At 64.0% G+C, this 56273-nt stretch carries 53 protein-coding genes and 5 pseudogenes; 36 read left to right on the top strand and 22 right to left on the bottom strand.

Annotation, left to right across the window (positions count from 1 at the left end):
- Positions 1–275: 275 nt before the first annotated feature.
- Both AC1D2L_RS20955 and AC1D2L_RS20950 read right to left on the bottom strand, forming a co-directional pair.
- Positions 276–1418, bottom strand: a complete 1143-nt coding sequence (locus AC1D2L_RS20955) for an NAD(P)H-quinone oxidoreductase (RefSeq protein ID WP_476847832.1) — start codon at positions 1416–1418, stop codon at positions 276–278.
- A 3-nt stretch (positions 1419–1421) separates the two neighbouring features.
- Positions 1422–2948 (bottom strand): class I adenylate-forming enzyme family protein, encoded by a 1527-nt coding sequence (locus tag AC1D2L_RS20950; RefSeq protein WP_476847831.1) that lies wholly within the window; start codon positions 2946–2948, stop codon positions 1422–1424.
- Between the two features lie 320 nt (positions 2949–3268).
- Between AC1D2L_RS20950 and AC1D2L_RS20945 the strand changes: the two genes are divergently transcribed.
- The 20 genes and pseudogenes from AC1D2L_RS20945 to AC1D2L_RS20850 form a co-directional block, all read left to right on the top strand.
- Positions 3269–4456: an ABC transporter substrate-binding protein gene (locus AC1D2L_RS20945; RefSeq protein ID WP_476847830.1), complete on the top strand. Its 1188-nt coding sequence runs from the start codon at positions 3269–3271 to the stop codon at positions 4454–4456.
- A gap of 344 nt (positions 4457–4800) precedes the next feature.
- Positions 4801–5667: a branched-chain amino acid ABC transporter permease gene (locus AC1D2L_RS20940; protein WP_476847829.1), complete on the top strand. Its 867-nt coding sequence runs from the start codon at positions 4801–4803 to the stop codon at positions 5665–5667.
- Positions 5668–5671: 4 nt separating this feature from the next.
- On the top strand, positions 5672–6697 hold the full coding sequence (locus tag AC1D2L_RS20935; protein WP_476847828.1) for a branched-chain amino acid ABC transporter permease: 1026 nt from the start codon (positions 5672–5674) through the stop codon (positions 6695–6697).
- A complete protein-coding gene (locus AC1D2L_RS20930) occupies positions 6694–7437 on the top strand; it encodes an ABC transporter ATP-binding protein (protein ID WP_476847827.1) in 744 nt (247 codons plus the stop codon). The genes AC1D2L_RS20935 and AC1D2L_RS20930 overlap by 4 nt, the downstream gene beginning before the upstream one ends.
- Positions 7437–8129 (top strand): ABC transporter ATP-binding protein, encoded by a 693-nt coding sequence (locus AC1D2L_RS20925; protein ID WP_476847826.1) that lies wholly within the window; start codon positions 7437–7439, stop codon positions 8127–8129. The genes AC1D2L_RS20930 and AC1D2L_RS20925 overlap by 1 nt, the downstream gene beginning before the upstream one ends.
- Positions 8129–9511 (top strand): MmgE/PrpD family protein, encoded by a 1383-nt coding sequence (locus tag AC1D2L_RS20920; RefSeq protein ID WP_476847825.1) that lies wholly within the window; start codon positions 8129–8131, stop codon positions 9509–9511. The genes AC1D2L_RS20925 and AC1D2L_RS20920 overlap by 1 nt, the downstream gene beginning before the upstream one ends.
- The gene (locus AC1D2L_RS20915) at positions 9508–10317 is read left to right on the top strand and encodes an SDR family NAD(P)-dependent oxidoreductase (RefSeq protein WP_476847824.1); all 810 of its coding nucleotides are present in this window, start codon (positions 9508–9510) and stop codon (positions 10315–10317) included. Before AC1D2L_RS20920 ends, AC1D2L_RS20915 begins: the two co-directional genes overlap by 4 nt.
- 94 nt (positions 10318–10411) lie before the next feature.
- Complete coding sequence (locus AC1D2L_RS20910; RefSeq protein WP_476847823.1) at positions 10412–11575, top strand: CaiB/BaiF CoA transferase family protein; 1164 nt, start codon at positions 10412–10414, stop codon at positions 11573–11575.
- The gene (locus AC1D2L_RS20905) at positions 11565–12359 is read left to right on the top strand and encodes an enoyl-CoA hydratase/isomerase family protein (RefSeq protein ID WP_476847822.1); all 795 of its coding nucleotides are present in this window, start codon (positions 11565–11567) and stop codon (positions 12357–12359) included. Before AC1D2L_RS20910 ends, AC1D2L_RS20905 begins: the two co-directional genes overlap by 11 nt.
- 18 nt (positions 12360–12377) lie before the next feature.
- Complete coding sequence (locus AC1D2L_RS20900; protein WP_476847821.1) at positions 12378–13313, top strand: hydroxymethylglutaryl-CoA lyase; 936 nt, start codon at positions 12378–12380, stop codon at positions 13311–13313.
- Positions 13314–13324: 11 nt separating this feature from the next.
- Positions 13325–14530, top strand: a complete 1206-nt coding sequence (locus tag AC1D2L_RS20895; protein ID WP_476847820.1) for an acyl-CoA dehydrogenase family protein — start codon at positions 13325–13327, stop codon at positions 14528–14530.
- A 10-nt stretch (positions 14531–14540) separates the two neighbouring features.
- A complete protein-coding gene (locus tag AC1D2L_RS20890; protein ID WP_476847819.1) occupies positions 14541–15914 on the top strand; it encodes an MmgE/PrpD family protein in 1374 nt (457 codons plus the stop codon).
- 22 nt (positions 15915–15936) lie between these two features.
- The gene (locus tag AC1D2L_RS20885) at positions 15937–16728 is read left to right on the top strand and encodes an aspartate/glutamate racemase family protein (RefSeq protein WP_476847818.1); all 792 of its coding nucleotides are present in this window, start codon (positions 15937–15939) and stop codon (positions 16726–16728) included.
- Complete coding sequence (locus AC1D2L_RS20880; RefSeq protein ID WP_476847817.1) at positions 16725–17612, top strand: MBL fold metallo-hydrolase; 888 nt, start codon at positions 16725–16727, stop codon at positions 17610–17612. The genes AC1D2L_RS20885 and AC1D2L_RS20880 overlap by 4 nt, the downstream gene beginning before the upstream one ends.
- A 45-nt stretch (positions 17613–17657) precedes the next feature.
- The gene (locus AC1D2L_RS20875) at positions 17658–18683 is read left to right on the top strand and encodes a LacI family DNA-binding transcriptional regulator (protein ID WP_476847816.1); all 1026 of its coding nucleotides are present in this window, start codon (positions 17658–17660) and stop codon (positions 18681–18683) included.
- A 9-nt stretch (positions 18684–18692) separates the two neighbouring features.
- Entirely contained in the window at positions 18693–19217 is a 525-nt protein-coding gene (locus tag AC1D2L_RS20870; RefSeq protein WP_476847815.1) for a PaaI family thioesterase, read from the top strand.
- 248 nt (positions 19218–19465) lie between these two features.
- On the top strand, positions 19466–20437 hold the full coding sequence (locus AC1D2L_RS20865) for a Bug family tripartite tricarboxylate transporter substrate binding protein (RefSeq protein ID WP_476847814.1): 972 nt from the start codon (positions 19466–19468) through the stop codon (positions 20435–20437).
- Between the two features lie 120 nt (positions 20438–20557).
- Positions 20558–20671 (top strand): annotated as a pseudogene (locus tag AC1D2L_RS20860) (ATPase); the annotation flags it as partial.
- A 149-nt stretch (positions 20672–20820) separates the two neighbouring features.
- A complete protein-coding gene (locus AC1D2L_RS20855; RefSeq protein WP_476847882.1) occupies positions 20821–20943 on the top strand; it encodes a hypothetical protein in 123 nt (40 codons plus the stop codon).
- Positions 20919–21356 (top strand): annotated as a pseudogene (locus AC1D2L_RS20850) (IS3 family transposase); the annotation flags it as partial. The gene AC1D2L_RS20855 and the pseudogene AC1D2L_RS20850, both read left to right, overlap by 25 nt.
- A gap of 729 nt (positions 21357–22085) precedes the next feature.
- Here AC1D2L_RS20850 and AC1D2L_RS20845 read toward each other — a convergent pair.
- Both AC1D2L_RS20845 and AC1D2L_RS20840 read right to left on the bottom strand, forming a co-directional pair.
- Positions 22086–22301, bottom strand: coding sequence for a hypothetical protein (locus AC1D2L_RS20845; RefSeq protein ID WP_476847813.1), 216 nt, complete (start codon positions 22299–22301; stop codon positions 22086–22088).
- Between the two features lie 4 nt (positions 22302–22305).
- On the bottom strand, positions 22306–22581 hold the full coding sequence (locus tag AC1D2L_RS20840; RefSeq protein WP_476847873.1) for a DUF1488 family protein: 276 nt from the start codon (positions 22579–22581) through the stop codon (positions 22306–22308).
- 480 nt (positions 22582–23061) lie between these two features.
- Here AC1D2L_RS20840 and AC1D2L_RS20835 point away from each other — a divergent pair, with 480 nt between their 5' ends.
- Positions 23062–24762, top strand: coding sequence for an AMP-binding protein (locus AC1D2L_RS20835; protein WP_476847812.1), 1701 nt, complete (start codon positions 23062–23064; stop codon positions 24760–24762).
- A gap of 207 nt (positions 24763–24969) precedes the next feature.
- Here the strand turns inward: AC1D2L_RS20835 and AC1D2L_RS20830 are convergent.
- A pseudogene (locus tag AC1D2L_RS20830) lies at positions 24970–25206 on the bottom strand (YciE/YciF ferroxidase family protein); the annotation flags it as partial.
- Between AC1D2L_RS20830 and AC1D2L_RS20825 the strand changes: the two are divergent.
- A pseudogene (locus AC1D2L_RS20825) lies at positions 25106–25567 on the top strand (DUF6766 family protein). The pseudogenes AC1D2L_RS20830 and AC1D2L_RS20825 overlap by 101 nt on opposite strands.
- 177 nt (positions 25568–25744) lie before the next feature.
- Here the strand turns inward: AC1D2L_RS20825 and AC1D2L_RS20820 are convergent.
- The 6 genes from AC1D2L_RS20820 to AC1D2L_RS20795 are packed head-to-tail and all read right to left on the bottom strand — an operon-like array spanning position 25745 to position 30462.
- A complete protein-coding gene (locus AC1D2L_RS20820; protein ID WP_476847811.1) occupies positions 25745–26470 on the bottom strand; it encodes a carboxymuconolactone decarboxylase family protein in 726 nt (241 codons plus the stop codon).
- A gap of 34 nt (positions 26471–26504) precedes the next feature.
- Positions 26505–27332: an ABC transporter permease gene (locus AC1D2L_RS20815; protein WP_476847810.1), complete on the bottom strand. Its 828-nt coding sequence runs from the start codon at positions 27330–27332 to the stop codon at positions 26505–26507.
- Positions 27333–27346: 14 nt separating this feature from the next.
- The gene (locus AC1D2L_RS20810; RefSeq protein ID WP_476847809.1) at positions 27347–28132 is read right to left on the bottom strand and encodes an ABC transporter ATP-binding protein; all 786 of its coding nucleotides are present in this window, start codon (positions 28130–28132) and stop codon (positions 27347–27349) included.
- On the bottom strand, positions 28132–29202 hold the full coding sequence (locus AC1D2L_RS20805; protein ID WP_476847808.1) for an ABC transporter substrate-binding protein: 1071 nt from the start codon (positions 29200–29202) through the stop codon (positions 28132–28134). The genes AC1D2L_RS20810 and AC1D2L_RS20805 overlap by 1 nt, the downstream gene beginning before the upstream one ends.
- 19 nt (positions 29203–29221) lie before the next feature.
- Positions 29222–29692, bottom strand: a complete 471-nt coding sequence (locus AC1D2L_RS20800) for a heme-binding protein (RefSeq protein WP_476847807.1) — start codon at positions 29690–29692, stop codon at positions 29222–29224.
- 20 nt (positions 29693–29712) lie between these two features.
- Complete coding sequence (locus AC1D2L_RS20795) at positions 29713–30462, bottom strand: SDR family NAD(P)-dependent oxidoreductase (RefSeq protein ID WP_476847806.1); 750 nt, start codon at positions 30460–30462, stop codon at positions 29713–29715.
- Positions 30463–30578: 116 nt separating this feature from the next.
- Here AC1D2L_RS20795 and AC1D2L_RS20790 point away from each other — a divergent pair, with 116 nt between their 5' ends.
- Complete coding sequence (locus AC1D2L_RS20790) at positions 30579–32192, top strand: GMC family oxidoreductase (protein ID WP_476847805.1); 1614 nt, start codon at positions 30579–30581, stop codon at positions 32190–32192.
- Positions 32193–32224: 32 nt separating this feature from the next.
- On the opposite strand, the gene AC1D2L_RS20785 is transcribed toward AC1D2L_RS20790, so the two are convergent.
- Positions 32225–32932 carry a carboxymuconolactone decarboxylase family protein gene (locus tag AC1D2L_RS20785; protein WP_476847804.1) on the bottom strand — a complete coding sequence of 236 codons (708 nt, stop codon included), beginning with the start codon at positions 32930–32932 and terminating at the stop codon, positions 32225–32227.
- Positions 32933–32976: 44 nt separating this feature from the next.
- Between AC1D2L_RS20785 and AC1D2L_RS20780 the strand changes: the two genes are divergently transcribed.
- Together AC1D2L_RS20780 and AC1D2L_RS20775 are read left to right on the top strand one after the other, a co-directional pair.
- Positions 32977–33738, top strand: coding sequence for an SDR family NAD(P)-dependent oxidoreductase (locus AC1D2L_RS20780; protein ID WP_476847803.1), 762 nt, complete (start codon positions 32977–32979; stop codon positions 33736–33738).
- A gap of 99 nt (positions 33739–33837) precedes the next feature.
- Complete coding sequence (locus AC1D2L_RS20775) at positions 33838–34644, top strand: GntR family transcriptional regulator (RefSeq protein WP_476847802.1); 807 nt, start codon at positions 33838–33840, stop codon at positions 34642–34644.
- A 230-nt stretch (positions 34645–34874) separates the two neighbouring features.
- Here the strand turns inward: AC1D2L_RS20775 and AC1D2L_RS20770 are convergent.
- Positions 34875–35021: pseudogene (locus tag AC1D2L_RS20770) on the bottom strand (integrase core domain-containing protein); the annotation flags it as partial.
- Positions 35022–35134: 113 nt separating this feature from the next.
- On the opposite strand from AC1D2L_RS20770, the gene AC1D2L_RS20765 reads away from it, so the two are divergent.
- The gene (locus AC1D2L_RS20765; protein ID WP_476847872.1) at positions 35135–35656 is read left to right on the top strand and encodes a TRAP transporter large permease subunit; all 522 of its coding nucleotides are present in this window, start codon (positions 35135–35137) and stop codon (positions 35654–35656) included.
- A gap of 602 nt (positions 35657–36258) precedes the next feature.
- Here the strand turns inward: AC1D2L_RS20765 and AC1D2L_RS20760 are convergent.
- On the bottom strand, positions 36259–37611 hold the full coding sequence (locus AC1D2L_RS20760; RefSeq protein ID WP_476847801.1) for an MFS transporter: 1353 nt from the start codon (positions 37609–37611) through the stop codon (positions 36259–36261).
- A 436-nt stretch (positions 37612–38047) separates the two neighbouring features.
- On the opposite strand from AC1D2L_RS20760, the gene AC1D2L_RS20755 reads away from it, so the two are divergent.
- The 10 genes from AC1D2L_RS20755 to AC1D2L_RS20710 all read left to right on the top strand — a co-directional run bounded on the left by AC1D2L_RS20755 (position 38048) and on the right by AC1D2L_RS20710 (position 45742).
- Entirely contained in the window at positions 38048–39058 is a 1011-nt protein-coding gene (locus AC1D2L_RS20755; RefSeq protein WP_476847800.1) for a SphA family protein, read from the top strand.
- A gap of 94 nt (positions 39059–39152) precedes the next feature.
- Positions 39153–40070, top strand: coding sequence for a formylglycine-generating enzyme family protein (locus AC1D2L_RS20750; RefSeq protein ID WP_476847871.1), 918 nt, complete (start codon positions 39153–39155; stop codon positions 40068–40070).
- The gene (locus AC1D2L_RS20745) at positions 40067–40585 is read left to right on the top strand and encodes a hypothetical protein (protein WP_476847799.1); all 519 of its coding nucleotides are present in this window, start codon (positions 40067–40069) and stop codon (positions 40583–40585) included. The genes AC1D2L_RS20750 and AC1D2L_RS20745 overlap by 4 nt, the downstream gene beginning before the upstream one ends.
- Positions 40582–41046, top strand: a complete 465-nt coding sequence (locus tag AC1D2L_RS20740) for a YidH family protein (protein WP_476847798.1) — start codon at positions 40582–40584, stop codon at positions 41044–41046. Before AC1D2L_RS20745 ends, AC1D2L_RS20740 begins: the two co-directional genes overlap by 4 nt.
- Positions 41047–41090: 44 nt before the next feature.
- Entirely contained in the window at positions 41091–42674 is a 1584-nt protein-coding gene (locus AC1D2L_RS20735; RefSeq protein ID WP_476847797.1) for an arylsulfatase, read from the top strand.
- Between the two features lie 57 nt (positions 42675–42731).
- Positions 42732–43064 (top strand): hypothetical protein, encoded by a 333-nt coding sequence (locus tag AC1D2L_RS20730; protein WP_476847796.1) that lies wholly within the window; start codon positions 42732–42734, stop codon positions 43062–43064.
- A gap of 127 nt (positions 43065–43191) precedes the next feature.
- Entirely contained in the window at positions 43192–43533 is a 342-nt protein-coding gene (locus AC1D2L_RS20725) for a DUF1622 domain-containing protein (RefSeq protein WP_476847795.1), read from the top strand.
- A gap of 1 nt (position 43534) precedes the next feature.
- The gene (locus tag AC1D2L_RS20720; protein WP_476847794.1) at positions 43535–44530 is read left to right on the top strand and encodes an HAD family hydrolase; all 996 of its coding nucleotides are present in this window, start codon (positions 43535–43537) and stop codon (positions 44528–44530) included.
- 16 nt (positions 44531–44546) lie between these two features.
- Positions 44547–44804 (top strand): DUF3302 domain-containing protein, encoded by a 258-nt coding sequence (locus tag AC1D2L_RS20715; RefSeq protein ID WP_476847793.1) that lies wholly within the window; start codon positions 44547–44549, stop codon positions 44802–44804.
- Positions 44801–45742, top strand: coding sequence for an HlyD family secretion protein (locus AC1D2L_RS20710; protein WP_476847792.1), 942 nt, complete (start codon positions 44801–44803; stop codon positions 45740–45742). Before AC1D2L_RS20715 ends, AC1D2L_RS20710 begins: the two co-directional genes overlap by 4 nt.
- A gap of 75 nt (positions 45743–45817) precedes the next feature.
- On the opposite strand, the gene AC1D2L_RS20705 is transcribed toward AC1D2L_RS20710, so the two are convergent.
- The 8 genes from AC1D2L_RS20705 to AC1D2L_RS20670 form a co-directional block, all read right to left on the bottom strand.
- Positions 45818–46819, bottom strand: a complete 1002-nt coding sequence (locus AC1D2L_RS20705) for a diguanylate cyclase (RefSeq protein WP_476847791.1) — start codon at positions 46817–46819, stop codon at positions 45818–45820.
- Between the two features lie 11 nt (positions 46820–46830).
- The gene (gene cheB, locus AC1D2L_RS20700) at positions 46831–47850 is read right to left on the bottom strand and encodes a chemotaxis-specific protein-glutamate methyltransferase CheB (RefSeq protein WP_476847790.1); all 1020 of its coding nucleotides are present in this window, start codon (positions 47848–47850) and stop codon (positions 46831–46833) included.
- A gap of 28 nt (positions 47851–47878) precedes the next feature.
- Positions 47879–50125, bottom strand: coding sequence for a hybrid sensor histidine kinase/response regulator (locus AC1D2L_RS20695; protein WP_476847789.1), 2247 nt, complete (start codon positions 50123–50125; stop codon positions 47879–47881).
- Positions 50122–50820: a chemotaxis protein CheW gene (locus AC1D2L_RS20690; protein ID WP_476847788.1), complete on the bottom strand. Its 699-nt coding sequence runs from the start codon at positions 50818–50820 to the stop codon at positions 50122–50124. The genes AC1D2L_RS20695 and AC1D2L_RS20690 overlap by 4 nt, the downstream gene beginning before the upstream one ends.
- On the bottom strand, positions 50820–52079 hold the full coding sequence (locus AC1D2L_RS20685) for a CheR family methyltransferase (RefSeq protein ID WP_476847787.1): 1260 nt from the start codon (positions 52077–52079) through the stop codon (positions 50820–50822). Before AC1D2L_RS20685 ends, AC1D2L_RS20690 begins: the two co-directional genes overlap by 1 nt.
- Positions 52076–52540 carry a chemotaxis protein CheW gene (locus tag AC1D2L_RS20680; protein WP_476847786.1) on the bottom strand — a complete coding sequence of 155 codons (465 nt, stop codon included), beginning with the start codon at positions 52538–52540 and terminating at the stop codon, positions 52076–52078. The genes AC1D2L_RS20685 and AC1D2L_RS20680 overlap by 4 nt, the downstream gene beginning before the upstream one ends.
- Before the next feature lie 43 nt (positions 52541–52583).
- Positions 52584–54221: a methyl-accepting chemotaxis protein gene (locus AC1D2L_RS20675; protein ID WP_476847785.1), complete on the bottom strand. Its 1638-nt coding sequence runs from the start codon at positions 54219–54221 to the stop codon at positions 52584–52586.
- 347 nt (positions 54222–54568) lie between these two features.
- On the bottom strand, positions 54569–56273 hold a 1705-nt coding region (locus AC1D2L_RS20670; protein WP_476847784.1), incomplete at its 5' end, for a cadherin-like domain-containing protein.

Raw genomic sequence — 56273 nt, 5'->3', positions numbered from 1 at the left:
TGCATTAGATCACAGCCACGCCACTTATGGGGCAGGCCACCGCTCGAAATGCTCGCCGCGCGGGAGGGCGTTACGATGCCTTTGACCACATCTCTGATAGAGCTGGCGAGCGTGATGGAAGGCTTGGACTTCCGAGGGATCGGCCGGGACGGGAAGCTACTCCCGGAATCTTGGCTCAAAGATCAAACCGAAGGCTGACTTGGCGAACACGTAGCACATTATCATGTCTTAAGGAGACACGCTCGAGCGCGATGTCCGAAAACGCTCATGCGCTTTTACTCTACTGTCATCACGATTTTCCCGAAGTTCTCTCCCGCCTCCATCATCCGATGCGCTTCGCGGGCTTGGGAGAACGGAAGCGTGGCATGAATGATCGGTTCGACGTCCCCCGTCAGCAGGGGCGTCATCCAGGCTGACACGAACCGGGCAACTATGGCAGCCTTCTCCTCATTGGATTGGGGACGCAGCGTGAAGCCGAGCACGCGCAGGCGCTTGTAGAGGATTGGCCTCACATCAATCTCGGCCTTGTTGACGCCGAGCACGCCGACGCTGACGAGACGGCCGCGATTGCGCAGCACGGCGAGATTGCGCTGGAAATATGCTGCGCCGATAAAGTCCTCCACCAGATCTACGCCGGCGGGGTCGAGACCGAGAATTTCATCTGCAAAGTCCCGCTCGCGATAGTTGATGGCGTGGATCGCCCCGAGCGATTTTGCGCGCTCCAGCTTGCTTGGGGTGCTCGCAGTGGCAATCGCCTGAGCACCGACATGCCTCGCCATCTGGATCGCAGTGCTGCCGATGCCGCTCCCCGCGGCGTGAACCAACACGCGCTCGCCGGCTTTCAGTTCGCCAAGCGTGAAGATCGTCTCGTTGGCCGTACAGAACATCTCGATCACGGCGGCTGCGAAGACATGCGTCCATTGCTCCGGTAGTTCGACCGCGAGCGCTTCGTGGACCAGGGCGTACTCTGCATACGCTCCGGCCGCAACGAGGCCGAAAATGCGTTGGCCTTCGCGAAACCGGCTGACCTCGGCTCCGATCGCGACGATTTCGCCTGAGAGTTCCAGCCCGAGAGTGTCGCTCTCGCCCGGCGGCGGCGAATAGCTGCCTGTCCTCTGCATCGCGTCGGCGCGGTTCACGCCGATGGCGGCTACCCGAACCAGCAATTGATGCCCGCTAGGCTCCGGCCGCTCGACGCGCATATGGATCATGCTGTCAGGAGGCCCGAATGGGGGAGTCTTGATCGCAACCATTGTCGGCATGACTGGCTCCTGTCTCGTTGTCTGAATCCGGCGACCCGGACGCTTCCGCTGATGCATTGGTGTCTTGGCGCGCTTGCGCCTATCTCGATACGGAAAAGCTTCGGCTGTGATTTGCGAAACTGCTGATCCTGCGCCGGTGACGATCCTCTTGGGCAAGGCTCAGCCAGACCGATCTTCGAGCGATGGGTGCGAGCCTTGAGTGATGTGATAGCGAGACAGGATCTGAGCTCGGATCGCGTTGCGCATGACCTTGCCGCTGCCGTTTCGCGGCAGTTCATCGACCGCTATCAGGAGGCGAGGGCGCTTATAGGGGGTCATCGCCTCAAGCGTCGGGCTCAGGCGAGCCTCCCACCCAGGCGTTGGCCCCTCCACCGCAGCCAGGACGATCTCACCCCAGTATTCGGATGGGATGCCGACGACCGCGACTTCATAGGGCTGAAGGGCCGGCGCCAGTTCCCGCTCGACTTCGTCGGGCGAGATCTTGTAGCCGCCAGACTTGATTACATCGGCGAGGCGCCCAGTCAGATGCAGGCGACCGTCGGCGTCGAGATGTCCCAAGTCGCCGGTGTCGTGGTAGCCGTCGTCGCGCAAGGGGCGAAAGCCCTCGATCGTGGCGTAGCCTGTCATAAGATGCTGGGCCCGAACCAGAACCTCGCCGGTCATGCCGACAGGCTGAGCTCTGCCATCCTCGCCATGGATCGCGATCTCGACTCCCGGCGCTGGCCAGCCGACGCAAGCGTCGCCATCGCCTTGCGCATACCAGGATTCGGTCTCGGCGGCGTCGAGCACGGTGATGGGGTTGAAGACCTCACTTTTACCGTAAGTCACACGCACGACCGGACCGAAGATGGCCTTTGCTCGGCTGTATAAGGTTGGCTTCAGAACGGCCGTGCCGCAGAAAATCGTATGCAATGTGGTAATCCGTCGGCCTTCGGCTGCATCGACGATTTTCGCCAGCGCCGTCGGTGGGGCGAACATCGCATCGCATAGTCCGCTTTCGAGCAGTGGCAGTACGAGCGCGGGATCGACGCCGTTGCAGAGTGCAATCGAGGCGCCCGCCGAAAGGTAGGCATAGGTCATCAAAGAGGTGCCGTGAGAGAACGGCGTCATCAATATCACGCGGCTGTTTCGGCCAGGCGCGTGTGGGAGAGCGGCGCGAAGCAGGAGATTGGCAAGCCAGCGGCCCTCTTGTGTATGCACGGCGCCCTTCGGCTTCCCCGTGGTGCCTGAAGTGAAGACGATCCGGCTTGGTGCGGATGGTGGCACGCTCGGAAAAAGATCCGGTCGCAAATGGCGCCCGGCGATCGCGTCGACCGAAAGGACTGGTAAGATCTCGGCCTTGCTCTCCTCGGCAAGGTCCTCGCTTGTCAGCACTAGACAAGCCTTTGCGACATCCTGGCAATGCTTCCGGTCTGAGGCCGCAAGAGCGGGATTGATGGGAACCTCGATTGCGCCACTGATCATGACCGCGAGCATTGCGGCGGCGGCGTCTGCGGTGTTCCGAAAGCGGGTTGCCACTGCGTCGCCCGGTGCAATTCCAGCCGCGAGAAGAGCGTGGGCAATGCCTGCGGTCTTTGCGACGAGCGCTGAGTAAGTCGTTGGTCCCATGGCGTCGACAATGGCGATGCGGTCGCCATAGCGCTCCGCCAGAACGGCGATCTCGGCCGCCCAGATGATCGGTCTCACGTCAGCTCTCCCACTGGTCAATTTGATGAAACGTTTCATTGACAGCCTAGGCATAGCAGCATAACTTTTGGCTCAACGCCACAAGGCAAACGGTGTCCGGGGAGGGACGCTATCGATCGAAGGTGCAGGCATGGCCTGTCCGATGCGTCAGGGAGCGGGCGATCTTGAGATCGGCTCCGAAATCGCTGGACGCATTTGTGCAGCATGACGCGCCATTGCTTGCCGACGCTTGTGCGGCCGGGGGCTGTGTCGTGACTTGTGCTGCGACTTCTCAAGAAACCGGCCGATGAGTCGGGCGAAGTTCCATCAGGGAGGGAACCATGAAGACCACAAGACGCTATCTGATGATGTCCGGGGTGGCCGTTGGGCTTGCTCTGGTTGCTCCCGGTGTGACCGCATTCGCGGCGGCGCCCGAGATTAAGCTTGGTGTTGTCGGAGTTTTGTCTGGCCCGGCGGCGCAATGGGGACTGGCTTTGAGAGGTGCGGTCGAATTCGTCGCTGCGGAGGCCAACCGCGACGGTTTGATCAAAATTAATGGTGAGGTAGCAAAAGTATCGGTCATTGCGATCGACAGTAAGTACACAGCCGAGGGAGCGGCAGCTGCGGCCAATTCTCTCGCAGGTCAGGGCGTAAAACTGATTATTGGACCCATCGGTTCACCGGAACTCACCGGTATCAAGCCAATCGCCGTACGCAATTCGATGTTGGTCATGGGCAATGGGTACGCCAAGGACGCCATTGGAACCCAATGGCCGCTCGTGTTCCATCAGGGGCCGGGACCATCAGGTTGGGCTGACCCTATCATTAAGGTCGCTAAAGAGAAATTCGGTATGAAGAGTGTCGTGGTCGTTGCTCCGAACGACCAAGGTGGCACCGATATAGCTAGTGTCGATGCTCAGGCATACAAGAATAATGGCATTTCGGCGACCGAAGAATACTATCAGCGTGGTACTACTAATTTCGCGCCAATCGTAACTCGTATCATGAACCAGAAGCCGGAGTCGGTCGATCTGGCATCCTCGCCGCCCGGCGATGCTGGTATCCTGGTCAAGCAATTGCGTCAGGCCGGTTTCGAGGGCGCCATCGGTCGTCTTGGCGGTCCAGGTTACAGCGAGATCTCACGCGTCGCCGGCGGCGACGAAATCCTTAAGGACTTCTACTGGTACGAGCCGGTCTTCATTGACGAGAAAGTCATGAAGATTGCGGACGATTACAAGATGCTGATGAAGATCGAGCGGCCAGAGAACAATCTCTTCTTCCAGTGGGTCTCTGCTGCCAGGATGGTGACTAAGGCGATCGCCAAGGCTGGGACCGGCGATGACACACAGAAAATTGCAACTGCGCTGCGTTCTCTGACTGTCGAGGATCCTAATCTCGGCGCCGGCGGCTGGATTGGTCAAAAGTTCTTCGGGATCAACCAGGAGCTGTCGTTCCCGTTCGGTGTGGGGCTCGTCCTCAAGGGCAAACTTCAGCCGGTGCAGCGTGTCGAGGCGGCCATCGAAAAATAACGGCACATATTGCGGCGCGATGTGCGATCCCAAGCCAATCGACCTCAAGCCATCCTCCGCCCCTTCGTTGTGGCGGCGGAGGATGGCGCGGGTGCCGGCGGGAAGTCCCGCCTGCGGAACATGTGCCCAATGATCTCATCGGCGTCTGCCCGGAGCGTCGTGTTTCCGGGACTCGAATTCGAGCTTTTCGAACATTTGAGATCCGACGTACTGCCGACGCGCGACCATCCGTGAGGCGGCGCATCGCCCCGGTTTGATCACCAGAGGCGGAGGTCGGTCCGGAAGTCGCTAGGTCGCATCGGAAAGTAACTCCGGGGCAAGAAAACAAGAATCGGGAGATGAATTTGGAAGGCGTTGTCGCTACCGGCCTCATCGGCATCAGCCTAGGCGCGCAGTATGCGCTGCTCGCCCTCGGCTTCACCCTGATCTTTGGCATTCTGGGCGTGGTCAATTTCGCTCACGGCGGGTTCTATGTACTCGGCGGCTACATCGCCTATGCCAGCGTGACGTACCTTGGAGCACCGTATCCAGTGGCGGTGGTGATCGCCGCTTTGGGTACAGCGGGACTTGGCTACATCTTTGAACGCTTCGTGCTGGAGCGTCTTGTCGATGATCATCTTGCTACGCTGATGCTAACGCTTGGCCTCTACCTCATGTTGTCGAGCGGTATTCTTGTCATATTTGGCCCGGAATCCCCGAGCTTCGAGTTTCCGATCACCGGTGTTCTGCGTGGCGGAGGGTTTTATCTACCGATTCAGAACCTGATCGTTCTCGCTGTCTGCATTGTCGCTATCGTGACCCTGTACTGGCTTGTCTATCACACCGACTTCGGTCGAGCGTTGCGCGCTCTGGCCGATGATCGTGCGGTTGCGACGGCACAGGGGTTGCGGCCCAAACTGCTGTTTCCACTCGCCTTTGCGCTGGCGACAGGTTTAGCCGGGTTGACTGGCGCTCTGGTGACGCCAATCCTGTCGCTCGCTCCCCATATCGGCGATCCGGTGCTGGCGACCTCCTTCCTCATCGTCATCCTGGGCGGGCTCGGCTCTGTCGGCGGCGCGACCGTTGCGGCCTTCATCGTCGGCCTGATCGAGGCTTATTCCGCGGTCTATCTGGGCGGCTCCAAGGGCGCCTTGGCACTCTTCACCCTCGTGCTGCTGATGCTGGTCATACGTCCTTCCGGCCTGTTTGGCCGCGAAGCGCGCGGAGCTTGATGCCATGAAGCAGCCTCGTTCGAAGCTTATGCAGCGCGTCGGTTTCGGTGAAGTGTTGACCATCGCAGTAACTGCGCTGGCCTTCCTAGTCCCAGCCTTCGCTACGAACCCCTTCGTGTTCTCCTTGACCAACCAAGTCCTGATCGCCGCTACTGCTGCGTTCAGCGTCTACATCATGTTGCGCATGAACCTGATGACATTCGCTGTGCCAACATTCATGGCACTAGGCGGGTACACGGTCGCGACCTTCGCGCTGCGCTTCGGCGTGACGGACGTGGTGCTGCTTGCGGCACTGGCCTTCATCGTGCCGGCGATGCTCGCGTTGCCACTAGGCGCCCTCGTGCTGCGCCTGCGCGGTGTCTATTTCGTGCTCGTCACCTTCGTCCTGACGGAGATCACGCAGCTTGCATTGTTCGAGACGCCTGGGCTCAGCGGTGGCTCAAATGGACTCGTCGGAATTCCGGCGGTGACGTTCTTCGGCATCGCCATGGCTGATAACCGCGCGGTCCTTCAAATTACGATCGGGCTCGCTCTCGCTGCGGCATTGGTGACGGCCGCCCTGACCGTGCGTTTTCGCCAGCACTTCGCTGCCATTGAGGAGAACGAGTTGCTCGCGCAGAGCCTCGGCCTAGTGGTTTGGCACTACAAGGCTCTGGGCTTCGTAGTTGCGGCAGGCGTTTCGGGCCTGGCGGGCTTCTCGCTAGTCAACATGCTTATGATGGCGCATCCGACTTCGTTCAGCCCGCTCTCCTCAGTCAACTATATCGCTTACGCTATTATTGGGGGAAAGGGCTCGTTGTTTGGGCCGGTCATGGGGGCCGCGGTGCTGGTTTTCGCGTCCGATCTCTTTGCGATCAAGGGCGAATACTCCCAGTTCCTTTTCGGCTTCCTGCTGGTCACGGTCGTCCTTGTGGCGCGTGACGGCATCGTGGGCACCATCGAGAGGCTGTTCCGCCGGCCGCCCAGAAAGGCGCCGGCATCGAGTGAGGTGCCAATCGTTCTGGCAACTGCTTCGGAGGGTCGGTCATGAGCCATTCCGGTCAAGACACGCTCGAAGTTATCGGGTTGAGCAAACGCTTCGGCGGCTTGCAGGTCTTCCAAGACATCAATTTCACGCTTACGCCGGGTGAGATCCTTGGAGTTATCGGGCCCAACGGCGCCGGCAAGACCACGCTGATCAACGTGATCAGCGGCAAGCTCGCTCCCTCCGCCGGCCGCGTCCTGCTCGCCGGCCGCGAGATGACGGGGCAGCCGCTGCACGCGGTCAGCCGGGCTGGCATCATGCGCAGCTTCCAGCAGACCAACACGTTCCGCTCGGCCAGCGTCGGCGAGAACATCTCGCGCGCCATCACCTTCAGTGGCGGCAGTGCTGCCGACTGGCAGGCGATTTCCGGCATGCTCGACGAGTTCGAACTGGCTCCGCGCTTGGACGAGCAGAGTGACAAGCTCCCCTACGGCCTTCAGAAGATGCTCGGGCTCGTCCTCGCCTTCGTCACACGGCCGAAGGTGATGCTCCTGGACGAGCCGGCGGCGGGCCTCGAGGGGCGCGAGCGCGGGCGGATCGATTCTTTCGTTCGCCGTGCGCAAAAGGATTTGGGCTGCAGTGTCCTGATCGTCGAGCACGACATGGATCTCGTTCGCCGGCTCTGCCCCAACATCATCGTGCTCGATGCCGGCCGCCTGCTTGCATCGGGCCCGCCTGGAGACGTGCTCGCCCGCAAGGACGTCATCGACGCCTATGTCGGTGCGGTTGAAGAGGATGCTGCCTGATGCTCGCAGTGGAGAATCTTTTCGTCCGCTACGGCGGCATTACGGCACTGCGGGGTGTCTCCATCGAGGTCGGCAAAGGCGAGACCGTACTGCTGGTCGGCGCCAACGGTGCTGGAAAATCGAGCCTGATCAACGCGGTCATCGGACTCGTCGGCGCCTCGAACGGCACCGTCCGCTTTGCCGGAAAGGACGTCAGTGCGCTCTCCTGCGATTGTCGGGCGCGCGCCGGAATCGGCTATTCGCCGGAGGGACGTCGGGTCTTTCCGACCATGTCGGTGGAGGACAATGTCCTGACCGGCGCGAATGGCCGCGGGAAGAAGGCCCAGCGCGAAGCATGGGATTGGCTGTCGGGCATATTCCCGCTGCTGAAGGAGCGCGCGAACCAGCCGGCTGGCCAGCTCTCGGGCGGCGAGCAGCAGATCGTCGCCTTTGCGCGAGCAATGAGTTCGTTTCCCGACCTTGTGCTGCTGGACGAGCCGTTTCTGGGGCTGGCTCCGGTCTGGATTGCCCGGATCAGCGAGGCGATCCGCCAGATGCAGGCGCGTGGCACCACCATTCTGATGACCGAACAGATGGCACGCCCGGCGCTTAAGCTCGCAACGCGTGGCTACGTCATGCGCGGCGGCGAAGTCCGCCGTAGCGGTTCTGTCGCCGAAATTCGGGAGCTCGCCTTGGCTGAGGAGTATCTGTGATGAACGCAACGCAACGGCTCGGGGCCTTCCTCGCGCGGCAATCCGAAGCCGAATTGGCGCCCGATGTGGCCTCGAAGGCCGCAATTTGCGTTCTCGATGCACTCGGACTTGCCGCCGTTGCACATGATGAGCCCACGGCCGCCGCCGCGCGCTCAGTGGCTGCGCCGACAGGCGAGGGCGTCCACTCCGCCCGCATCTGGGCCGATGGCAGCCGCGCGATGCTCTCGGAAGCCGTGCTGGCCAACGGCATCGCCGTCCACGCTCATTTTCAGGACGATACGGAGCACGATTCCTGGTCGCACCCTGGTTCACTCGTGCCGCCGGTGTCGATCTCGCTCGGCGAGGCGCTCGGCCAATCGCTGTCGGACGTGTTGCGCGCCACTGTCGCAGGCTATGCCACGATGAAATGGCTTGGCGCCGGTGAGATCGTTGCGCGCGGGCTGATCGGCCGAGGTATTCGCACCAGCCCGACTTTGGGAACGATCGGCGCCGCCGCTGCCGCCGCGGTCGCGCTCCGGCTCGATGCCGGCCAGGCCACAAGCGCGGTGGCGATCGCGGCCAACACCACAGGCGGCACGCTCGAGCCGGTGCGCTGCGGATCCGACGAGTGGCGGGTGCAGAACGGCCGTGCCGCTCATGGCGGGTTGACTGCTGCCCGCCTGGCGCAACATGGCGTCGTCGGGGCGCCCGATGCGCTCGAGGGCGCCAAGGGTTTCCTGCGCTCGCTGGCCGGACTCACCGAGACGCCGCCGCATTGGGCGAAGGATCCCGATCCGGCGATGATGGCTGAGGTCAACGCCAAGCCCTTCGCGACGCTTGGCGACAATATGGCGGCGGTGATCGCGGCCCGGGTCGTGCATCGCGACAGGCTCGACCTGAGCCATGCCAAGCGCATAGCGGTGCAGATCTGGCGGCCCTACAGCGAGTATCCTGGAACCTCGTTCAAGGGGCCGTTTGAGCGCATCGTCCAGACGCAGGCGAGCACGGCCTTCGCCGTTGCAGCGATGCTGGTCTATGGCGAGCTCGATTACGGGATGGGCGTCAACAACCGGCAGGACCCCCGTATCCTCGCGCTGATCGAAAAGATCACGATCCTTCCCGACGACGAGGGCGGTCCGATGGACGGCTCTATCGAGATCGAACTGGCCGACGGACGCATACACAGGCGTAGCGCCTCGGATTCGACCGAAACCCTGATTTTTCAGGACGCGCCGCGCGCCACGGAGGTTTTCGAGCAGCGGCTTGTCGGCTCCGGCCGCCCCGCCGGTCTTGGCCGGGCGCTCGCGGCCGACATCTTCGCCTCCGTCCGCAACGGCGGCGGCATGCCCATCAAGACTGTGATCGACCGCCTGAATGGCGGCGCCAAGGGAGAAAGCGCATGAAGTTGGGATTGGAAGGCCGTACCGCGATTGTCACGGGCGGCAGCAAGGGCATCGGTCTCGAGACTGCTCGGCTCCTCGCCGAGGAGGGCGCCAAGGTGCTGATCTGCGCGCGCCGCGAATCCGCACTCACCGAAGCACGCGACGATATCGAGAGCACAACGGGCGTGAAGGTGGAGACGCATTCGCTCGATGTCACCGACCTCAAGCAGATCGGTGAACTGGCGGGTGTCGCCAAGCAGCGCCTGGGCCGCATCGACATGCTCGTCAACAATGCCGGCACCGGCACCTACAAGCCGTTCCTCGACGTCACCGACGAAGAGCTGCAATACGGCATGGCGATCAACTTCTTCGCGCAGTTCCGCATCTGCCAGCGGATCATCCCGATCATGATCGAGCAGAATGGCGGCGCGATCGTCAACGTCTCCGGCGAGACCGGGATCATGGTGACGATGCCTCCGTTCCTGTCGTCATGCACGGGTCCGGCCAAATCGGCCGAGATCCGGTTCTCCAAGATCCTCGCCAACGAGTTCGGCCCTCACAACATTCGGGTCAACTGCGTGGTGCCGGGCTTCGTGAATACGCCTGAGCGCTTCGCCAAATGGGAACGCGAGTTGGCTAAGCGAGATCTGAGCCCGGAGGAGGGCGAGGCCGAGCGCAAGCGCTGGTCGGAGAACAACTCGATGCGCAATACGCGCTGGGGCACGCCCGACGAACTCGCCAACCTGATCGTCTTCGCGTTGTCGGGCCGCGCGAGCTTCGTCAATGGCGCCGTGCTCGTCGCGGACAATGCGATGGACAAGTCCTGACCGCCCGCAAAATCGCTTGCACGATGCGGCGTGCAATGAAACGTTTCATATATGATGCCGCGCCAGAGCTATGGCGCGGTCGCAGGAGGCAAGTATGAACAGCGTCGACAAGCCGCTGGCGGGCATCACGGTCGTCGAACTCGGACACAGTGTAGCGGCGCCATATGCAGGGCTGATCTTGGCCGATCTCGGTGCACGCGTGATCAAGGTCGAAAACCCCGGCAGCGGCGACTATGCCCGCGGCTGGGGGCCGCCCTTCTTCAAGGACACCGCGAGCGCCTTCCACAGTCTCAACCGGGGCAAGGAAGGTATTGCGGTCGATTTCACCGACGTCGTGCAGGTCGCAGCCCTCAAGGATCTGATCCTGGGGGAGGCCGATGCGGTCATCCAGAATCTGCGCCCCGGCATATTGGAGAAGTTCGGCCTGACGTCGGATGTGCTGCGAGCCGACAAGCCGGAACTGATCTGGTGCGATATCGGGGCGTTCGGCGCGGCCGGCCCAATGGCGAAGAAGCCGGGCTATGATCCGTTGGCGCAGGCGAGCACCGGCATCATGAGCGTGACCGGGGAGGGCGGCAGGCCGCCGGTCCGCGTCGGTGTCTCGCTGATCGACATGGGCTCGGGCATGTGGTCGGTCATCGGGCTGCTGGCAGGACTGGTGGCGCGTCGCGATACCGGACAGGGGCGCGTCGTCTCGACTTCGCTGTACGAAACCGGGCTTGCCTGGATGACCGTGCCGCTGGCGGGATACGAGGCGTCGGGAGAGCTGCGCAAGCCGTTCGGCTCGGGTACGGCCGAAATCGTGCCCTATCAGTGTTTCGAGACATCGGATGGCTGGCTGATGATCGCCGCCGGCAACGACAGTCTCTACCGCAAGCTGTGTGGTTCCTTGGGGCTCGACGCTCTGGCGGCCGATCCCGATTTTGCCACGAACACGGCTCGTGTGGTCAATCGCGAGCGGCTGATCCCGAAGATTTCGGCCGTCACAAAGGGGCTGAGCATGCATGCGCTCGGGCGCATCCTGGACGAGGCCGGAGTGCCCAATGCGCCGCTCCTGAATGTCGACCAGGTGTCGAGCCATCCGCAGACGCATGCGCTCAACATGACGGTGCGCTGTTCCGAGGACGATATCGACCTGATGGGAGTGCCGCTGGCCTTCGACGGAGAGCGACCAAGGGCGCGCGTGCGGGCGCCGAGGCTCGGCGAGCACAATGAGATCCTCAACGTTCGCGATCCGGAGACCATCAATGCGCGTTGACTACGAGACTATCGTCATCGAGCGCCGTGACGAGCACCTCCTGCTCCTGACACTGAACCGCCCGGCCGTCTTCAATGCAATGAATACGCAGATGGGCCTCGAGCTCATGGAGCTGTTCGAGGGTTTTGCGGTCAAGGCTGACGGCGTACGCGCCATCGTCATGACCGGCGCCGGCGAGAAGGCGTTCTGCGCCGGAGGCGACCTCAAGGAACGCAAAGGCATGACCGATGAGGCTTGGCAAGCGCAGCACGCCATCTTCGAGCGCATGCTGCGCGCCATCATGGGCTGTCCGGTCCCGCTGATCGCCGCGGTCAACGGCGTTGCGTATGGCGGAGGCTGTGAAATCGCGGCGGCAACCGACTTTGTCTATGCGTCGACGACGGCCCGGTTCGCACTGCCCGAGGTCACGCTCGGCATCATGCCGGGTGCGGGCGGCACCCAGAACCTGGCGCGGGCTACGGGCGAGCGCCGCGCCAAGGAGATCATTCTCTCGGGCCTGCCGTTCTCGGCCGAGGACGGCGAGCGCTGGGGATTGGTGAACAAGGTGCTGGCGCCCGACGAGTTAGTCGAAGGGGCGCTGGCTATCGGCGCTCGCATTGCGGGAAACGGCCCCATCGCCGTGCGCCAGGCCAAGCAGTCGATCCATCGCGGCCTCCAGATGTCGCTCTGGGACGGCCTCGCCTTCGAGATCGAGGCCTACAACAGAATGATCCCCACCGAAGACCGGCGCGAGGGCGTGCTTGCCTTCAACGAGCGCCGCAAGCCGAATTTCCAGGGTCGTTGAGAGAAGGAGCGCGCAACCATGCGTGAACGTGTCCACGTCCGAGAGGTCGGCCCCAGGGACGGCATCCAGATGGTCAAGACCATGCTGTCGACCGAGCGAAAACTCGCCTGGTGCAGGGCGACCGCTGCCGCCGGAATCCGCGATATCGAAGTGACTTCGTTCGTTCCAGCGAAGGTCGTTCCGCAGTTTACCGATGCGGAGGACGTCGCGCGGGGCGCCATCGCATTGGGCGGCTTCAAGGCCTCGGCGCTGGTCCCAAATCTGAAGGGAGCCGAGCGCGCCTTTGCCATCGGCCTGCCTCTGGTCAACTACGTGCTGTCTGCCAGCGAGGAGCACAACCTTGCGAATGTCCGCCGGACGACGGACGATTCTGTCGCGGATTTCGGCCGTATCGTCGCGGCGCGCGATGCCTCGCCCGGCGCCCGCATCGAGTTGGGGGCCGGCATCGCGACGTCCTTCGGCTGCACCATCTCCGGGGCGGTCTCCGAAGAGCGCGTCGTCGCCATCGCCGAACAACTTGCTGCCGCGGGAGCAGACGAGATCATCATTGCCGATACGGTTGGCTATGCCGACCCGCGGCAGGTGCGCCGGCTGCTGGGCAAGGTCGTCAGGGCGGTCGGCCGCCTGCCGGTGGCATGCCATTTCCATGATACCCGCGGACTTGGCCTGGCGAACGTCGTCGCTGCTCTGGAGGCGGGTGTGCGCGCCTTCGACGCCTCTCTCGCCGGGCTTGGCGGCTGCCCGTTTGCGCCGGGCGCCACGGGCAACATCGATACCGAAGACACAGTCTACATGCTCGAACAGCTCGGTTTCGACACCGGAGCCGATGTCGAGGCCCTCGTGGCGTTGCGCCGCGAGGTCGAGAACTGGCTGCCCGGTGAACGCTTCTCCGGCGCGATCGCCCGGGCCGGCCTGCCAAAAACCTACCGCGCGCGCCTCGACGCCGCCGCCTGAAGGAATAGATGATGAGCCATCACAGCAACGATCTTACCGCCGATCTCGACGTCACGATGGACCTCGGCGAGGATTTTCCGGAGCTGCGCGACTCCGTTCGGCGGATTTGTGCCGGGTTCCCCGGAGAATACTGGCGCGGCCTCGACGATCGCAGCGGATACCCCACGGAGTTCGTCTCGGCGCTGACCGAGGCAGGCTTCCTGGGGGCGCTGATCCCGGAGGAATACGGCGGCTCGGGCTTGCCGTTGCGCGCTGCGGCCGTGGTACTGGAGGAGATCAACGCCAGCGGCTGCGTCGCCAGCCCAGCCCATGCGCAGATGTACATCATGGGGACTCTGCTCAGGCATGGAAACGAGGAGCAAAAGCGTCGCTACCTGCCTGACATCGCGTCGGGAAAACTGAGGCTGCAGGCGTTCGCTGTTACTGAACCCAACACCGGGTCGGACACCACGCAGCTCAAGACGCGGGCGGAAAAGCAGGGCAACAGCCACTACCTCGTCAACGGCCAGAAGGTCTGGACCTCGCGCGCGCTGCATTCCGACATGATGCTGCTGCTGGCGCGCACGACGCCGCTCGACCAGGTCACCAAACGCACGGACGGATTGTCCGTCTTTCTCGTCGACTTGCGCGAAGCCAAGGGCAATGGCGTCGATATCCGCCCGATCAAGGCGATGATCAACCACAACACGACCGAGATCTTCATCGAGAACCTGAGGGTTCCCGTTGAAAATCTGATCGGCGAGGAGGGCAAGGGCTTCCGCTACATTCTTGACGGCATGAATGCCGAGCGCATTCTCGTGGCCTCCGAATGTGTCGGCGACGGTCGCTGGCTCCTGAAGAAGGGCGTCGCCTATGCCAATGAGCGGCGGGTGTTCGGACGGCCCATCGGGCAGAACCAGGGCGTCCAGTTTCCGCTGGCCCGGGCTTATGCCGAACTTGAAGCCGCCGATCTGATGTGCCGGAAGGCCGCCGCCATGTTCCAGGCGGGCCGGCCCTGCGGTACAGAAGCCAACATCGCCAAATTACTGGCCTCCGAGGCCACCTGGAAGGCCGCCGACACGACGATGCAGACCTATGGCGGCTTCGGCTACGCGCAGGAATACGACATCGAGCGCAAATGGCGCGAGGTCCGTCTCTACCAGACTGCACCCATCTCGACGAACATGGTGCTCGCCTACGTGGCGCAGCACGTGCTCGGTCTTCCCCGTTCCTATTGAGGAGGCGACCATGCAGGATATCACGCGTCAAGCGGCGGATTTTGTTGCCGCCATCAAGCTTTCCGACCTGCCCGACCGTTGTATCGAGGCTGCGCGTATCGGCATCGTCGACTGCGTCGGCGTCATGATTGCCGGCGCCGCCGAACAGCCGGTTCGCATCGTCTCCGCCATGCTGTCGGCGACGACCCAGAACGACGGCGCGCCGGAGATTCCGGCGGGGCGAAATCTGACCGCCTCGGATGCCGCGCTGGTCAATGGCGTCGCCGCCCATGTGCTCGACTATGACGATGTCGCGCTCGCCGGCCATCCCAGCGCGGTGCTGGTGCCCGCGATCCTGGCCGAGGGCTGGACACTCGATGTCAGTGGCGAGGAGGCGATCGCTGCCTATGTCGCCGGCTATGAACTCTGGGCGCAGCTCGCCGATCTGGAGCCGGGCCATCTGCACGAGCGTGGCTTCCATCCCACTGCCGTCATGGGCACGCTGGCGACGGCGGCCGCCTGCGCGCGCCTGCATAGGCTTGACGCTGAAAAGACTAGCCATGCCATCGCCATCGGCGCCTCGCTGGCCTCGGGCCTCGTCGCAAATTTCGGCACGATGACCAAGTCGCTTCATGCCGGCCGCACGGCGCAGTCGGGTGTGCTGGCTGCACGGCTGGCAGCGCAAGGCTTCACAGCCTCGCCCGACGCGCTGGAACACCGCACGGGTTTTCTGCGAGCTCATTCGGCCTCCGGCACGCCCGACATCGACAATGGCACGATCGATCTCGGCGAGAATTGGCGCCTCTCCGAGATCGGCATCAATGTGAAGCGCTATCCGACCTGCTATGCGACCCATCGCTCGATCGACGCCATGCTTGGCCTCGTCGCCGAGCATGGACTCAAGGCGCAGGACGTTCGTGAGATCCGCGTCCATACCGGCAGCACGCAGAAACTGATGCTGCGGAACGCCAGCCCGCAGACGGGCCTCGAAGCGAAGTTCAGCATGGAGTTCGCGATGGCGGCCGCGCTGATCGCTGGGCGTGTCGGGCTTGCCGAGCTGACGGACGGATTCGTCAAGCGCGAGGACGTCCAGGAGGCCTTTGGAAAGGTGGTCTGCACCACGACGGACGCGGTCATGTCGGGCGACCAGCCCTTTGCTCCCGACGATCGCGTCTCGGTCGTGCTCGCCTCTGGCGATGTTCTAGAGCACACACCGGTCGTCCACGCCAAGGGCAGTTGGCAGAAGCCACTGACGCGGGAGGAGCTCCAGGACAAGTTTCTGGATTGCGCCACTCGGGTCTTCGACATGGCACAGTCGGAGCGGCTGTTCGACCAGCTCTGGCGGCTCGATGAACTGACGTCGTTGCGCGAGCTCGAACTGGTCAGCCATGCGCCCCGTAGCTGAGCGCAAAGGGGAGGGCCGCTCGATGACCCGGATCTGGCACCAGTCCGTCAACGAGCTCGAGCATTTGCCGGTCTATAAAAAGGCCCTCGAGGATCACGCTCGCGAAGTTTTAGGAGACGAGGCGGAACTCGTTGTCCATGGCCTGCCGACGGGCACCTATGGAGGCCTGTCGGCGACGGTGGCATTGGGCAACGCCTATGCCTACCATCGGTTCCTCGGGGGGGTAATCGAGAACGCGATCCAAGCCGAGCGCGAGGGCTACGACGCCTTCGTGATCGGCTCGTTCAGCGAGCCTTTCCTGCGCGAAATCCGCTCGGCGGTCGACATTCCTGTCGCCTCGCTGACCGAATCGGGGCTCCTCGTCGGCTGTTCGCTTGGCCGTTATATCGGGCTGGTCTCCAACGCCCCCGCCGTGCAGTGGATGACGCGGACGGCGGTCGACAAACACGGGTTGGGAGCCCGCGTGCTCGATGTCGTCGCGCTGGATCCCCCGCTCGACGAACCGGCCCTGGCCGAGGCCTATGCCAATCCCCAGCCGGTCATCGCCAGCTTCAAGGTGGCGGCCGAGCGCCTCGTGGCGCGCGGCGCCGACGTCATCATCCCCGCCGAGGGCGTGCTGGCCGAACTGCTGGTGAGCCATGGCATCCGCGAGGTCGCCGGCGCACCCATCATGGACGTGGTCGGCGTCGCCTGGGCCTATGCGCTCATGCAGATCCGCCTCTGGTCCACCACCGGCCTGCGCGTCGGACGCGCCTGGCATCACCGGCGCGACGATCCAGGCCTCGTTACGCGTCTTTGGGAGCAACACCAATGAAAGCCGATTCCTTCGATCAGGTTCCGGCCGTCTACCATCGCCAGCTCGGCGACGTGCTCGTGACAGGGCTCAGCGACGGCTACATGGATATGGGCTACGACATCTTCCGCAACATCCCGGAAGACGAGGTCAAGGCGATCCTGGCGCGCGAGCATCGCATTTCGCCGCCGCGCATCTCGATCAACGTCTTTGCCCTGCGCTTCGGCGGAAGGACCTACCTCGTCGATTGCGGCTCGCAGCATTTCATGGGGCCGACCTGCGGGCGGCTGATGGACAATCTTGCCGCCGCCGGGATTTCCGCAGCTTCGGTCGATGGCGTCCTCCTCACCCATGTCCATCCCGATCATTCCAATGGATTGACCGATGTCACGACGGGGCAGCCGATCTTCCCCAATGCCGAGGTCATCGTCCATCACGCCGAGATCGATCATTGGTATGACGATGGTGCTATGGCAAAAGCGACCGAGCGCCAGCGACTGCGCTACTTCCAATGGGGGCGTGAGCAGCTCGATCCATACAGGGCCGCCGATCGCGTCAGGACGTTTCGCGATGGCGAGGTTCTGCCCGGCATCGTGGCGATCCCCTGTCCCGGGCATACGCCAGGGCACAGCTCATATGTCGTCACCTCGGGTGGCCAATCCATGATCATCTGGGGCGACACGGTCCATGTGCCGGAAATCCAGCTGGCGCGACCAGAGGTCGCCATGCAGTTCGACACCGATCCCGAACTTGGCGTCAAATCTCGGCAACGCATCCTGGACATGGTGATTGCGGATGATCTGCTCGTTGCCGGCATGCACGTGCATTTCCCCGGATTTGCCCGTATGAGCCGGGATAATGGGCAGTATTCTCTCGTTGCCGAGCAATGGGCCTATACGGCCTGATCGGTAGCGCAGATGTGCCCCGGCCGGGAAGACGACAGGTTTGCGATGGCGACGCGCGGCACGAAAAAAACGATCCGCGACGTCGCCCTGGCGGCGGGCGTCGCGGTAGGCACCGTATCGCGCGTGCTGAACGGTCACAGTACCGTCAAGCCCGAGATCAAGCGCCGGGTCCAGCGCGCGATCGACGAGATGGGTTATTCACCCAACGCAATCGCGCAGAGCATGCGGATTGGCTCGACATTCACGATCGGTTGCGTGCTGCGCGAGATCAATATCCCGCAGCTCGCAGGGTTCGTGCGCGCGGCCCACGATGTCCTGGACGAGGCGGGCTTCTCGCTTCTCATTTCCAATTCGGAAGGTCGCCCCGAGCGCGAGCGCGAACTTCTTGGCCGCCTGGCGCGGCGGCAGGCGGACGGCGTGATGATAGGCCCCTACACGCCTATCGCCGGTGAATTCGAGACGTTCCTGCGCGAACTCGGCGTTCCCATCGTGCTGGTCGATCGCGACCCTGTCGATTGGGCCGATGGCGTGATGGCCGACCATTCCGGCGGGACACGCCTGGCCGTGGAGTGCCTGCTGGGCTTGGGTCACAGGCGGATCGCGCTGATCACCGGTGAGAAAGGGCTCTATCCGGCCAAGGAGCGCATCAAGGGCTATTATCGTGCGTATGAGGGGTTTGGGCTGCCGGTCGACCCCGCTTTTGTGCAGACGGGGAGCTTTTTGCCGGGGGCGGGTTTCCGCTTTGCCTCTGCACTGCTGGGCCAGCGCAACCCGCCGACCGCGATCATCTCGGGCGGCCTGGATATGCTGTCGGGTGTCCTACGGGCGATTCGTAGCCGCGGGATGAGTGTCCCCGACGATATTTCGGTCATCGCTGCCGGTAACTCCGAACTCGCCGAGCTTCACACCCCGCCGATTTCGACGGTCAGTTGGGATCAGGCCGAGGTCGGGCGCATCGCGGCGGGCCTGCTGCTCGATCGACTGCGCGCTCAGGCGGCAGTGGAGGGACGTCATGTTCTCGTCCCCAACGAGTTCCATCTGCGGGCCTCGGTTGGGCCACCACGTGCCTGAGACGATGCCATGACCCACGCGGATAGGGATTTTCCAGTGCTGCTGGATCGAGGGCAAGACGCCGAGCCCGATGCTGCGCCGGTCCAGTCTGACGCACAGGCGGTGCCGTTCGATCCCGCCATGCGAGGCTGGGAAGTCTATGCCGATGACGGCTTCATCGGTCTGGTCGGACCGTTCTGGCAGAGGCAGCACAACGGCATGCTCGAATTCGGGCTTGTGAGCCAGGAGAAGCACAAGAACCGCCGCGGAGTCACGCAGGGCGGCATGATGATGACTTTCGCCGATCGCGCGATGGGCATGACCGCCTGGCTGCAGAATGGCTGCGAGCCTCAGGCCACCGTGCAACTCAACTACCAGTTCATCGACGCCGTCAGGCTAGGCGAGTTCGTCATAGCCAGGTGCCGGGTGCTGCGCATGACGCGCTCCTTGATCTTCATCGAGGCGACCCTGTCGGTCGAGGAGCGCGTCGTCGGCTCGGCACAAGGGGTCTGGAAGGTCCTGACGACGCGCGCGGCTGAAGCCAGCGCCGTGTGAATGCGAAAGGAGGTCAGCGCGAGGATCACTGATTGACCGCGACCTGACGGCCAGGCGGTTCTGGCAGCGTCGGCATTTTGGGAAGGCCGTGAAGGCTCCGCCCCCCCCCCCCCTGACCAAGCTGCTCTCAGACAGGACGAGCCGCCACGGCTGCGATCGCGAACTGTCGGTTAGGTTAGTCCGCATCTGCTTCAAAGCGGAGCGTATAAGACACAGCAAAAACAAATATGATGGGAGAGAACAACGCTATGAATTCAATTGCCGTGATCGCTTCACTGTTGCTGAGTTTTGCAATCGGACAACCTGCGCTCGCGCAGTCCTATCCAGATCGCAACATTCAGTTCGTCGTGCCCTATCCCGCCGGACAGACGACCGACGTGCTTGCGCGCGTGATCGCCGAGGATTTCCGGGAGATCCTGAAGGCGACCGTTTATGTCGAGAACAAGGGCGGTGCCGGCGGTATCCTCGGGATGAACTTCGCCAAGCAGGCAGCCCCCGACGGATACACGGTCCTGGTCACCGCGAGCGGCCCGACCGGGATCAATCCGTCCCTGTACAAGAGCCTGTCTTACGACGTCTTGAACGATTTCGTGCCCGTTGGCCTGATCGGTGTGGTGCCGCAGTTCATCATCGCCAAGTCCAGCATTCCCGCCAATAATCTGAAAGAGTTGATCGAGCACATCAAGGCAAACCCGGGAAAGCTCAATTACGGCTCCGGAGGCATCGGGTTGACCAACCATCTCACCATGGAGATGTTCTTGCACGCGGCCGGACTTCAGGTCGTGCATGTTCCCTTCCGCGGGGCCAGCCAGGCGATGCAGGGTCTGCTGGGCGGCGATGTCGAACTGATGGTCGAGTCCGGTCCTGTGGTGATACCTCAGATGAAGGAGGGAGCGATCAAGGTCTTCGCAACGGGAAGCCGCGGTGGCTCGCGGGCCTTGCCGGAGATCCCCAGCGTCGAAAAGGCCGGGAATCTTCTAGGATTCGACGCAGCCTCCTGGGCGGTGATGCTTGTACCCGCCAAAACCCCGCCCGCCATCGTGGAGAAACTCCACAGCGCTCTGGTCGCGTCATTGGCAAAGCCGAAGACGAAGGAGCTTTTCGAAACACTAGGTGTCGACGTGTCTGTGCTGAGCCCGGCCGCCACCCAAGCCTTCATCAAAACCGAGATCGACCGTTGGGGCAAAATCATCCGCGACGCAAACGTCCCCCTGAACTGAGCCGCTGACGGATTGGATCGCGTCCACCGATGGCTTCGTGGACCCTCGAATGAGGTGGTTCATGGAGTCTTGGGGGCATGAACCGCAAAGTAGTCGGGCAAAGGATCACGATGATCCTGTTCCCTCCGGTTAGGGGACGCCAAGATGACACGGCGCTCCTCGACCGGCTGGACCCATCACTGCGACATCGTCGAGACGGGCAACGAGAGCTGGCGCTTCAAGAACAGGCTCTGAGGCAACTGCGCCGCCTGCAACCCGGAGCCGGCGCGGCTGCGCAACCCCTACCAGCTGCGCCGCGCCACCTCCTCACCGCCTCAGCTCAGCAAGGGGTCAAGATTGGACGCCGATTGGGGGGCAACATTGCGTGCCGTTTGACAACCAGATTGGCTGCAAGCGCCGGCCAGGCAACCATAACTCAGAGCGTCGTCGTGATCGACATCACGCTGGGCCGGCAGTTCGATGTGGCCGCGCCCGAGTGGGAGGCTTTGGCTATCTGGCTGTCGTGATTGACCTGTTTTCACGGTGCGTCATCGGCTGGTCGCTGCAGAGGCACCAGACCACAGACGTCGTGTTGCAGGCGCGGCTCATGGCGGTGTGGCGAAGGAAACCAAAGGCCAAGGTCCTGGTTCACTCCGACCAGGGCTCGCATTTCACCAGCATGGAGTGGGCCGCGTTCCTCAAGCTCCACAACCTTGAGCATTCGATGAGCCGGCGGGAAAACTGCCACGACAATGCGATGGCCGAGAGCTTCTTCAGTCTGCTCAAGCGAGAGCGGATACACCGCAAAACCTACTGAAACCGAGAGGAAGCATGGCAGGACGTGTTCGAATATATCGGGATGTTCTACAATCCGAAGCGCAAGCACGTCAGAATCGGGATGCTGTCACCCGTCGAGTTCGAACGGCAGCAGAAAATCTGAACCGGGGGCGTCTACCAAACTCGGGGCTATTCACTCACTGGATTTCAACGCGCGAACAGCTGGCGAGATCAGCGTGGACGACAAACTCGCCGATGGGGCTGTCGAGACGGTCGTCCAGGCCATCGGGAGCGACCCGAGTCCTTCGGATGACCCAGAACAATGAGAATCCCGATGGCTCGTTCGCATTCCCGCCCAAAGGCGGGCTGAGGTGCTGTAGCCGAGCAAGGCTTCAGATTGCGCCCGTCGCGGGTCTTTCGACGACTCGAGCCGGAGCGATCACGACACGGCTATCAAACGGTTTGGTGCCGGGCTGCCATTCGGCGCCGCATAGGCACCTGCAAAAATTTTCCGATCCCTTACAAGCTTACGGCGACACGCAAAGGGCGACGTCCTTTCGCGCAAGGCTATGCGGTGGGTCGCTCAGCCGAGGATTTTAGCGTCCGCAGCCTCATTACCCAACCTCACGAGCGGGCTGCCGGCAGTGGACATGTGGTTGCGCACCCGTGCTGGAATCGGTGAGCGCTATCGTTCCGCGAGGACCGACGCCTGACTCGCATGGCCCCCTGTCGCCTTCGCCAGCCGCAGGGCTTTCAGCCGGGCCGTATTCGCATCGCGATCTTTCTCTAACTCCTCCGCCTCGGACATAACTCGCGCCTGCGCCGAAGAGCGGTTTTGAACTCGCAAGGACACGTTGTCCGCATCGGTGCGAAGTTTCGATTTTGTCATAGCCTAACCTTTCGCGCTGTCGGCGACGGCGGCCAACTCGATCTCGTGATGGTCGATGGCTCGCTCGCGCCCGTCCGGTCCACGGACGCGGTACTGCGCCTCCCTGTTGTCGCGCGCCGGCATCAGCCAAGTGATCTCGAAGGGGCCGACGCGAGGCTGGATGCCGAAATCCCGCGTCAATTCGACGAGATCGCCAAGCTTGTAGGGTGGGTGGGCCATATCGTCAGCCTCTTCCTGTCACTTCGGCGGCTGTAATACGGTGGTAGGCTCCCTTGCCGCGGCCATAGGCCGTCGCTGCCATGTTCAGAATTGCATCGCGGTGGCTATCGAATGTCGCCAGCATGTGTGCCTCGCTATCGCCGGTGCCGGCCCCTAGCTTGCGCAGCGCCTCGATCTCGATCTGGAAGGTGATCTCCAGCGAGGCGTCCGAGCCCCAGAAACTGACACAGTCGCGGCCGGGATCGAAGCTGCGGACAGGGTTGGGAAAATTCAATGCCATGATGGCCAATCTGTTTCCCCGGCCCCGGACGCCAGGAAGGCGGCGGGAGGGATCAATTCCGAACGATCAACCGGCAGCAAAATGAGCAGTCGATCGGCAGCGGCGGTTTCACAGAGCATCTGCCGGGATGGCAGCTGTTCTCGACCAGAGTCGCAGATGGGGAAGCCGGGGTCCGAATATAAGGCCCGACGCAGAGCCCGCTCGAATAAAGCCGGGACCCTTCGCATTGATATCATGCTTATCGAGGGCGATTGCGCGCAGGAGGCTGACGCAAGGGAAGCTTGTAGGTAAGTTGAGCCGATTTGTCCTTGTCTCCAGGTCTGGAACGGCGAACGATGAGCTTTTGTGCCGGCGAGATCCCGCATCGCCTTGCTTACTGCCCGTTGCGACCTGTCAGCGTACCGGCCCTTCATGTCGCTCCGTGCGCCGTGAAGCAGCGGGATTTGAAGTCCTCCATATGCCCATGCCCAAGCAGGACCGATGACCATGGATGAAGCCACCTACTTTGCCCGCCTGCACGCGCTGCACAGCGCCGCATGGCCTTCGGGCGTCTCGCGCCTGCCACACTATCCTCTGGGCGAGATCGCGATCAGCGAGCATTTGCGCGAATGGGCAAGGCGTCAGCCCGACAAGCCATGCTGCATCTTCTACGGTCGCGAGGTCAGCTATCGGGAATTGAACGATCTGAGCGAGCGCTTCGCGGCACTGCTCCATGATCACGGGGTGCGAAGGGGGGATCGCGTCGCCGTGTTCCTGCCCAACAGCCCGCAATTCATGCTGGCCTTCTTCGCGATCCTCAAGCTCGGCGCCGTTCATGTGCCGGTGAACCCGCTCTTTCGCGAAGCCGAACTCGCCTATGAACTGAATGATACCGGCGCGAAGATCATCGTCTGCCTCGACAGCCTGATGCCTCTGCTGCGTCGGGTCAAAAGCCAGACGCCGGTCGAGAGCGTCTTCGTGACAAGTTTGGCCGAGATGCTGCCCGACGCTGCCAGCATACCAGTGCCGACGGCTCTGCTGCAGCCGAAGATCGCCTGCGACGATGCGATCGATCTCCTGCCGGCGCTGGCGCAGGTGACGACGCCTGCACCATTCGTGAAACCTGATCTCGATGCGATTGCTGCGCTGAACTATACCGGCGGGACCACGGGCATGCCGAAGGGCTGCATCCACACCCAGCGCGACATGCTGTATACGGCCGGGACCAGCCTGGCTGCGAGCTTTGCGCTGTCACCCGATGATGTCGTCATCAATTTCGTGCCGATCTTCTGGATTGCCGGCGAGGACGCCGGGCTTCTCTTCCCGCTCGTGGCGGGCGCGACCGTTGTGCTGATGGCGCGCTGGGACGCGGTGGGCTTCATGACCGCAGTCCAGCGTTACAAGGCGAGCTTCGGCTATCTGCTCGTCGACAACACCGTCGAGGTGCTGGAGCATGCGCAGGCTCCATCCTTCGATCTGAGTTCCCTGCGTAAGGTCCGCGTGTCGTCCTTCGTGAAAAAGCTGAACCCGGATTTCCGGGCACGCTGGCGGGCACTGACGGGCGCCGACATGATTGAGGCGGCATGGGGCATGACCGAAACCCACACTATGGACACCTTCACCCTCGGGATGCAGGTCGACGATTTTGACCTGCTGTCCCAGCCCGTTTTCGTCGGCTTGCCGGTGCCCGGCACTGATTTCAAGATCTGCGACTTCGATAGCGGCGCACTGACGCCATTTGGGGAATCCGGCGAGATTTGCGTGCGAACGCCCTCACTGTTCAAGGGCTATTGGAACCGACCCGACGCGACGGCGGAGGCGATCAGGAACGGCTTCCTGCACACCGGCGACATCGGCGTCATCGATGACCAGGGCTACCTGCATTTTCTCGGCCGTCGCAAGGAGATGCTGAAGGTCAAGGGAATGAGCGTGTTTCCGGCCGAGATCGAGGCAATGCTCGGCCAGCATCCCGGCATCGCCGGTTCAGGCGTGATCGGGCGCGAGGATGCCGAGCGAGGACAGGTTCCGGTCGCGTTCATCGCACTGGTTGATGATGCGTCGGGGCTGACTGAAGCAAAGCTGAGGGATTGGTGCCGCGACCGAATGGCGGCCTACAAGGTTCCCGAAATCCGGCTCGTGCTGGCACTGCCGATGACCGCAACGGGAAAGGTCAAGAAAGAAGAACTGCGCGCGCTGCTCTGATCGGATTCCGGCGTTAGGATCAACTCTGAAGTCGGCGAGCCAGTATTGACGCAGAAAGACCCACCGAGTGCCGCTCGGCGGGCCTTTCAGAAGGCGTTGTGAGATGCACGCCGCCTTTTTGGCAACGGCGGCTGAGTTCGCTGGCGCGCCAAGTTGCGTCAACAGCTTGTCGGTCTTGGTTTCCTCTGCAAGCGTCGCATCCAACAGAGTGACGGCACCCTTGTGGCCGAGTTGCTGGGCCCATGCATTCAGCGTGCCGTAGCGCGTCATTTCATAGTGCTCGACGGCTTGAGCGGAGGCCACCAGTCCGGCGTCAAGTGCAGGGCTGTCGGCATAGTCCTCCATGACCGCCTTGCCGTCCTCCAGGATGCCGCGGATAGCGTCGCATGTCTTTCCTCTAGGCGCCTTGCTGATCACCTCGAACACGTCCCCGACGCTCGACATGCTCCTCAGTCTCGGCGCGATTCGTCTCGAAAGCCTTCCTCCGCGGAGAGGCGGTTGGGTGCGCGCTGTCTATGAGAGATCCCTCGGCATCGCGCTCGTACTTCTGTTCTTGATGTCGTTCGGTCTTCATTTCTGGGGCAGCCTGGATGCGGCCAATGCTGAAGCGTTGCTTCATGGTCACCCGCTGCAATGCGCGACAGAATACTTGGCTGACAGCAGGTTCTGGTTCGAGTCGTTCCAGAACTGGTAATCGGAGTTTCTCTCGACGGCAGTGATCGTCGTCCTGTCAATTTTCCTGCGACAGAAGGGGTCGCCGGAATCCAAGCCGGCCAATGCGCCACACGCCGCAACGGGCGGATAGACCTTCGATGCGCGCCCACCCAGCGCGCGCTGCATCAGGCCCCAGGCGCCGGTGCGAGAGAGAGCCGGGAAGGCGAGAATACTTTCGCAGACATTAATGCCTCGGCGTCTCTATTCGGTGACGCAGTTGTCGAACCGCAACCGCGTTCCAACCAGTCGATCGAATTGGTGCCTCCGGTTAGTTGATTTCCGGCATCTCGTGGCCGCCCTGGCGCGGCGTGGAGGCCCAGACGCGGTAGCGCGCGGAAGGCTCGACCTCTCCGCTTGCCATCATCTCGGTCCAGACCCCGCAGGCGTCGAGGAAGTGGTTGACCCCGACAGGCCACATGATCAGGCTGAGCGCTTCCACCAGCGCATCTTCCGATGCCCGCAGGCTGTACAGCGCCTTGATATGGGCCTTGAGGCCCCAATGGCGTCCAAGGGTTGCCTGCAGGCCGGCGATGGCGAGATGGCACAGTGCGGATGGCAGCACGGTCTCGTCGAGCAGCTTGTCGAACGCCGTCAGATAGGCGCCATGGCCGGCTAGCCCCGGAAACGGTTCGCTCCAGTGGCGATCCATGAAGGCAAAGGCTTCGGCGCCGAGCGCAAAGGCACAGAGCCGGGTCAGCAATTCGGCCTGAGCCTGCGTTCCACCGGCCTTGAAGAACAGTTCGACGTGATGCGTGCCGATCGCCTCTTTCGCGGCGACCAGGATGGCGAGCCAGACGACTTCGCGCTCGAACGGGGTGAGATGGCGGTCCGTCTGCGTCAAAGCCGCATACATGCGGAAATAGGCATCCTGCAGGTCGGGCGCTGCGATCGCCATGGCGCCGTGATGCGGCAGCAGGAAGCCCCGCTTCTGGCGAAGGGCCTCGATCCGTTCCCGCAGTTCGGCGGGAACGCTGCTGTCGTCATCGGCGGTCATGGGCGGGTTGCTCTCTCTTGCCGTGGCGCTCCGGTCAGGCCCGCCAGCGCAGCAGCCTGGCCTCGGTCGCCTTTAGGATGCTGTTGATGATGGCGCCTACGATGGCCAGTATGATGATACCCGCGAACACCGAATTGGTGTCGAAGAGACCTGTCGCCTGGGCGATGATGAAGCCGATGCCGCGGTTGGACGACATGAATTCGCCGATCACAGTGCCGACCAGCGCGTAAGGTACCGAGACCTTCAGGCCGGTGATGACCCAGGCCGTCGCCGAGGGGATGATCACCGTCCGCATCACCGCCCATTGCGAGGCGCCCATGATCTGCGTGGCGTGGATGTAGATCGGGTTGACCTCGCGGACGCCCGAGAACGTGTTCAGGAACACGACGAAAAAGACGATGGAGGCCGACACCGCGATCTTGGATTCGATGCCGATGCCGAACCAGATGATGAAGAGCGGGGCGAGCGCGAGCTTCGGGATGCTGTAGAGCGCGGTGATATAGGGGTCCAGGACTTCAGCCAGGAAGGCGAACTTGCCGAATGTCAGGCCCAGCGCGAAGCCGATCGCCGAACCGATCGCGAAGCCGATCGCGGTCGCATAAAGCGTGATCGAGAGATGGCGGAACAGTTCGCCGTTCATAAGCCAGGTGTAGAGCTTGCCGAAGACGGCGCTCGGCGAGGACACGAAGAACGGGTCGATCAGCCGGCCCGAGGCGTATTGCCAGAAGCTCAGGAAAAGGATGCCGAAGGCGGCCTGGCAAACATAGACCATGATCTTGCGGCGGGCGAGGCCAGCCTCGAACGCCGCGACGGCCTTCGAAGGGGCGGCTGTCCCGACGGCGGCGCTTTCATCGATACGCATGCTGCTTCCACCGCTCACAGGTCTTCCCCCTTGGCAATTTCGGGAGAGAGTTCACGCCACAGGTTATCGTAGGCGGTTTCGAATTCAGGCAGGAAGCGGACTTTGAAGACGTCGCGCGGGTAGGGGATGTCGATCTGCTCGACATATTTGATCTTGCCCGGCCTTCCAGAAAACACGACCACGCGCGAAGCCAGCGCGATCGCCTCCGCCAGATCATGGGTCACGAACACGATGGTCTTCTTCTGCTCTTGCCAGATCTTCAGCAATTGCTGCTGCATCACCAGCTTGAGCTGCGCGTCGAGAGCACCGAACGGCTCGTCCATCAGCAAAGTGTCGGGACCATAGGCCAGCATCTGCGCCAGCGCGACGCGCTTGCGCATGCCGCCCGACAACTCCTTCGGGAAGGCCTTGTCGAAGCCCTTGAGATCGACGAGTGCGAGCATCTCGGCCACGCGCTTCTGGCGTTCGGCCGCCGGTACGCCCCGATATTCCAGCGGCAGGCCGACATTCTGCTCGACCGTCCGCCACGGCAGCACGCTGTCGGCCTGGGTCAGGTAGCCGACATTCCGGTTGATGGCCGTGACCTTGCGGCCCTCATGCATGATCGTTCCCGAGGTCATCGGGATGATGCCGGCGATCATGTTGAGCAGGGTCGACTTTCCGCAGCCCGAGGGGCCGACAAAGGCGACGAACTCGCCTTCCTCGATCTTCAGGGAGACATGGTCGAGCGCGACAACCTCCCGGCCGCGCCCGATATAGCGCTTGTCGACGCTGTCGATGCTGATGACCGCGCTCGCCATCACAGGGCCTTCATGGCGGCGGCTGCAATGGTCGGGTCGCTCACGGTGGCGAAAGTGAGGGTGTCCTGCAGCGGAGCCGCGCCCATCTGCTTGTTCACAGTGTTGATGAAGGCGATGTTCTTCTCCAACAACGCCTCCTTGGGCGTCGGATCGTCGAAGTAGATCGCGCCGTTATTGGCGAAAGCGAGCTCGAAGGTTGCAGGCTCAAGACCTTCGAACCAGTCCTTGGCCCAGGCCTTGAACTTCTGCGGATCGGTCTTGATCGAGCGCAGGGCCAGAGCAATACCGCGCGCGTAGCGTTCGAGCGCGTCGCGCTTGCTGGCGATCGTGGCCTCGCCGGTGGAGGCGACAATGTACTGGACCTCGCTGAGCTGGCTCGGTGGGTTCAGTGCCATCTGGAACAGATAGCCGCAGTTCTGACGCTGCACGGCCATGTCGGCGGTCGGCGAGGACAGGCAGAAGCCCTCGATGACGCCCTGCTGCAGGGCAGCCAGCACGGCCGGTCCCCCACCCTGGACGGGGACGAGTTGGAAATCGCGATTGGCATCCATTCCCGCCTGCGCGGCCAAGAAGCGGAAGAGCGCATCGGGTGCGGCGCCCGGGCCGGTGGTGCCGAGCTTGAGGCCCTTGAGCGCCTCGATCTTCGTCGTCTGCTCGGATTTCTCATCGACGCCGCGCTTGGCCAGGATATCGTTCTTGACCATGACATGGCTGGCATAGCGGCTGACTGTCGCGATGAAGGTGCGGATCTGCAGGTTCTGCGCCCGTGCGCGCAGCACTTCGCCGGGGTCGCCCAGCACGATGTCGACGCCGCCGCCCTGCAAAGCCGCAACGTTGGTGCCGCGGTTGGACGCGTTGGAGTTCACCTTGACCCGCGCCTCGGTGAAGAAGCCGGCCGCGGTTGCGTAATCCTCTGCCGCCCAGAGCCAGGACTTGGAAGTCGAGCGTAGCGTCGTCAGCTCGGGCATCGAAGCCTGGGCATGGACGATCTTCGGCAGGAAGGTCCCGGCTGCGACGCCCGTGGCAGTCACGAGCATCGAACGGCGGGAGAAGACGGTCTTGTCGGTCATGATCCTGTTCCCCTGTTTTTTAGGTCTGTGACTGCTTGTCTTCGACGATACACCGAACACGCGCCATGATCAGGCTGTGATCGCCCTCATGTGGCAGGCCCGAGACCGCCAGCGCGCCAACGATCTGGCCGTCCGCGAACAGCGGCACGCCCCCACCCATGTCGATCACCGCGTGCGGGTCTGCCCAGGCGACATCGGCAAGCGTCCGCCCGGTCGCGCGCAGGTGGTGGAACCACCACAGCGAACTGTGTCCGCAATTGAAGACGGTGTTGATCTTGAGATCGAGAAAGCGCTCGTTGTCCAGGCTCGTGCCGGCGCCGGCGAGGAGCAGGACGGTGCGCCGCCCCAGCACGATTTTGACCGAAAGCGGCGCCGGCGACTGCGCCAGCAGATCGAGGCCGAGACCATGCAGCGTCGCGGTATCGAGTGGAAGCCTTGCGAGGACCGGTTCGTCGGCCTCGACGGCCTTTTTGGCAGCTGCGTGATCCATCGTCGCTTGGCTCATTTCGCTCATGCCGCCAGGACGATGCCGCCGGTCACGTTCAGGATCGTGCCGGTCATGTAGGAGGAGTAGGGGCCGCACAGAAAGCGCACCGGACCCGCGACGTCATCGGCCGTGCCGATCCGACGAAGCGGGATCGCGGTCGGGTCCGGCTTGGAAAAAGCCTGGGTCATTTCCGTTGCGATCACCCCGGGTGCCACCGCGTTGCAGATGATGCCGTGCGGGCCACCATTGCGGGCGATATGCCGCGTCATTGCGGCGACGGCGCCCTTCGAAGCGGAGTACTCCGTGCCGACGATCACGCCGCCTTGATAATAGGCCATCGAGCTCACCAGCACGATCCGGCCGTAGCCGCGCTCGACCATGTGATCCCACGCCGCCGCTACGCAATGCTGGGTGCCGTGGACATTGACGTCGATGACGCGGTCCCACTGGGCCCAGTCGCCGGCCACGCTTCCGGGCGGGCAGATGCCGGCATTGCAGATCAGGATGTCGAGGCGGCCTTCGCTTGAGACGATGTCCTCGGCGAGCGTGGCACAGGCGGCTCGATCGGTCACATCCAGCGCGCGGCCATGGGCCTTTCCGCCGGCTGCCGCGATCGCGTCGACCGTGTCCGTGCAGGGCAGGATGTCTGTCGCATAAACAGTCGCGCCATCGGCAGCCAGCGCTTGGCAGATCGCGGCGCCGATGCCGCGCGCGCCGCCTGTCACCAGTGCGACTTGCCCCGAAAGCGGCGTGCCGGCCGAGCCTGACTGCATCGCTGTTCTCCCGCTTCCGCAGCGGGGTCTGATGCCCCGGAATGCTGCTCAGCTTGCACAATATGTTCTGCTTGTTATAAACAACGTACAAGTTGGCTGTCAAACGGGGCAAGCAGGTGGAATTCGACATCATCATCGTCGGAGCCGGCTCCGCGGGCTGCGTGCTGGCGAACCGGCTCTCGGCCGATCCAAGCCTGAAAGTTCTGCTGCTGGAGGCGGGCGGCACCGACTGGAACCCACTGTTCAGGGTGCCGCTGATGACGGGCGTGCTGCTGCGCAGCCGCTACGCCAACTGGTTCTATCGCACGGAGCCCGAACCGAACCTGGGCAACCGGAGCCTGTTCTGGCCGCGAGGACGCGTGCTCGGCGGGTCCTCGGCGATCAACGGGATGGTCTATACTCGTGGCACGCCGATGGATTACGACGGCTGGAGCCAGATGGGCCTGCCTGAGTGGTCTTTCGACAAGGTGCTGCCTGCCTTCAAGCGTACCGAGAGCTACCAGCCCGGCGGAAACGCCCTGCGTGGAGGCGAGGGGCCGTTGCCGGTCTCGCGGCCCAACACGCCCAACCCGCTGTTTGACGCCTTTGTCGCGGCAGGCCAGGAGGCGGGATATCCCTATAACCCCGATTTCAACGGCGCGACCCAGGAAGGCTTTGGGCGCTACGACTTCACGACCAAGGGCGGCGAACGCTGGAGCGCCGCGCGCGCCTTCCTCGATCCGGTGCGGAGCCGGCCGAACCTGACGATCAGGACCAATGCGCGCCTGCTGCGTGTCGTGTTCGATGGCGAGCGGGCGTCGGGGGTCGAGATTGCCAGCAATGGCGGCAGCGAAAAGCTCAGGGCCTCGCGCGAAGTCATCCTGTCCTGCGGCGCCGTCAATTCGCCTGCGGCCCTGATGCATTCGGGGATCGGCGACGCCGAACTCCTGCGCCGTCACGAGATCCCGGTGATGCGGGACCTGAAGGGCGTCGGCAAGAACCTGCAGGATCACCTGCTCGCCCGCGTCGAGCATATCTGTCGCGAACCCATCACGCTTTATGGCGCCCTGCGCGGTGATCGGGCCGCGCTGGCGTTGCTGCGGGCGCTCTTTTTCAAGAGCGGGCCGGCCGCCTCGTTCCCGCTAGAAGGCGGGGCCTTCTTCAAGTCCGACCCGGCGCTCGACGAGCCTGACCTGCAGTCGCACTTCCTGCCCGGCCTCTCGACGGCGGCGCTGCGACTGCCATTCCTGGCGCGCGCTAAGGCCAAGTATGAGGGGCATGGCTTCTTCGCCAATGTCTACCAGTTGCGCCCCCACAGCACCGGCGAAATATCGATCGGTAGCGCCGATCCCTTGGCGCCGCCGCTGATCAGGCCAAACTATCTGTCCGACCTCACCGATCTCGCGGTCCTGCGCGAGGGCGTGAAGGCCCTGCGAAAAGTCTTCGCGCAACCGGCCTTCGACCGCTTTCGCGGGGCCGAGCTGTCGCCGGGGCCCGATGTCGTCACCGATGGCGACATCGAAGCCTGGTTGCGCGCCACGGCCGACACGGTTTTCCATCCGGTTGGCAGTTGCCGCATGGGAATAGACGACATGGCCGTCGTCGACCAGCATCTGCGCGTTCGCGGCATCGCCGGGCTCAGGGTGGTCGACGCATCGGTCATGCCGCGGATGCCGTCGTCGAACACCCACGCGCCCACGATGATGGTCGCGGAGCGCGCGGCGGAATTCATCCTCGGAGCGGCGGCATGACCGCCGGCCGGTATCGGCCGGGGAGGGCGTTCTCAGCGCTTGTTGCGGCTGGCTTCGTCGAACCCGCCCTGACCAGACAGATTCGCCCAGTCCTGGAACGGCTGGGAGGCCGCCACTTTGCCTGCTACGATCAATTCGCGCCAGACGCGCGCCGCCTCGACGAAGTGCGGCACGCTACCAGGGAACATCGTCAGCGAAACCGCTTCCGCCAGTTCCAGCTCCGGCACCGCATCGTCGTAAGCTGCCACGATCTGGAGCGCGACGGCGTCCCAGCCCGCCTTGCAGACGAAAATGGACGCGACGGCCATATGGACAAGGCGCATCGGCACGTCGCCGGCGCTATTGTGGAGCGCGCGCAGGAAGATTGCCGCCGGGTCGCAATCGGGCAGATGGCCGAGCCAGTTCTTGGCGACGAAGCGATAGGATTCGAAGCCGAGCGCGAGCGCCGTGATCGTCAAAATGACCTCGATCTCGTCATCGGTGCCGCCGGCCGCCTTGAACTTTGCGATGTGATGCGTCGCGATCGCCTCGTCGGTGGCGATGAGGATGGCGAGCCAGACGAATTCGCGATCATGATGGCTCAGCACGCGGTCGGCCAGCGCGATCTGGGTATAGGCCGCGTCGTAGGCATCCAGCAGCGCGGGTGCCGTGATCGCCATCAGGCCGTGATGGGGCAGCAGGTAGCCGCGCTTGGCGTGGATGCCGGCAAGAAGGTCAACCAGATTCGGGGGGGTGGTCATCGGCAACATGTCTCCGGAACTCAATGGCGCCAAGGATTGCAGATATGACAAGTAATACAAGCTTGGCCGGTCGTCGCCTGGTGGTGACGGGAGCGGGGTCGGGCATCGGCCTCGCCTTCCTCAAGCTGGCCCTGGCGGATGGCGCCTCCTGCTTCGCCTTCGTGCGCGACGACGCAGAGCGCGATGCGCTCCTGCGCGAGGTCGCCGGCAGTGGCCTTGACGGCGCAAACATCGCCAGCGCGGATCTCACTGATTTCGTACGGTCCGCAGAGCGGGTGGGGCTGGCGAAGTCGTGGCTGGGTGGGCTCGATGGCCTGATCTCCAGCGCCGGCATCTTCGATCATCGGCCGGGGCTCGAGACAGGGATTGCCGACTGGCAGCGCGTGCTCGACATCAATCTCACCGCCGGCTTCACGCTGGCGCGCGATTGCGCGCTCGCGATGGGCGAGGGCGGCGGCGCCATTACCTTCGTGTCGAGCCAGATCGGCATCGTCGGGCACCCGCGTGCGGCAGCCTATGCGGCCTCCAAGGCCGCTCTCAACGGGCTGACGAAGGCGCTGGCTCTCGAACTGGCGCCGCGCGGCATAAGGGTCAACGCGGTGGCGCCTGGACCGATCGCGACGCCGATGACCGCCGTGGCGCGCGCCGATGCGCAGCGGGCCGACCGGATGGTCGCCAGTATTCCACTCGGCCGCTTCGGCGAGTCCGGGGAAGTCGCCGAAGCCTTGCGATTCATGACCTCGCAGGCAGCCTCCTTCATCACGGGCCAGGTGCTTTGCGTCGATGGCGGCGTTACCGCCGCGTGACTAGGCCCGATGTCTATCCCGCTTGCGGGCTGAAATCGCGTGACGCATGTGTTTGCCGTCGCGACCGGACGTGACGGCTACTGGTAGAGGTGAGTGGCAATGACCATCGGCTTGGGCAGGCGAACCGGGGATGCACGCCAGGAGATCGCGGCGCCGCTGCATCATCAGGTCTATGTCGTACTGCGCCAGCAGATCATCGATGGCGAGTATCCGGCCGGCAAAGCGTTGCCATCGGAGCACAAGCTCGAGGAACTCTTCAAGGTCTCGCGCATCACCGTGCGCCGCGCGCTCGACAGGCTGGCTCAGGAAGGCCTCGTGGTGCGCCGCCATGGCAAGGGCAATTTCGCCCAGCCGCTGATCACGCCGCCTCCGATCGATACCAACCTGCGCGGCATGCTTGAAAACCTGCTCGCCATGGGCCTGCGCACGCGCGTCGACCTCATCGAGTTCGACTATGTCTCGGCTTCGCCTGAAGTTGCGGCCCGTCTGGAACTGGAGCCTGGCGCGATCGTCCAACGCGTCGTCCGTGTCCGGCGCCATGAAAACATCCCCTTCTCCTTCCTGACAACCTATGTGCCGGAAGCTGTCGGGCGCACCTATGGCCCCGACGATCTCATGGAGCGCCCTTTGCTCAGCCTCTTCGAAAAAGCCGGCATCAAGGTCGCCCGGGCCGATCAGACGATCACCGCCAAGCTCGCCGACACGCGCGTCGCTCCCCTGCTCGAGGTCGAGATCGGCGCAGCGCTGCTTGGAATCCGGCGTATCGTCCGCGACGAGAAGGGCAAGACCGTCGAATTGCTCGAGGCGCTGTATCGCCCCGATATCTACGAATACCAGATGATGATGACCCGGAAGGGCAAGAAGGCCGAATTCATCTGGTCTGACAGTTCGACGATGACGCGATAACTATCGCCTGCCGATTGCTCACTCAATCTTCCGGTTAGCAAGCTCTGAAAGAGCCCGGCGCCATGATGCGGCTGGCATCCGCGCTTCCAGACAAGGAGTCGAAAAGCCTCGCGTCGGCGTCAGCTAACGTGGGGTTCACTACGAGCGTGAGCCCCGTCTAAACCGGCCCATTCATTGTGGTAAAAATCTGTGCAATCTCAAGTTGAACCGCGCCGGGTTCCGGAGGCTATGATGGGCTCCAGCAGCCGGCGATTGTTGAACCAATCGACCCAAGTCAGCGTGGCGAACTCGACGGCCTCGAAGCTCCGCCAGTGCGCGCGGCGGTGGATCAACTCGGCCTTGTAGAGGCCGTTGATCGTCTCGGCGTGACCATTGTTCGTCGGCGATTTATCTCGGAGAGATAGAGCCCAACGCCGTGCGTCGCAATCCCAGCGTGCGCCTGGGCATGCCCCAGAACATCCCCTTCGATTAGCTCAGACGCTTTGCTAGGCTGATCCGTCGCTATAACCACAGCCTGGCCAATGTGTGGGACATCTTTTTCGACAGCGCCCGCCTGATCGGCCAAATCATGATCATCGTCGCTGCTGCCGGGGCCTATGCTTGGCTGATCACGACGAGCGGAATTTCCGCGAAGATTGTCGCCTTCGTCGCCGGTCTCGATCTCGGGCCCGTCGCGCTGCTGCTACTCCTCAACGTGCTCCTCCTCCTGATCGGCAGCCTGCTCGAGCCGCCGGCGGCGATCCTGCTGCTCACGCCGCTGCTCGTCCCGATAGCGACGAGCCTCGGCATCGATCCGATCCATTTCGGCATCATCGTTACGATCAACCTGGCGATTGGGATGTTCCTGCCTCCCTTTGGACTCAACCTGTTCGGCGCCCATGCCATGTTCGGCACGCCGTTGCCGGCCCTCTATCGCGGGGTGGTTCCGAATCTTCTGATCTATCTCGTCGCGCTCCTGGCGGTGACCTATGTGCCGGCACTGACACTCGCCCCGCCGTCCTGGCTGAAATAGCCGCATCTTCGCGGACCGAGGTACTGGGATTACCTGTCGGGACATCAAACTGATCGTCGCAAAGGGATGGTCTCCCTCCGCAACTGACCGGAGCATCGACCTGATCGAGCCGACGACGGAGCAGCTCATCGGCTGCGTAGCTCATGCCGGCATCGATGGTCGCGACCGCGCGCTGCGGTCGCTGTAGCGGGCTTTGCTGTCTGCGGAAGGTCTTCGCCTTCGAGCGCTCCAAGCTGATGCGTCGTGCCGTTGGCCGTTACGCCAGCGGGTCGACATGAACGCGCCGCAAATAACGCTCTCGATGGGCCCACTCACCATGCCAGAATCCTGACCACGAACGGCGAGAGCTACAGCCTCAGGCAATGATCGCTACGTGCAAATTCTAATTTCAGTCGGCGCCTCGGCCTCCGCTGAGCAACCACCCGCCGCAGCATCGCTGAAGCCGGATGCAGCGAGGAGTTGGCGGCCGGCATTTGTTCGGTTGCCTGCCGGTATCTTCAGCGCCTCCGGACGCCAGGTCCGCTCGAAGCGCCTGACGTTTACCGCCTAGCTGGAGAGCTCTTGCAGGGCAGATGCCACCGCGCCGCGTCACGCAGGTGAGCTCAGCGCCAACCGCGGTGCCATAAGGCCAGCACCCCACACAGCGCCAACTGAGAGGCGACCAGCAGATACGGCCAGTCGAAGCTCGCCGTCCCGCTGGCGATAAGCGCGAAGACGAGGGGGCCGCAGAACGAGCCAGCGAAGCCGAAGAGGTTTGCCGCCGACGTAATGTCCCCGATCAACGCAGGGGGCGACAGTCGCGCCAGCTCAGCCATGTATATCCCGTTCCATCCCAGAGATGTGGCTCCCAGCAAGGCAACGCAGACGTACAGGGCCCATGACGGTCCGCCTGCCGACCAGACGAGCAGTACGATTGCTAGGCTCGAGGCGAGCAGCAGGAGACACAACAGGAGCAAGCCCCTCCGCCATCGGTCCGCGAGCCAGCCCAGGATGATCCGAGAAAGCGTGCTGGCCACAAGCAGGACGGCCACGAAGTAGCCGGCCTCGGACAGGTTCTTGCCATGCTGCGTGACAAGATAGGTTGCCGTGAAAGCCTGGACGGTGGCCTGCGCTATCGAGAACGAGATGCCGATGCCTGTGATGAGCGGCAGGGACGGGTGGGAACGGATCACCTCGGCTGCCCTGCGCAGAGCCGAGGGCGAGAGAAACATCCTGGCCCACCGCCTGTTCGCCGGCCCCTTCTCGGTATCGAGGCGCTTTTGAAACGGCTGGACCGCCAGCAGGCTGAACACGACGATGGCCGCAATCAGCCAGAGCGTCTGGGGCAGCCCGAGACGGGCGACGGCGGGAGCGACCAGCACCCCGGCGATGGCTCCGCCAAGAGGAACTCCAGCCTGGCGGATGGAAAAGATCAGGTTGCGATGCCTCGGCGGGGCCGTGCGCATCAGCATCGTGCTGCCCGCCGGATTGTTTGGGGCCACACCAAGGCCGAGCACGAGCGCGCCGAGAAAGCCTAGGATCGCGAGGGGCTGGGCCAGCAAAACCATCGCCAGGCAGATGGCTGCCATGCCGAGTTGCAAGGTGCGGATCGGCCCGTAGTGGTCGAGCATCGGGCCGCCGCATGCCAGGCACCAGCAGATCCCTATTGAAACGGTCGCGGAGATATAGCCGATGCTTTCCGGCGGCAGGTTCCAGCGTTGCGTCAGGAGAGGGCCGAGCAGGGGGACAGCCGCGGCTGCGAAGGAACTCACGACCTGCACGAGGAGCGTCGCGCTCAGGGCGCTCCCCCACAAAGGCAACTTCAAATCGAATTCCTCCCGGCGCCGCTGCAAAAAGGTCTGCTTGGCGCGCCGTCGTTCATTTGCGCCGCTCGACGTCGGCTTCCTCTGGTCTTCCGCCAATGCGTCGACAAGGTCGAGGTCGTGCCGTGAGGGCCTGACCTGCAGGATTTGCATGTAGCCGGCTCGGCGGTTGCGTCGAGAGCGCACAGTGCGACGAGCGACCCAGGGTATTGGGCAATCCACCGGCCCTGCTGTTCATGCCCGGCGCGCTTCGGCTTGCCTGTCGCGCAGCAGGTCGAGATGGCGCCAGGCTCGGAAGAGGCCCAGAAGCCATAGAAGCGTGTCCGTTTACAGCGCGGCCCGCGCTACTCTCCCGCTCAGTCGCCGAGGAAGAGCTGAGGGATAGTCGCACGGGGGGCTTGTCCGCTAGACATTAAAGAAAATGATCTCGAACTTTACCCAGATTACAAGTGCTTGGTTTGATCTCGTCTAATCTGATGCCAAGTCTCAAGTTACGGCCGCTGCGCCGGATCAATTTCGACGCTGAACAGCTTGACGTGACCTCTCGAACCCGTCAGCTTGATCGGCGACAATTTGCCGGAGCCTGCAGATGCGGATGCGCTTTCTGACAGCTGCTGTCTTGGCCGCCTTGCTTATCGGTGCGCCTTTCGAGAAAGCCTTCGCGACGGAGGGCGGCGCCAGCCTCTATGTCCCCGGGCTTCGCGGTCCTCTGGCCGGCGTCGTGCCGCCACCAGGCTTCTATTTCGAGAACGACTTCTACAGCTATTCCGGGCGTCTCTCCGCGGGGAAGCCTATCGCCATCGGCGGCGCCGTCGTCGCCAACATCAAGGTCGAGGCCCGCGTCAACTTCATGACGCCGACCTGGGTGACGCCGTTCGAGATCTTCGGTGGCAACCTGGCGTTTGCCGTCACCGTGCCGTTCGGGACACCGCGCGTCAGCGCGGGAGCGGTTCTCGTCGGACCCCGCGGACGTGCCGTCGGCATGAGCCAGCGCGACGCGACCTTCAACATCGGCGACCCGGTGGTTACCAGCTTCGTCGGCTGGCACCATGGCAACTTCCATTGGCTCGTCGGCGGTTCGGTCAACATCCCGTCGGGTTCCTACCAGGACGGCGAACTGTCCAACCTCTCCTTCAATCGCGTCATCGGCGACGTCTTCGCGGCCGCGACCTATCTCGATACCAGGACGGGCCTCGATATCTCCGGAGCCGTCGGCTTCGAGATCAACGGCAAGAACGACGCGACCGACTACCGGAGCGGCAATGCCGTCCATGCCGACCTCGCGATCACCCAGAATTTCAGCAAGCAATTTTCGGCAGGGCTCCTGGCGTCCCATTACCAGCAGGTCAGCGGCGACGGCGGCAGCGGGGCGACGCTCGGCTCCTACAAGGGGCGGGTGACCGCTGTCGGCGCGCAGATCGCGTACTCATTCGAGGTCGCGGGCACGCCGGTATCCGCGCGGTTGAAGATCATGCGGGAGGTCGACGTCGAGAATCGCCCGCGCGGAACGATCGGCATGGTGAGCCTCGCATTTCCGCTCGGGCATGTTCCAAAGGCTCCCGACACCGCGCCGGCACAACCCACCGTGGCGAAGCACTAGGTCCGGGGAGGGCGCGATGACCTCCGACATAGCCACGCTGAACCGTCCACCAGCAGGCCTGTCAGACGACGACGGCTCCCGGGTACGCGCCGGCATGATCAGGGTCGAGGGCGGCAGCTTCCGGATGGGCTCCGATCGCCACTATCCGGAGGAGGCTCCGGCCCATAGCGTCACGGTCGACGGATTCTGGATCGATGAGACGCCGGTCACGAACCGCCAGTTCCGTGCGTTTATTGAAGCCACGGGCCATGTCACGCTGGCTGAGATCGCGCCCGATCCGAAGGACTATCCCGGCGCCCTGCCGCACATGCTGCGAGCGGGTTCGCTGATGTTTTCCCCGCCGATGCACCCGGTCGACCTGCGCGAGTGGTCGCAGTGGTGGACCTTCCAGTTCGGCGCGACCTGGCGGAAGCCCTATGGGTCGGGCTCGTCACTCAAGGGCCTCGACGATCACCCCGTCGTGCATGTCGCCTATCGTGACGCCGAGGCCTATGCCGCCTGGGCTGGGAAATCGCTGCCAACCGAGGCGGAGTGGGAATTTGCCGCCTGGGGCGGGCGCGAGGGCAGTGAGTTCGCATGGGGAGACGAACTCACGCCCGAAGGCCGGCACATGGCCAACATCTGGCAAGGCAACTTTCCTAACGAGAACACGAAGGAGGACGGCTTCGCCCGGACCTCGCCGGTGAGATCGTTTCCGGCCAATGGCTATGGCCTGCACGACATGATCGGCAATGTCTGGGAGTGGACCTCCGATTTCTGGTCGACGCGCCACCCAAGCGATGCGCCCAAGGCCTGCTGCGTGCCGCAGAACCCACGCGGCGGGCCCGAGCGTGACAGTTTCGATCCACGCCAGCCGCAAATCAGGATCCCCCGAAAGGTGCTCAAGGGCGGCTCGCATCTCTGCGCCCCGAGCTATTGCCGGCGCTACCGGCCGGCCGCCCGCCACGCCGAACCCGTAGACACCTCGACGAGTCATGTCGGCTTCCGATGCGTGGTCAGGACAGACCCATGAGCGCGCCCGGTCCCTCGACGCTGCAGCGCGTCACGACCTGGCTGATGGTCATCCTCGCGGCCGTCCTGCTGGCATGGGGCGCGCTGCAATATGGCTGGTCGCCGGCCGTACATGAACGCTTCTGGGCCGACATCACGAGCCGGATCCACGGGCCTATGACATTCCGTTATCTGTTGCAGCCGACCATGGCGCTGCTGGCGGCCGTGCCCGACGGCATCCGGGACGTCCGTCGCGGTCACAAGGTCTTTTTCTGGTCGGCGTTGTGGAACCCCAAGGCCCATACCGGCCGGCTCCGTGAGGGTTTGGTCTCGATTGCGCGCGTCGCGCTGCTCGGGATCAGCATGGACGTGCTCTACCAGTTCAGAGTCTTTGGCAGGTTCTATCCGGTTGAGGCGCTGATGATGGCGCTCCTCCTCGCCGTGATCCCGTATTTCAGCCTGCGCTGGCTGACCGAAAACCTGGCGCGGCGCTGGTTCCCGGCCAACCCATTGCCGCACACGGAGCGACACGGATGAGCCTGCCTCCCGTCACCTCCGCATCGGAGCCCGACCGCATCTCTGTGGAGTTGTCTGCGCGCCGCACCGGCATGTCGTTCCAGCGCACGCGGATGAGTGCCGACCGGACGCTGATGTCAGTGATCCGTACCTCGCTGTCGCTGATCTCGTTCGGCTTCACGATCTACCAGGTCTTCGAGAAAGCCCGGGAGCACGGCGTGATCACCCATGCCGGCTCGGCGCGCAATTTCGGCGTCACGCTCGTGCTGCTCGGCATCGTCATGCTGGTCGGCGGGATCATCTACCACTTGCAGTTCATGAGCGGCCTTCGCGACGAGCGAAAGGCGCTGGCGGCCGACGGGCTGATCCATGCCCAGAGTGGATTTCCCGTGTCCATGACGCTGATCACGGCGACGCTGCTGCTCGCCCTGGGCGTGGTCGCGATCGCGAGCATGATCTTCCGGAGCGGACCATTCGGCTGAGGATCCACGGCGACTTCACCTAGGCACAAGCATGGAGCGACCCAATGCCACAGAAGCCTAAGAATGGAAGCGGACCCAAGGGCGGCAGCGCCAAGAAACCCAATATCCTCGTCATCTGGGGAGACGACATCGGCCAGTCCAACCTGAGTTGCTACACGCATGGACTGATGGGCTACCGGACCCCGAATATCGACCGCATCGCCAAAGAGGGAATGCTTTTCACCGACAGTTATGGCGAGCAGTCCTGCACGGCAGGCCGGTCCTCCTTCATCACCGGGCAGAGCGTCTACCGGACCGGGTTGTCCAAGGTCGGTATCCCGGCGGCGCCGCAAGGTATGATGGACACCATCGTGACCATCCCCGCGCTGCTGAAGACGCAGGGCTACGCGACCGGGCAGTTCGGCAAGAACCATCTCGGCGACCTCAACAAGCATCTGCCCACCAATCACGGCTTCGACGAGTTCTACGGCAATCTCTACCACCTCAACGCTGAGGAGGAGCCGGAGATGGAGGACTATCCGACGGAGGCCGACCTGCCGAACTTCAAGAAGATGTTCGGCCCGCGCGGCGTCATCCGCTCCTGGGCAACCGACAAGGACGACCCCACCAAGCAGCCGCGCTGGGGCCGCGTCGGCAAGCAGAAGATCGAGGATACCGGGCCGCTGACCAAGAAGCGCATGGAGACATGCGACGACGACTTCGTGGCTTCGGCAAAGGACTTCATCAAGCGCCAGACCGACGCTGATACGCCGTTCTTCGTCTGGCTGAACACGACGCACATGCACCTGTTCACCCACCCCAAGCCCGAGAACAAGGGACAGGCAGGCCGCTGGCAGTCGGACTACCACGACACCATGATCGACCATGACAAGAACATCGGAGAGATGCTCGATTTCCTCGACGAACTCGGCATCGCCGACGACACGTTCGTGATGTACTCGACCGATAACGGCCCGCACATGAACTCCTGGCCCGATGGCGGCATGACGCCGTTTCGCAGCGAGAAGAACACCAATTGGGAAGGCGCCTTCCGCGTTCCGATGCTTGTGCGCTGGCCCGGCCACATCAAGCCGGGCTCCGTTGCGAACGGCATCGTCCAGCACCACGACTGGCTGCCGACCTTCCTCGCCATGGCGGGAGCGCCCGACGTCGTCGAGGGTCTCAAGAGCGGCTACAAGGCCATAGGCCGGACCTACAAGAACCACATCGACGGCTACAACATGCTGCCGTACCTCACCGGCGAATCCAAAGACAGCCCACGCCAGCTCTACATCTACTTCAGCGACGACGGCGACGTGCTTGGCGTCCGCTACGACAACTGGAAGATCGTATTCATGGAGCAACGCCTGCAGGGCACGATGCGCCTGTGGGCCGAGCCTTTCACGCCGCTGCGTATGCCCAAGATCTTCAACCTGCGGACGGATCCGTACGAGCGTGCCGACATAACCTCGAACACCTATTACGACTGGTGCCTCCACAACATGTTCTTCCTGTTCGTCGCCCAGACCGCGGCAGGCAAGTTCGTGGAGACGTTCAAGGAGTTCCCGCCGGCCCAGCACCCCGGGAGCTTCAACCTCGACGCCGCGATGGCGAAAATGCGCGATGCGGCGGGCGGCGCGAACCACTGACGAAACGGGAGCTCGCGGGGCGGCCGGTGTCGCCCCGCAGTCCAAGGATGCGGCAGCATGGCAGCAGAACCGCTATCGTCTTGGAACGAGGGCGCCGCGAGGTCGGCGATCCTCGATTTCGTCGCCGTCGTCACAACGGAGGGCGGCCCGGACTACGTGCCGCCCGCCGAGCGCATCGCCACCTTCGACAACGACGGCACGCTTTGGTGTGAGCAGCCCGACCAGGTCCAGGTCTTCTTCCTGATCGACCGGGTCAAGGAGCTCGCCGACGAGGAGCCGCCGTTGAAGGAGCGTCAGCCCTTCCAAGGCCTTCCTCGGGCACGACCACGCGACGCTGCATGCCTTGGGCATGCAGGGCATCATGGACCTCTTCGCAGCCCCGACCTTTGAGGACTCCCCACCGAATCAGGCCTCCGGCTCCCTCAGCGTGGAGAAGGCCCTGCAGGCGCTACAGGATGGCGGCAGGAAGAACTGAGCTCGGCATCGATGAAACCGGATCCAACCTTGTGAGGGGCGAGTGAGAGAGTGGCTGGTCCTTGTCTCGGAACACGCGGTCGTCCTGATCGAGGCGATGGCACTGGTGGTCGTGTCCTATGGCGCGGTCGAAGCCTTCGTCCAGGCTCTGCGTTTGCTGGCGCTGCGACCCGAAGGGCTGGTTGGCCGCGAGGTTTGGCTGCGCTTCTCGCGCCTCTTGGTGGCCGGCCTGACCTTCCAACTCGCCGCCGACATAATCGAAACCTCGGTCAGCACGTCATGGGAGGCCCTCGGCCGCATCGCGATCATCGCGGTGATCCGCACCTTCCTGGATTTCTTCCTCGAACGGGATGTCCACAGCCTGCGCGACGTCGGAGAACGCTGAAATGATCGGCCGCCGCACCTTCCTGATCGCGCTCGGCGCCTCGACGCTGGCGGCCGGCATGGCCCGTGCGCAGGCCGACCCGCTGCCATCCTGGAACGAAGGGCCGACCAAACAGGCGATCCTCGCGTTCATAGACAGGGCCACGCGCGAAGGTGGCCCGGAGTTCGTGCCGCCGGAGCGGCGCATTGCCACCTTCGACAATGACGGCACGCTCTGGGCCGAACAGCCGGTCTATTTCCAGCTTCAGTTCGCCTTCGACGAGATCAAGCGTCAGGCGACCGCAAAGCCCGCTCTACGGACCCAGGAACCCTACCGTTCCGTCCTGGCCGGCGACCTCAAGGCGCTGACGGCCGACCGCGGCAAAGGCGTGCTACAGGCGATGGCGCTGGCGCATTCGGGGCTGACAACTGACGCCTTCAACGCAACGGTCGAGCGATGGCTGGCATCGGCGCGCCACCCCACCAGGCAGCGTCCCTACACCGACATGGTCTATCAGCCGCAGATCGAACTGCTCGCCCATCTGCGTGCCAGAGGCTTCAAGACCTTCATCGTCTCAGGCGGCGGCATCGAGTTCATGCGGGTCTTCGCCGAGAAGGTCTATGGCATCCCGCCCGAGCAGGTCGTCGGCTCCTCCGGCGTCGTGACGTTCCGGCGCACCAGCGACGGCAGGCTGGAGCTGTTCAAGGAGGCGAAGGTCGAATTCGTCGATGACGGCCCGGGCAAGCCCGTCGGCATCAACCGTTTCATCGGCCGCCGTCCCATCCTCGCCTTCGGCAACTCCGACGGGGACCTGGAGATGCTGCAATACACCGCCGCGGGGACTGGCGCGCGCCTGGCCCTTCTCGTGCGCCACACCGACGCCGGGCGCGAATGGGCCTACGACCGGGCGTCGCCTATCGGCAAGCTCGACAAGGCCCTCGACGAGGCCTCGGCCAAGGGCTGGACCGTCGTCGACATGAAGCGCGACTGGAGCCGGGTTTTCGCGTTCGAACAGTGAGGAGCAGGGGATCGCCATGAGCGCGCTCGACATCTTCGCCTGGATCGTGCTGCTGGTACTGGTCGCCAGCACGATCATCGTCGTCGCCTTCATGGGCGCTCTGCCCGGCGCCATCGCCCGCAAGCGCAACCATCCCTGGGCCCAGGCCGTCACCGTCGGCGGCTGGGTGACGCTCTTCCTCGGCTTCGTGCTCTGGCCGATCGTCCTGATCTGGGCCTATGTCGACGTGCCGGCCAACCCTCAGGCGGCCGCGCGCCCGGGCACCGAGCAATGATCGCCGTCCTGCTCAACGTCTATATCGCCCTGCTCTTCATCCTGGTGAAGCTGCGGATCGTGCCCTTCAACCTGTTCTGGAAGGTCTCGCCGCTCGTCGTCTTCGTCCTGCTGATGATCGGCCTGTTCATCCCGATGAACTGGGGTGCGCCGCAAGGCACCGCAGTGGTGCTGCGCAATTCGGTGGCGATCGTGCCGGATGTAGCCGGCGAGGTCACGGAGGTTCCTGTCCTTGCAAACCAGCCCTTGAAGGCGGGCGATGTCCTGTTCAGGATCGACCCGGTCCCGTTCCAGTCGCAGGTCGACGCCCTTGCCGCCCAGCTCAGGTTCCAGGAGACCCGGCTCGCCGAAATGACGCAACTCCAGACCAGAGGCAGCGGCAGGACCTTCGACGTCGAGCAGCGCGAGGCCGAGGTCGCCCAGTTGAAGGCGCAACTCGTCGGCGCTCAGTGGAACCTGGACAAGACCGTGGTTCGCGCGCCTGCCGACGGCTACGTCACCAACATCGCGTTGCGCAAGGGCGCGCGGGTGACGAACCTTCCCCTGGCACCCGTGATGGCCTTCATCGACACGTCGGAGACCATCGTCGGCGTGGCGATCGACCAGATCGATGCGCGCTACATCGCCTCCGGCCAGCCTGTCGAACTGACCTTCAAGTTCGCGCCGGGCACAGTCCAGACCGGCAAGGTCGAAAGCGTGCTTCAGGCGATCTCGTCGGGACAGGTCCAGACCTCTGGCGCGGCCGTCGCCGTCCGAGCGGTCTCGGCTGCGCCGTTTGCCGTAAGGGTCAAGCTCGACGACGACGCCTTCGCCCGCCAGCTGCCCGCGGGCAGCGCGGGCGCCGCGGCCATCTTCACCGATCGCGCCCTGGCCGCGCATGTCATCCGCAAGGTGCTGCTGCGCCAGATCGCCATCACCAACTACGTGAACCCGTTCTGACGTCGCGAGCGGAAAAATCGCCTCGATTGGACCAGATCATCGTCCTGACCGCGAGCTCCATCCAAGCCCTCGCCGCTATGCGTTGGCGAAGATGACGCGGTCCCGGCCGCCGTCCTTTGCCCGGAACAGTGCCCTGTCCGCAGCGTTCACGAGGTCGGCCGGCATATTGCTGGCGTCGGGCATGACGCTTGCCACGCCGACGCTGATCGTCACGCGGTCAGGCCCGTGGGCGATGTTCAGGTCGCGGACGCTCTGGACCAGCCGTTCGGCGACATGATGGGCATCGCTCGGCTTCACGTCCGGCAACACCACCACGAACTCCTCGCCGCCAAACCGGGCCGCAAGATCTGTTGAGCGGGTCGATCCGCCCTGGATCACGGCGGCGATCTTCTTGAGGACGTCGTCGCCGGCGAGATGCCCGTAGGCATCGTTGTAGCGCTTGAAATGGTCGACATCGATCATCAAGACCGACATCGGCGTCATCATCCGCAGGCAGCGTCGCCACTCGGCAGCAAGATACTCGTCGAAGTAGCGACGGTTGCCCAGGCCGGTCAGGCCGTCGACCCGTGTCAGGCGCTCCAGCTCGAGATTGACGCGCATCAACTCACGCTGGCTCTCCCGCAGGGCCCGGTAGGCCTCGTCGCGCTGGACGTGGTCGATATACGCACGGGTGTGATAGCGGATCCGCGCGATCAGCTCGATCCGGTCGGGTATCTTGACGAGATAGTCGTTGGCTCCCGCCTGGAACGCGTCGCCCTTGGTCGCCGGATCGTCCTTGGTCGAGAGCACGATGACGGGGACGGCCCGTGTCAGTAGCTTCTCGCGATACTGGCGCACGAGATCCAGCCCGTCGATGCCGGGCATGACGAGGTCCTGCAGGATGACGGTCGGCTTGACGTGCTCGGCCAGCTTGAGCGCCTCGAGCGGATCTGTGCAGTAGTGAAAATCGATATCCCGCTCGTTCGCCAGGGCACGCCGGACGGCCTCGCAGACCATCACCTGATCGTCGACGAGCAGGACCATCGACAGGTAGTGCTCGGCTGGAGCGGGAACTGCAAGGTTCGGTTCGCCTGTCATAAGACAACCTTTCAGGGTGCGTGCGCGCACGCCAAGGCAAGGCGCGGCGCAATCGCATCGAGCGGCAGGATTTCGGCGGCTGCACCGATGGCAGCGGCCGCCTTTGGCATGCCATAGACCGCGCTGGAGGCTTTGTCCTGCGCCATTGTCAGATGGCCTTCGTCGCGCAGGAGTTTAAGCCCGCGGGCGCCGTCGCGTCCCATTCCGGTCAGCAGGACGCCGATGAGCTTGCCCTGCCAGGACTGGGCGGCGCTCTCGAAGAACACGTCGACGGAAGGGCGGTAGGCATAGTCTCGTGGCTCGGCGGTGTAGCCGAGTTCGGTACCGGATTTGAACACCAGATGGTCGCTGGTCGAGGCGATCAGGACCGTGCCGCGCTCGGGTCGGTCACCTTCGCGCGCCGGGCGGATTGCAAGATGCGTCTTCTGGCTGAGCCAGCTTGCGAGTCCGGGAACGAATTGCGCGTCGAGATGCTGAACCAGAACGGTCGCAGCACTGAAGTCGCGCGGCAGCCCGGCAAGCAGCGCGGCGACGGCGGCAGGCCCCCCCGCGGAGGCGCCGATCGCCACAAGGCACTGCTGGGACAGCGGCTGTATGCGCGCCGACGTCCGCTCGCGGCTGGACGATGTCACATCCCTGGAGAGCCGGCCGATCGTTGCGATCTTGGCGAGCAGGGGCAATGCACCGGCCAGCGCCGTGCCCTCCGGGCCCAGCGAGGGAATATCGACCGCGTCCAGCGCCCCGTAGCCCATCGCCTCGTAGACCCCCGAGACGTTGGCATCGACGCTCGCCGTCACCAGCAGGATCGGGCACGGCGTCTCGCTCATGATCCGGCGCGTCGCAGCGACGCCATCCATCTCGGGCATGGTCAGATCCATCAGGACGAGATCGGGACGATCGCGCCCGCAGGCCTCGACTGCCGCGCGCCCGTCCATGGCAACCCAGACCACCTCGTGCTCGGGCGCGGTTGCGAGCACCCGCTTGAGCAGCTCGATCGCCATCGGAAGGTCGTTGACGAGCCCGATCCTCACAGGAAGGCCTCCGGGCGGACAGTCGCGCTCATGGAACCCCGATCAGGTCTTCGACGGCCTGGATGAGCGTCTCGTCATGGAAGCTGCCCTTTGCCAGGTAATAGTCAGCGCCAGCATCGAGCCCACGGCGACGGTCCTCTTCCCGATCCTTGTACGACACGATCATTACCGGAATGGCTCTCAGCTTGGCATCCTTCTTGATCATGGTCACCAGTTCGATCCCGTCCATGCGCGGCATGTCGATGTCGGTGACCACCAGATCGAAGGGGTCGGATCGGACCACGTTCCAGCCATCCATCCCGTCCACGGCGACCTCGACGTCATAGCCGTGATGGTCGAGCAGCTTGCGCTCGAGTTCACGCACGGTCAGCGAATCGTCGACGACCAGCACGCGCTTGCGCCGCTTCTGGCTGGGGCCTGCCGCCTTGCGTTCCAGCGCCCTGAAGCGTCCAGATGCGGCCTGCTTCTCCATAGAGCGGATCAGGTCGTCCACATCGAGGATCAGGACCGGCGAGCCATCTTCCATCACGGCCGCCGCGCTGACGTCCTTGACCTTGGCGAGGCGCGGGTCGAGCGGCCGCACGACCAGTTCGCGCTCGCCCAGGAAGCGGTCGACGACCAGCCCATACGCGTCATCGCCCGTACCGATCACCACCACCGCGAGCTCGGCCTCATCAGACTGCGCGTCGCCGCGCCCGAGGATCTCATGGGCCGTCACCAGCCCGAGCTGCTTGTCCCCCAGGCGGAAATGCGGCCGGCCCTCGAGCATCTCGATCTGCGCGCGCGGCAGCTTGAGTGTCCGCGTGATCCCGGCCAGGGGGAAGGCATAGGGTTCGTCGTCGATATCCACGAGCAGCGCGCGGATGACCGAGAGGGTCAAGGGCAGCTGTAGCTGGAAGCGCGTACCGGCTCCCAGCTCAGTGCTCACCATGACCTGCCCGCGCACCTGCCGTACCATCGCCTGCACGACGTCGAGCCCGACGCCGCGCCCGGAAATGTCGCTGACCGTGCCCTTCATGCTGAAACCCGGCAGGAACAGGAACTCGAGCAGTTCGTCCTCGCTCAGATTGGCGACGGTTTCGGGGGTGGTCAGCTGGCGCGACATCGTACCCCGGCGCAGTTGGTCGAGATCGATCCCGCGGCCATCGTCGGAGACGATGATCTGGAGCACGCCGGCATTGTGGCGGGCCTCCAGGCGCACGAGCCCTTCCTCGGGCTTGCCGCTGGCGCGGCGTTCCGCCGAAGCTTCGAGGCCGTGGTCGACGGCATTGCGCAGCAGATGTCCCAACGGGGCATCGAGCTCTTCGAGGATGTCGCGGTCGATGCTCGTCGAGCCGCCGACGATTTCGAGCCGGGCCTGCTTGCCCAGCGCGCGGCCGAGATCGCGCACGATCCGGGAGAAATGCCTGACCCCGTCCTCGAAAGGGCGCATCCGGCTGGCCAGCGTCTCGCCATAGAGGCGGTTGGCGAGGTCCGTGGCGCGGCGATCGATCGCGTCGAATTCGTCGAGGCGCTGGCCGAGCAGGCTTTGGCTCAGGCCGAGCTTGTTCTGAAGCTCGGCCAACGCCAGCGACGCGCGCGGGTCGATGCCGTCCTGCGGCAGCGAGGCGCGCAGATCGTCCAGGCTCCTGGCGATCTCGCGCTGCGTCCGGCTCAAGCGCAGGAGGCCGTCGTTGAACGGTCGCAGCCGCCGCGCCGACATCAGGGATTCGCCGGCCAGCCCGAGGAGCCGGTTCAGGCTCTCGGCTGTGACCCGCACCATCCGGTCGGGGCCGATGCCGCCCGGCGTCGTCGGCGTGCGCGCCTCTTCGATATCGGACACCGCAGGGGCGGGCGTGACATCGGTCTCGGCCGTGTCGATCTCGCCGGTGTCCTCGGGGTCGATCCCCGCGCCTTGCAGCGTTTGGATGAAGCGGCCGATCCGGGCGTTCACCTCAGCCTCGGCCATTCCCGCGTCGGACGCGATCGCGGCGAGAAGGTCGACGCCCTTGAGGAGCGCGTCGATGTGGTCGTGGTTGAGCCTGATCTGTCCGTGCTGGGCGGCAACGAAATACTCTTCCATCTCGTGCGTGACCCGCACGGCCGGCTTGAGGTCGATGATCCGCGCGGCGCCTTTCAGCGAGTGGGCAGCCCGCATGCAGGCCTCGAGATGGACAGCCGCGACCGGATCCCGCTCGAGCGCCAGGAGCCCCGCCGTAAGTGCCTGCGACTGCATCGAGAGCTCGGCGCGAAACAGCTCGAGCATCGAGAACTGGCTGAGATCGTCCCCGGTCACGCCATGCTCCGATCGATCATGTCGAGCAGCATCGTCGGCTCGAGGCAGCCGATGGCGCGCCCCCGCCATGTCACCATGGAGGTGGTCAGCGCCGCAGCGGATTTGCCTATCGTGGCAGGAACTGCGGACCGATCCTGCTCCCGATAGGCGTGGATCCCGTGAACCTCGTCGACCTCGAAGGCAACACGCTGATCGTCGCGGCCGATCACGAGCAGGCGCCGGGAGGTTGCTGTTGCGCTGCCGGTGTTTTGCTCGGCTCCCGAGCCGAGCAGTTCGGCAAGCGAGACGCAAACGAGCAGTTCGCCGCGGACGTTGACGATGCCCCGGACCACGCCGTTGCGACGATGCGGCACGGAATGCACGCGGCGCAGTTCGGCGACTTCATGGCAGGTCTGCGTCGGCAGCCCCAGCCACTCGGCGCCGAGACGAAACAGGACGATGCGGCGCATTTCCTCGGCCGCGTCCCGGTCGTCCGCACTCCGGGCGAAGCGCAGCGCCCACTCCTCCCGATAGCCGCTCGGCAGGGGGCGATCGAGCAGGCTGCGTGCGATGTCGGCATGGGTCGGGCAGTTCCGGCAGTGGAGATGCGTCTCCAGGGCGGGACATGACCTGTCACCGCTGACGCCGATCTCGCGCCAGCATTCGTTGATCGCGCTGGCTTGCTCGGCAGCAACGGTTCCGTCTCCGGCGACCATCAGGTTCCGCTCCTCTTGTGGATCCTGGCCAGTCGTTCAGTCAGCGCCGCCACGGCGCCCGCGTCGCCCTGGCGCTGCAGCAACAATCGCAGATGGGCGAGAGCCTGACGATGGTCGGGGGCGAGGTAGAGCGCCTTGCGATAATTTGCGATGGCTTCGCCGGCCGCATCATCGGCATCATGCGCAAGGCCGAGCAGGTAGAAGGCATCCGGCGACGGCCCGAACTCCTTGAGGTGGCGCGTGGCGCTCGCCTTCGCCTCGGCGAGGCGCCCGGCATTGGCCGCCTGCTCAATGGCCGCCAGGCTGGCCGCCGCGCGATCGGGCGCGGGGGCGATATCGGCCGCCGGAGTGGCCTTTTTGGCGAAGGGCAGGGGCGGCGACGGTGGCTTGCCGCTACGCACGGTACTCGCGGGGACGACAACGCGCCTCTTGGCTGGGGCGGGGATGACGACTGGCGCTGCCGGGGCCTTGGTGAATGCAAATGCCATTGGCAGGCGCGCCGACGCGAAGCCGTGCAGCGACGGCAATCCAGATTCCGCCGGTCCCACGAAGAGCAGGCCGCGGGGCGCCAGCGATTGGTTCAAGCGGTCGAGCGCCTGCCCCTGGCCCTCGCGATCGAAGTAGATCAGCAGGTTGCGGCAGAACACGATGTCGGAGGGCCGCGTCTCGGGCAGCAGGGCCGGGTCGAGCAGGTTGCCTAACGTGAAGCGGACCTGTTGCAGGATGGAGGCGTGGGGCCGCCATCCGCCATCGACGGCGTCGAAGAAGCGTTCGCGAAAGGCGAGGTCATCGCCGCGGAACGAATTGCGTCCGAAGACCGCCCGTTTGGCATAGGCGAGGTTTCGCGTGCTGACATCGATCGCATCGATCGTGAAGTCCTGCGGTTCAAGGCCCGCGCCAAACAGCGCCATCGCCATCGAGAACGGCTCTTCGCCGGTCGAGCAGGGTACGCTCAGGAGACGAAACGGGACACCCGGGCGCCGGTGTTCGACGACATGGCGCGCGGCGACGCCGAAAGCCTCCCGGTCGCGGAAGAACCAGGTTTCGGGCACGATCACCGCATCGATGAGTTCCTGAAGCTCGACCGGGTTCCCTGTCAGGTGGCTCCAGTAGTCGTGGAGGTCACCGACCCCGCAGGCCGTCATCCGCCGGCGAAGCGCATGCCTGATGACCGTCGGCCCGACCGTATCCTGGCTCAGCCCGATCGCGTCCCGCAGCAACTTCTGGAACAGCCCCGTCTCCATGCGATCGTCCGTCATGAACTCATCGCGATTTGCTGGAACAGGATGTCCCGGATGTCCGCAGGCAGCAATGCGCCGACCTTGACCCATTGGATCAGGCCCTTCGAGTCGGCGGCCACTGGCCCGAGATAGGGTAGCGTTCCGGCTTCCACGCCGGTGGCGACGAAGTCCGACGGGTCGCGCTCGACGGTCTCGACCGCCTGTTCTGCGATCAGGCCCAGCAGGCGCTGCGGCCCTGTTTCGGTTGGGTAGCGGACCAGGATGATGCGCGTGCTCAGAAGCTGGGCCGCGGGATGTCCCAGGGCCAGTAGGCTGAGGTCGATCAGCGGCAGCGGTACCCGCCGGTAGTTGATGACACCGACGACGCCCGCGGGTGCGGCTGGCAGCACTTTCACCGCGAGGAGAGGCAGCACCTCCTCGACCTGCTTGGCCTCGAGCACATAGCGATCGTCGCCCAGGCGGAACATGACGAACAGCATCAGGCGGACCTGCCGGCTAGGCGGCCAACTCTGCGGCCCCTGCTCATGCGCGGAGCTTGAAGCGCGAGATGCTGGTGCGCAGTCCACCGGACACCTGGTTGAGGTCGTCCATGGCCTGCGTCGACTGCTGCAACGATTCGACCGTCTGCTGGGCGGCCTCGCTCAGTTGCGACAAGGCCTCGCTGATCTGGCCGGCGCCTGTCGCCTGGGCCTGCATGCCCTCATTGGCGACCTCGAAACGCGGCACCAGCCCCTGCACCTGCTCGATGATCTCGGAGAGCTGTCCGCCCACCTGCTGGACCTCCTGCTTGCCGCGCCTGACTTCCTCGGAGAACTTGTCCATGCCCATGACGCCGGCGGCGACCGCCGACTGGATGTCCTTGACCATCTGCTCGATGTCATAGGTCGAGACGGCAGTCTGGTCGGCGAGCCGGCGGATCTCTGTGGCCACGACCGCGAAACCACGACCATACTGCCCGGCCTTCTCGGCCTCGATGGCAGCATTGAGCGACAGCAGATTGGTCTGGTCGGCGACCTTGGTGATGGTGGTGACGACCTGGTTGATGTTGCCGGCCTTCTCGCTGAGGATCGCGAGCTTGGCATTGATGGCGCCCGCCGCCTCCATGACCTGGTGCATCGTCGCCTCCATCCGCGACAGGCCGGCCTGGCCACCGCCGGCCAGCGAGGCGGTCTGCTCGGCAACGGCCGCGACCTCGTCCATGGTGCGCGCGAGCTCGTTCGACGTCGCCGAGATCTCCTTGGCGGTCGCGCCGATCTCGGTCGTGGTTGCCGCGATCTCGCTCGCGGTCGCCTGCTGCTCCTTGGCCGTCGCCGCGACCTCCGTGATCGACGTGTTGACCTGGATGCTGGATTTCTGGATCTGCCCGATCAGGCCAGCGACATCGTCGGCCATGGCATTGAAGCCATCCGCCAGCGTGGCGAATTCGTCACGCCGCTCGAGCACGAGGCGCTCGCTGAAATCGCCCTTGCGCATTTCATGGACATGGCCGAGCAGCCGGACGAGCGGCCCCGAGACCGAGCGATACAGGAGATAGCCGCACAGCACCGCGAGACCGAGCGCAGCCAGGAAGCTGATGACCAGCCCGAACTCCGCCGTGCGCACGATGGACACGATCCGCTGCGTCGCGTCGTCGGCAATGGTCTTGTTGAACTCAACCATTGTCTGCAGGGAGTTGCGCAGTCTGATGGCTACGGGCTCGAGATCGTTGCGGAGCGAGGCGCGCTGGTCGGCGACCTGGTTATTCGCTGTTCCGAGCTTGCCCGCGTTCAGAATGGCGTCCTCGACCGGGAAGAGCTGCTCGGCTTGCTGCGTGACGGCGCTCAGGTGCTGGCGGTCCTGCTCGGAAACGATGGTCTCGGCGTAGTCGCTCAGCAACCGGCGCAGGGTGGCGCGGTTCGCCAGAACCGCCTCGGCGACTCGCGCCCTGTCGCTCGCATTGTCCTGAAGCGCATAGTCGCGCATGAGCGCCTGCGATTGCGACCAGGCGAACATCATCTGGCTGCTGACATGGAGGCCAGGCACGATCTTGTTCTCGACGGTGATCGCTTCGCGCTCGGTCTGAAGGAACCAGAGATAGGCCAGGCCGGACATCGCCGACATGACTATCAGTACAGCGCCGAAGCTGATGAGAATCCGCTGGCGTATGGTCATACTCTTCATCGAGCCCGTTCCATCGTCGAAGCAATACCGGAAGCGGTATTCGTCGAGCCGCCGCCCCATGATGGCGGGGCGTCGGATCTGTCAGGACCGACACGCTATCCGAGACTTCTTTCCGGTCTGTTGAAGCGACCCGCTCATTCGACCGCGCCGGCCGGCAACCGGCCGGTCGGCCCAAGCCGCGCAGCCGCGCCTAACTCCGGCCATTCTATATGGCATTTGAGGAGAGTGGCAGCCCGACCTGTAGTCCCCTGGGCTGAACGCGGGTGAGCGCTTTGTTGCGTCGGCCCGCTCCGTGCGCCGCGGACACTGGCTCCGCGCCTACAGGGATGCGGTTCTGGCGTATCGCATCACTGGAACAGAAAATCGCTTGCCTGCAATGTGGCGGCGGAAACACCGGTCAGGGTCACACTGTGGCCGGGCTCGATCGTCACGATCGTGTCGTTGCCTGACGCTGTGATGCGGCCCTGGCGCCATGACGCGAAGTCGCCGACATTCAGGGCGAAGGCCCGGACGTCGAGAAGGTCCTCGCCTCTGACGAAGTCGCGGACCGTGTCCTGGCCGAAGCCGGGGGCGTAGACGAAGACGTCCCGCCCGGCGCCTCCCGTGAGGATGTCGTTGCCGCCCTCTCCCCTGATCCAGTCGGCGCCTGCCCCGCCGGAGAGCATGTTGGCCCGGGCATCGCCGACCAGGAGATCGTTGTGGGCGCTCCCGGTGACTGCGGCGACCGCCGTATCGATCGCGGTCGCTCCGCCTGTCGATGGCGGATTGGCGATAAAAGCCGTGGCCCAGTAGCCCGCCATCTCGCGATAGCCGGTGTCGTTGGGGTGTATGCCGTCGAACAGATCGGACAGCGAGACGCTCGGCATCTCGACGAGGCTGACGTTCTGGCCACGCGCGATAGCATCCGCGACCGCGCTGCGGATCGCGACGTTCACATTCGCGACCTGCGTCGGGTAGGCCGCCAGCGGCAGCAGCGTCGATACGTAGACATGCGTCGCTGGGCTCGCCTGCGCGACATGGTCCAGCATCGCCGCGATCTCGGCGCGGACGGCGTTTTGCGGATTGCTCTTGGAGAAGATGTCGTTGGTGCCGGCCATGAGCAGGATGGCGCTTGGAGCATAGGTGGCGAGAAGGCCGGGCAGGAGCGCCTGGATGTCGTCGCCGGTCTCCCCGGGATACCCCGCATGCTGGGGATCGGGCACCTGGCCGTTGCTGTTGGGCCCGACCATGTCGACCAGATGCCCTGCGCCGACCACGTTCTGGTAGAAGAAGCCGCGATAGCCGTGCTCGTCCTGTCCCTCGGGGGCATCGCCGTTGGTGATGGAATCGCCGAGCGCCATCACCTTGGTTGCAAGCGCCCATTGCGCGGCGCCCAAATCTGCGCGCACCCCGCGCACAGCGCCGGAAAGGTCGAGGCTGGAACCGCCGCCGCCCCCTCCGACATCGATAACAAATGTGCGCGCCACTGGCGCCGATCCGTCCTCATTGCCATCCTCGACCGAGACGGCGAAGGACGGCGTGGTCGCGACGCCGTCATGGCGGAAGGCGACCTGTCCGGCCGAAAGCTGCTGCGGTGTGAAGTTCGTGGCTGCCACCCCTCCGACCAGGAGCGAACCGCCCGCAATGCCGGAGGCCGTGAAGGCGACGCCCGTCGCGCTGTCGTCGGGGTCGGTATAGAAGAGGTCCGCTTGGCCCAGCACGTAGGTGCCGCCACTGGCGACAGCGCCTCGGAGGTCACCGGTCAGGGTCGGCGCGACGTTCACCGTTCCCGTCGTGACCGTGAACACGAAGTTCTGCGCGACGGGCGGCGAGCCATCCTCGTTGCCGTCCTCGACCGTGATCCTGAAGCTGCCGACCGGCTCCGTGCCGTCGTGCCAATAGGTGATCCGGCCGGCCGCAAGCTGTTCGGCCGTGAAGCTCGAGACGGCAGTGCCGTCACGGCGGATGAAGCCGTTGTCGATGTTGCTGACCGTGAAGGTCACGCCGGCGGGATTGTCGTCGGGGTCGGTGAAGAAGATGTCGCTGGTGGTGAACTGGTAGGTGCTGGCGTTG

This window comes from Allobosea sp. P1_B10, assembly GCF_056406735.1.
This window is presented reverse-complemented; position numbering and strand designations above follow the sequence as displayed.

Coding starts and splice junctions, on each gene's coding strand:
- AC1D2L_RS20945 (WP_476847830.1), top strand. CDS start 3,269: ATGAAGACCACAAGACGCTATCTGATGATGTCCGGGGTGGCCGTTGGG.
- AC1D2L_RS20935 (WP_476847828.1), top strand. CDS start 5,672: ATGAAGCAGCCTCGTTCGAAGCTTATGCAGCGCGTCGGTTTCGGTGAA.
- AC1D2L_RS20930 (WP_476847827.1), top strand. CDS start 6,694: ATGAGCCATTCCGGTCAAGACACGCTCGAAGTTATCGGGTTGAGCAAA.
- AC1D2L_RS20925 (WP_476847826.1), top strand. CDS start 7,437: ATGCTCGCAGTGGAGAATCTTTTCGTCCGCTACGGCGGCATTACGGCA.
- AC1D2L_RS20920 (WP_476847825.1), top strand. CDS start 8,129: ATGAACGCAACGCAACGGCTCGGGGCCTTCCTCGCGCGGCAATCCGAA.
- AC1D2L_RS20915 (WP_476847824.1), top strand. CDS start 9,508: ATGAAGTTGGGATTGGAAGGCCGTACCGCGATTGTCACGGGCGGCAGC.
- AC1D2L_RS20910 (WP_476847823.1), top strand. CDS start 10,412: ATGAACAGCGTCGACAAGCCGCTGGCGGGCATCACGGTCGTCGAACTC.
- AC1D2L_RS20905 (WP_476847822.1), top strand. CDS start 11,565: ATGCGCGTTGACTACGAGACTATCGTCATCGAGCGCCGTGACGAGCAC.
- AC1D2L_RS20900 (WP_476847821.1), top strand. CDS start 12,378: ATGCGTGAACGTGTCCACGTCCGAGAGGTCGGCCCCAGGGACGGCATC.
- AC1D2L_RS20895 (WP_476847820.1), top strand. CDS start 13,325: ATGAGCCATCACAGCAACGATCTTACCGCCGATCTCGACGTCACGATG.
- AC1D2L_RS20890 (WP_476847819.1), top strand. CDS start 14,541: ATGCAGGATATCACGCGTCAAGCGGCGGATTTTGTTGCCGCCATCAAG.
- AC1D2L_RS20885 (WP_476847818.1), top strand. CDS start 15,937: ATGACCCGGATCTGGCACCAGTCCGTCAACGAGCTCGAGCATTTGCCG.
- AC1D2L_RS20880 (WP_476847817.1), top strand. CDS start 16,725: ATGAAAGCCGATTCCTTCGATCAGGTTCCGGCCGTCTACCATCGCCAG.
- AC1D2L_RS20875 (WP_476847816.1), top strand. CDS start 17,658: ATGGCGACGCGCGGCACGAAAAAAACGATCCGCGACGTCGCCCTGGCG.
- AC1D2L_RS20870 (WP_476847815.1), top strand. CDS start 18,693: ATGACCCACGCGGATAGGGATTTTCCAGTGCTGCTGGATCGAGGGCAA.
- AC1D2L_RS20865 (WP_476847814.1), top strand. CDS start 19,466: ATGAATTCAATTGCCGTGATCGCTTCACTGTTGCTGAGTTTTGCAATC.
- AC1D2L_RS20845 (WP_476847813.1), bottom strand. CDS start 22,301: ATGGCCCACCCACCCTACAAGCTTGGCGATCTCGTCGAATTGACGCGG.
- AC1D2L_RS20840 (WP_476847873.1), bottom strand. CDS start 22,581: ATGGCATTGAATTTTCCCAACCCTGTCCGCAGCTTCGATCCCGGCCGC.
- AC1D2L_RS20835 (WP_476847812.1), top strand. CDS start 23,062: ATGACCATGGATGAAGCCACCTACTTTGCCCGCCTGCACGCGCTGCAC.
- AC1D2L_RS20820 (WP_476847811.1), bottom strand. CDS start 26,470: ATGACCGCCGATGACGACAGCAGCGTTCCCGCCGAACTGCGGGAACGG.
- AC1D2L_RS20815 (WP_476847810.1), bottom strand. CDS start 27,332: ATGCGTATCGATGAAAGCGCCGCCGTCGGGACAGCCGCCCCTTCGAAG.
- AC1D2L_RS20810 (WP_476847809.1), bottom strand. CDS start 28,132: ATGGCGAGCGCGGTCATCAGCATCGACAGCGTCGACAAGCGCTATATC.
- AC1D2L_RS20805 (WP_476847808.1), bottom strand. CDS start 29,202: ATGACCGACAAGACCGTCTTCTCCCGCCGTTCGATGCTCGTGACTGCC.
- AC1D2L_RS20800 (WP_476847807.1), bottom strand. CDS start 29,692: ATGGATCACGCAGCTGCCAAAAAGGCCGTCGAGGCCGACGAACCGGTC.
- AC1D2L_RS20795 (WP_476847806.1), bottom strand. CDS start 30,462: ATGCAGTCAGGCTCGGCCGGCACGCCGCTTTCGGGGCAAGTCGCACTG.
- AC1D2L_RS20785 (WP_476847804.1), bottom strand. CDS start 32,932: ATGACCACCCCCCCGAATCTGGTTGACCTTCTTGCCGGCATCCACGCC.
- AC1D2L_RS20780 (WP_476847803.1), top strand. CDS start 32,977: ATGACAAGTAATACAAGCTTGGCCGGTCGTCGCCTGGTGGTGACGGGA.
- AC1D2L_RS20775 (WP_476847802.1), top strand. CDS start 33,838: ATGACCATCGGCTTGGGCAGGCGAACCGGGGATGCACGCCAGGAGATC.
- AC1D2L_RS20760 (WP_476847801.1), bottom strand. CDS start 37,611: ATGCAAATCCTGCAGGTCAGGCCCTCACGGCACGACCTCGACCTTGTC.
- AC1D2L_RS20755 (WP_476847800.1), top strand. CDS start 38,048: ATGCGGATGCGCTTTCTGACAGCTGCTGTCTTGGCCGCCTTGCTTATC.
- AC1D2L_RS20750 (WP_476847871.1), top strand. CDS start 39,153: ATGATCAGGGTCGAGGGCGGCAGCTTCCGGATGGGCTCCGATCGCCAC.
- AC1D2L_RS20745 (WP_476847799.1), top strand. CDS start 40,067: ATGAGCGCGCCCGGTCCCTCGACGCTGCAGCGCGTCACGACCTGGCTG.
- AC1D2L_RS20740 (WP_476847798.1), top strand. CDS start 40,582: ATGAGCCTGCCTCCCGTCACCTCCGCATCGGAGCCCGACCGCATCTCT.
- AC1D2L_RS20735 (WP_476847797.1), top strand. CDS start 41,091: ATGCCACAGAAGCCTAAGAATGGAAGCGGACCCAAGGGCGGCAGCGCC.
- AC1D2L_RS20730 (WP_476847796.1), top strand. CDS start 42,732: ATGGCAGCAGAACCGCTATCGTCTTGGAACGAGGGCGCCGCGAGGTCG.
- AC1D2L_RS20720 (WP_476847794.1), top strand. CDS start 43,535: ATGATCGGCCGCCGCACCTTCCTGATCGCGCTCGGCGCCTCGACGCTG.
- AC1D2L_RS20715 (WP_476847793.1), top strand. CDS start 44,547: ATGAGCGCGCTCGACATCTTCGCCTGGATCGTGCTGCTGGTACTGGTC.
- AC1D2L_RS20710 (WP_476847792.1), top strand. CDS start 44,801: ATGATCGCCGTCCTGCTCAACGTCTATATCGCCCTGCTCTTCATCCTG.
- AC1D2L_RS20705 (WP_476847791.1), bottom strand. CDS start 46,819: ATGACAGGCGAACCGAACCTTGCAGTTCCCGCTCCAGCCGAGCACTAC.
- AC1D2L_RS20690 (WP_476847788.1), bottom strand. CDS start 50,820: ATGGTCGCCGGAGACGGAACCGTTGCTGCCGAGCAAGCCAGCGCGATC.
- AC1D2L_RS20685 (WP_476847787.1), bottom strand. CDS start 52,079: ATGACGGACGATCGCATGGAGACGGGGCTGTTCCAGAAGTTGCTGCGG.
- AC1D2L_RS20680 (WP_476847786.1), bottom strand. CDS start 52,540: ATGCTGTTCGTCATGTTCCGCCTGGGCGACGATCGCTATGTGCTCGAG.
- AC1D2L_RS20675 (WP_476847785.1), bottom strand. CDS start 54,221: ATGAAGAGTATGACCATACGCCAGCGGATTCTCATCAGCTTCGGCGCT.